The sequence below is a fragment of the Streptomyces sp. NPDC029169 genome, from assembly GCF_055563935.1.
The window spans coordinates 155,516-212,414 of record NZ_JBVHXA010000008.1 but is presented as its reverse complement, the minus strand read 5'-3'; the positions used below and the strand labels follow the sequence as shown (position 1 = coordinate 212,414).

Below are 56,899 nucleotides of genomic sequence, written 5' to 3'. Positions count from 1 at the left end.
ACGGCGAGGCCGATCGCGAGCAGCGAGAGCTTCTCGTGCTGGGCGAGGTGGTTGCCGATGACGACGAAGCAGCTGGTGTGCTTCACGTTGACGTGGATGACGCCTCCGCGAGAGGCGGGCGCGCTAGGGTGCTGGGTATCCATCGGGAAGGTTGCTTCTTCCTCGTTGGTCAGGCTCTCGGTCGGGATTGCGAGTCCCGGCCGGGGGCCGAACTGTTTTCGGTGCGGTCGCCGTGAGCATATGCCAGGCAACCGGCATCAAATCCAGCCCAGTTGGCACAGTTCGCTCGTGTGGGTGACGGGTGCGCCCTGGGGAGGCTGGAGGGGTGGGGAGGGTTCTTTCCCCCGGTTCTTTGGTCTTTGATCTCGCGCCTCACCGCCCCGTGGGCGACCACGGCCCGGACGTCCCCGCGCACGCGAAGGGGCCGGACCCATCCGGGTCCGGCCCCCTCGACTTCGTTCAGGCGTCCGCTACTTGACGGGGTTCAGGCAGAGGACGAACTTGAGCGACTCCAGCTGCTGCGCGAGCGCGACCTCGCTCACGTCGCCGCACTTCTCCACGTCGAAGGTGTCCTCGACGACCTTGACGACCTTGTAGAGGTCGGGGGCCTTCTCGCCGCACGGCTTGCTGTTGACCTCGGGGTCGTTCTCCGGGCCGGTCACCGTCACGCACTCGCCGACCTTGGCGTGGACGGGGGCGTCGCCCGTGAGGTAGGGGAGGCCGAGCTTCACGGCCAGGGCGACGGCGATCGCAACGACGACGCCCAGGATCTTCTTGCCGATCCCGCCCTTCTTCTTCTCCGGCTCGGCGGGCGCGAGCGGCTGGTCGGGGGTGGCGGGAGGAGTCGTCATGAGGGCTTCCTTGGGGACGTGAGCATGATCAGACGCGAACGTTACAACCACCCGAATGGGCAAAACGGACCACAAAGATCCACTACTCGATCAGTTGCGGAGTCGTGATCCTGGCGCCTCGTCAGGTCCTACAGGCCCTCGTTCTCGGCCGCCGCCCGCTGCGCCTCGAAGTTCTGGACGTACGCGTCGAATACAGCCGCGTCCTCGTACTTCAGCATTGTCTCGTCGTTGTACTTGAGGGCCGTGACCGTGTACGTGTGGCTGCCGGTGAAGACGATCTTCTTGTTCTTGCCGCCGAGGTACGCGCCCTCGATCAGCAGGTACTTGGTGTGGGTCCCGGTGCCGCCGCGCTCGTCGTTGTAGAGCTGGTGCAGAGCGATACGGCCCTTGGCGGTCGGCCTGGTCAGCCAGCCGGCCACCGCCGTGTTCGGGGCATTGTCGAGCTTGCGGTAGACGATGTCGACATGGCAGCCGGCGTCCGCGAGCTTCCAGAGCTCCTCGGCCACCTCGGGGCGGGTGATGTGGCCCTGGGCGATCCGGATCTTCGTCCGGCCGTCGGAGGTGCCGAAGCCCGCGTCGTTGCCGTAGCAGGGGGCTTCCGTGCCCACCGGCTGGGCCACCGTCCTGAGGACGTTCACGACCACGTCGGTGGTCGAACGCGGGAAGAAGTAGACCTTGGCAGGGCCCGCCTGCGTGTCGTGCGCGTAGTCGTCGACCTGCGGCGTCTCCCCGGCCGCGGCCGCGGCCTGGTCGGTGAAGTACGCCGTGTACGCGTCGAACAGCTCCTTGTTGCCCGCGACCGTCATCGCGTCGTTCCACCCGCTGACGCGGTCCCACTCGACGAGGTTGCCGGAGGACTGCACCACCACGTTGTCCACCGGGACGACGCCGTTGCCCTTGGTACGGGAGAAGAGGAAGGTCTTGTTGTGGTTGACGTTGTCGTACCAGCCGTTCGGGTCCGCCGCCGTCGTGCCCGGGTCCTTGGCGAGGCAGGCCTCCTGCTCCTTGCAGAACCGTACCCAGGACTCCCCGGTCAGCCCCGCCTGCAGGCGCTTGCCCGCCCCCCAGCCGGTGCTGTCGTGGTCGAGGACCATCTGGACGGTGACGCCGCGCTGGTGTGCCGCGAGCAGCTGGTCCGTCAGCCACTCCGACCCGTACAGGTACAGGGATATCCGGATGGACGATCCCGGTTCCGCGCCGTTGATGAGGCGTCCCAGGTGCCCGAGGATGCGGCCCTCGGCGGCCGTGTCGCCCGACGGATCGTTGAACACCGGGCCGGTGGTCACGGTCGGGACGGACTCCGCTCCCGCGGCCGGTGCGGCCATGAGGAGGGGGACCAGTGCGAGTGAGGCGGCGCCCGTTCTGAACTTGCTCTTGATCAATGTCACCGGAGCATTGTCAGGGAAGGCGGCCCATCTGTTGCTGTCGCGCCAGCGCGCGACGCAGGTCCGTCGGAAGTGCGTGATACGGGCCGTATGCCCGTTCCGTGTCGTAGAGCAGTGCCTGGAGCTGCTGATGGGCCGCCGTGTGGTCGCCCATCGCCAGGAGCAGGTTGCCGATCCGGCGGCGGAGGTCGAAGAACCGGGCCTGGTCCGCGCCGTGTTCGTGGAACGGGAGCAGGGCCCGGTACTCCGTCAGCGCGGCGGCCGTCTCCCCCAGCTGCTCCAGACACTGCGCCGCCTCGTAGCGGTACTGCAGGGTCTGCGGATCGGCCGGGCCGGCCTCCGCCGCGCGGTCGTCCGCGAGGCGGCGCAGCTCCGGCAGGGCACGGCGGTACTGGCCGTCGTCCATGAGGGTCGTCGCGTACTGCTTGCGCAGGATGCGGACGACGGGCGAGTGCTCGCCGTGCTCGGCGGCGGCCGCGGGCAGGATCGAGCCGAGCAGGTCCACGGCTCGGGTGAGGGAGCCCTCGCCCAGCAGGCGCTTGACCTCGTCGACCGTGGCCGCCACGTCGGGGCGCGCGACGGGCGGCGCGACCGGCGGGGCCGGGTACGACGAACCGCTGGACGCCCGGTCCGGCCAAGGCGCGTGCGGGCGCAGGAACGGGCGCGTCGGGTCGAGCGGGCCGGCAGGGGCGCCGCGCGCCGGGAGGAGCGGCAGCAGGGCCTCGTACACCTCGTGCGCCCCGGACGGCCGGTGCTGCGGGTCCTTGGCGAGCAGCCGCAGCACGAGCGCCTCCAGGGCCTCCGGCACCTCGGGGCGCAGCTGGCGGACCGGCAGCGGCGGCTCGTACAGGTGGCGGTGCAGCACACCGAGCGCGGTCGATCCGGCGAACGGGACGTTGCCGCTGAGGAGTTCGTGGAGCAGGACACCGAGCGCGTACAGATCGGTGTACGGGCCGACGGCGCCGCCCATGGCCTGCTCGGGCGCCATGTACGCCGGGCTGCCGATCGGCGAACCGGTGTGGGTGAGGCGGGTGGTGTCGGTGTCCAGGACGGAGGCGACGCCGAGGTCGAGGACGGTGACCGTGCCGTCGGAGCGCACCATCACGTTGCGCGGCTTCAGGTCGCGGTGGACGATCGGCACCGCGTGCACGGCGGCGAGCACCGCGCACAGCTGCGCGGCGACGGAGACCGCCCACTCCCAGGGGTACGGGTCGTGCTCGGCGAGATGGTCGGCGAGGTCCGCGCCGTCGACGTACTGCATCACGAGGTAGAGGTCGTCGCCGTCGCTTCCGGCGTCATGGACGGTGACCAGGCCGGGGTGGTCGACCTGGGCCGTGACCCGGCACTCGCGCACGAAGCGCCGCCGCAGCTCCTCGGCGGCGGTCGCGGGGCCGGTCATGGTGGCGGGACGGAGCAGCTTGACGGCGACGCGGCGGTCGAGCCGGCCGTCGTACGCCGTCCAGACCTGGCCCATGCCGCCCTGGCCGATGACGGTGGACAGCTCGTACCGCCCGCCGATGACGCGTCCGTTCACTTCCCCTCGTCCTTACGGAGGAGGTGGCTGAGCTCGTCCAGCTCGGCGCGGACCTGGTCGATCCGGGGGGCGGGCTGGGGGGTCTGCACCGGCGGCTGGGGCTGTGGTGGGACCGCGGGCGGCTGAGGCGGAGCCACCGGCTGCGGCTGGTAGCCGTAACCGGTCTGGGGCCGCGGCACCGTCGTCCCGTACGGGCTGTAGGGCGCGGGCGCGGACGCCGGGACGCCGAGGCGGACCTTGTCGTGCCGGATGTCCACGACGAGGAAGTAGGCCGTGAACGCCGCCGCGTTGAGAAGGATCATGCCCATCGCGACATCGGCCTGCGTCGTCTCGATGTCCGGCGGCAGCAGGATCATGCCGGTGATCATGACAGCCGCCGAGACCCCGCACAGGACCCAGTCGAGCGCGCGCCGGGTCACGACCGCGAGCCGGATCAGGGTCGCCCACGTCAGGAACCCGAGGCTGAGCAGCGGAAGCACGGCGAAGAGCACGCGGAGCACGATCACGGACGTCGGAACGGCAGCACGCGGTGATGGCGGAGGCGGGTAGCCGTAGCCGTACATTCCTGCTCCTGGGCACTCGGGTCGGTTGCGGAGACGAGCGTATACACCGACAGCGACAACAGCTCCAGGGTTGTACGGATCAGGGCGCCACCGTGCCGTCCGCGAGGCCGTCGTACAGGCCCTGCACGAGCTGTTCGCCGAGCCGGCCCGCGAGCCGCAGGGCGTCCTCGAACTCGGCGAGGACCCTGAACCGCTCCCCGTACCGCTGCTGTTCGGCGAGCGGCAGGCGCGGGAGCTGGAGGCGGCGGACGTCGAGCCGGGTCGCGGTGGAGGCGTAACTGCTGGCCTGGCGGGTATTGGCGGTGCCGCGAAGGAACCCGGCGAGGAACCAGGGGTCGAGCGCGGCCGGGTCGGGGCGCAGGAGCTGGAGGTTGCGGCCGAGCGCGGCGCCGGCGGTGGCGGCGTCGACAACCCGGGCGAGGGAGCCCCCGCCGAGGACAGGGACGACCACATCGCCCTCGGCGAGGAGGACCGGCTCCTCGGGTTCGCCGTCGGGGGCGGTGTCGGGGAGGGAGCCGGACGGCGGCTGGGCGGCGAAGACGTCGTTCTCGGTGAGGACACGCACGGGACCGCCGGTGAAGGAGGCCGTTCCGGTGCCGCCGGCGCGCAGTTCGAGCGCTCCGGTGCGGGCCAGTTCGCCGACGGTGACACCGGTGAGCCGGGCGGCCGCGGTCGGGTCGGCGGCGGTGTCCGCGGGGAGGGCGGGGGGCGGGGTGAGCGCGACGGTACGGCCGAGGGTCTCGGCCAGCCGGTCGCGGACCGCGAGGAGTTCGGCGGCGCCGCCGCCCGCGGCGGGGGGCGGGAGGTGGCGGGCGGGCGCCAGGTCGACGTCGTCGTCGAGGAGTTCGATGACGGGCACGGCCCGGCTCGCGCCGGGGGTCTCGGTGACCGTGCCGTGCTTGTCGAAGGGCAGCCACGCGTCCAGTACGGCGGTGTGGACGGCCTGCCAGTCGAGCTTGTCGCGGCCCGCGCCGCCGATGTGGTCGGCGATGGTGGCGGTGGTGTCTACGAGCAGCAGTTCCTGGGAGGCGGTGACGCCGGCGGCCGGCTTGCGCAGCACCCAGAGGTGGAGCGGGATGCCGTAGGGCGGGGCCGCCCCTGCGGGCAGGGCGATGACGGCCCGCAGGGCGCCCCTGCGCAGGAGATCGGCGCGGATGCGGCGGCCGGAGCGGCGGGAGGCTGCGGCGGGCGGCATGAGCAGGACGGCGGTGCCGCCGGGGCGGAGCCGGGCGAGGGCGTGCTGGACCCAGGCCAGTTCGGATTCCGTACGGGCCGGGAAGCCGTACTCCCAGCGCGGGTCGTAGGCCAGTTCGTCGTGGCCCCAGTTGCGCTCGTTGAACGGCGGGTGGCAGAGCACGGTGTCCGCCGCGAGGTGCGGGAAGGCGTCGGCGCGCAGGCTGTCACCGGTTCGTACGCGGATGTCGGCGTCGGAGGCGAGGGCGAGGCGCAGGGCGGTGAGCGCGGCCAGGTCGGGGTCGGCGTCCTGGCCGTGCAGAGCGCCGGGGTGGTCGACGGCGCGGAGCAGGGTGCCGGTGCCGGAGGCCGGGTCGAGGACGGTGGGGCGGGGGCCGGCGCCGGGGGCGGCGAGGGCGGCCATCAGGGCGGCGGGGCCGGGCGGGGTCAGCGTGTACTGGCGCGGGTTGGCGTCGAGGTGACGGCCGAGGAGGAACTCGAAGGCCTGGCGGGCACCGGTCTCGGCGGCGAGGTCGGCGGCGCCGCGCAGCAGGGGTACGGCGGGGGCCAGTTCGGCAGCGGTGGGCGTACGGACCGCCCGCTCGGCGCCGAACCGTTCGGAGAGGACCTCCTCCAGGGCGACCGGCAGGGTCTCCGCGAGCCGCTCGTCCGAGACGGCGGCGAGCTTCGGCCAGGCGGTCGAGCGGTCCCGTACGAGGAGGAGGGCGCAGCCCGCCTGGACGAGGGCGGTGACGGCGCCCGCCGGGTGGCCGGCGATCTGCTGCCAGACCCGCTCGCGCAGGGGGACCTCGGCGAGCTTGCCCTGCGCGCGCAGCCAGTTCTCGACGTCGGCGAGCGCGAAGGAGGGACTGGTCTCCGTGCCGCCCACGGGCCGGGGGAAGTCGGCGTGGCGGCGCCGCCAGTTGCTCACGGCGGCCCGTCCGACCCCGGCCAGCCGGGCGATTCCGGCGGCGGTCACCTCTGCTGCGTGCTCCGGCACCTGGCTGACTCCCCTCGTCCCGCTCGGACGTCGTCCGCACGTCTCCACACGGACCCGTTGTTGTGACCCCGATCTTACTGATGAATGCAAGGCCCACCACTTCACAGCGTGAGCCGAATCAAATTCTGTGAATCGTGTTGACTCGGTTCACAGGCTCTGCTGTGATTGACCCATCGCAGACGGAGTTCACACCACGTCCCGGAAGGTGCCACAGCCATGTCTCAGCAGCAGCGCAACTGGTTCGCCCGCCACAAGACGCTCACCGCCACCGGCGCGATCGTCGCGCTCATCGTGATCGGCGCGACGGGGTGCGAGGGCAGCGACACCACGTCCCCGAAGAGCAAGGCGACGCAGGAGCAGCCGGCGAAGAAGGGCGGCGACACCAAGGCCCCGCAGGAGAAGAAGGTCGCCACGATCGACGGCGACGGCGACTTCGAGGTCGGCAAGGATGTGAAGCCGGGCCTCTACCGCTCCAGCGGCAACAAGGACGCCGGCTGCTACTGGGAGCGCGCCAAGGACTCCTCGGGCGAGACCGACTCGATCCTCGCCAACGACAACGTGACGGGCACCAGCTACGTCCAGATCGCGGCCACGGACAAGATCTTCAAGTCCCAGGGCTGCGGGGAGTGGGAGGCCGTGGACGCCAAGGCCACCGGCACCCCGAAGAACGAACTCAAGGGCGACGGCGGCATGTTCAAGGTGGGCGTCGACATCGCGCCCGGCACGTACAAGTCGACGGGAAACGAGGACGACGCCTGCTACTGGGAGCGCTCGAAGGACGCGAGCCACGGCACGGACGCGATCCTCGCGAACAACAACGTCTCCGGCACGGCGATCGCCAAGGTCTCGGCCTCCGACGCCTACTTCAAGACCTCGGGCTGCGGCGACTGGGTCAAGACCGGCTGACGCAGACCGCACTCCCCCGTACCGCCCGCACCCCCGCAATCCCCGTACCGCCCGTATTCCCACCCCCGGAGAACACCCATGTCTGCCACCGTCCGCCCCCGTTCCCTCCGTACCTCCCTCGCCGCCGCGCTCTGCGCCGCCCTCGCGCTCGGCGCCACCGCCTGCGGGCCCTTCTCCGACGACGCGAAGGCCTCCGGTCCCTTCGGGGACCTGACCGGCCCGCAGATCGCCAACAAGGCGATCGCCGCGACGAAGAAGGCCGACTCCCTCACGCTCGGCCTCGACACGAAGACGACCGACGGGCCGATGAAGGCCTACCTGGCGATGGACACGAGCGGAAAGTGCGCCGGCACCCTGACGGTCGGCGCGACGGGTACGGCCGAGCTGATCAAGGCGGACGACAAGGACGTCTACCTCCGCTTCGACGAGGCGTTCCTGAAGGAGCAGTCGAAGGGCGAGTCGGCCGAGGTCCAGGAGGCCATCCTCAAGGAGCTCAAGGGCCGCTGGATGAAGACGCCGGTGACCGACCCGGACGCCAAGGACAACCTCGAACTCTGCGACCTGAAGGGCCTCCTCGGCGACTTCGAGCAGGGGATCAACCTCGCGGTCAAGGGCAAGGAGACGACCGTGGGCGGCAAGAAGGCGCTGACGCTCACGGAGAAGTCCGGCGGCGAGACGACGACGGTCTACGTGGCGACGGAGGGGGAGCCGCTCATCCTGAAGATCGTGGCGGCGGGCGGCGAGGAGCCGGGGACGATGACGTTCACCGACTACGGCAAGCCGGTCGAGGCGAAGGCGCCGGCGGCCAAGGACGTCGTCGAGGAGGAGAAGGCCGGCTGACGGCGCGGGTGCAGTGCCGAAGGGTGTGAGGGCCGCCGGAGGGGGCGGCCTTCACACCCTTCGCGCTGTTCACAGGCTGACGCGGTTCACAGCCGGTGCCGAGTTCACAGCCAGTTCGCGGTTCACAGCCGGTGGCGGACCCACACGTTCGGTTCGACGTACACGGCGTAGCCGCGGGAGGCCTCGCAGTGCACCGGTACCAGCGCGCCCTCGACCTCCACCGGGCCGTCCGTGTCGAACGGCAGCCCGGTCCAGGCGCGCCACTGCTCCACGGAAGCGCCGATCGTCATCGAGGCCGGGGCGACCGCCTCGATCGTGGCACCCTCACGGACGTGGACGCGCAGCCACGGGTCGTGCGGCAGGCCGTCCGACTCGCGTGTACGGAAGGCGTACTCGTGGATGGAGGACGCGGCCTCCAGGTGCTTGCCGTTGGGGCGGACCGGGGCGACGACCTCCGAGAAGCCGAGGAGGCGGGCGTTGTCCCGCATGGCGCCGAGCATCTTCGCCGAGAGCCCCTGACCGAGCGCGCTCGCGTCCACGGTGACCTCGATCGCACTGACGGTGTCCGGGACGCGCCCGTGCCGCCGGTCGGAGAACGCCCACAGCAGCACCTGGTCCCAACCGGTTCCGGGCAGTGCGCCGCGCCCCTCGGCCCGGAGCTTGAAGGGGACGCTCAGGGCGCGGGCGACGACCTTGCCGCCGGCGTCGGTGGCGACCAGGACGTACTCCGGCAGCTCGGCGACGATCCGCCCGAAGTGGGACCAGCCCACCGGATCGTTGAGCATGAACTCCGGCCAGATGTCCTTCATCGCCCACATCGCGCCTTCGAGTTCGGGGCGCTCGGCGAGGGTCGTTATGTTCAGCTCCATGGGCCGGAGGCTAACGACCGTTCGCGTGCCGGAAAAACGATTTACGGGAGCCTCTGCTCCGGGCAGCGCGACCTGCCAGCATGGCCCGATGAACAAGCAGACGGCAGTACGTCGGCTCGATCTGGGCTACTTCATCCGGCCGGCATCGGAAACCGGCGGCCCGCAGCCACGAGTTGAACCCGTCCTCGCCTATCTCGTGCAGCGCGACGAAGGACTGCTCCTCTTCGACACCGGAGTCGGCGCTGCTGACCCAGAAACCGAAGCCCACTATCGCCCTCACCGCAGGCCGCTCGAGGCAGCCCTCGCGGCCGCAGGAGTCACCCTCACGGACATCTCCCTGGTGGTGAACTGCCACCTCCACTTCGACCACTGCGGTGGGAATCCCCTGCTGGGCGGCAAGCCCGTCCTGGTGCAGTCCACGGAGCTCGCCACCGCCCGCCAGGGCGGCTACACGATCGACGAACTCATCGACTTTCCCGGCGCGACCTACGAGGAAATCACCGGAGAAGCCGAGGTCTGGCCGGGAGTCCGGATCATCCCGACCCCCGGGCATACCGCCGGGCACCAGTCACTCGTGATCCAACAGAGCGACGGCACTCTGGTCCTCGCCGGCCAGGCCCACGACTTCGCGTCCCACTTCGCCTCGGACCACCTGGCCCGCCAGGCCGCCCTCCAAGGCAGCGAACCACCGCTTCCCACCTATCAGCCGTGGCTGGAGCGGCTCACTGAATTCGATCCCCGCCGCGTGCTCTTCGCTCACGACTCCTCAGTCTGGGAGCCCGCCGAGCACAGCGGTTAGTACCGCCAGGGCCAACGATTACCTCATCAATCCGGAGAGCGACTTCAGCCGTCGCACTGGTTGAGCATCATTGCCTTGTCCGCGGTTGTCACCGGCAGCTCGTATCTATCGGCCACCTGCGCGAACCGCACCGCGTACGAGCAACGGATGGCCTTGTTGGGCGGCAGCCAGGAGGCCGGCCCCGAGTCCCCCTTGGCGGAGTTCGTGGAGCCCGAGACCGGCAGCAGATTGAGGGCGTCGTTCGCCAAGCGCTGCCGCTTGTCCTTGTTCCACCGGGCGGCGCCCATCTGCCAGGCGTACGACAGCGGTACGACATGGTCTATCTGCACCTCGGCGGCCTTCGCCTTCTTCCAGGCGATGTCCTTGCCGGTGTACGGGTCGTGCAGGTCCATCGAGACGACCACGCAGTCGGAACCGGCCCGGAACCGGACGTTCTGGCCGTGCAGTTTCAACAAGTCGTTCCGCGTGTCACAGCCGTTCCGCGCCAGCGGCACACCGTCCGCCGTGTCCATCCACGCGTAGCCGAACTCGTCCCGGTCATAGCCCGTCTTCGGCCCCCGCCCCTTGGTCGTCAGCCTGGAGATCAGCTCGCGCGCTCTCGCCTCGTCCTTCTCGGACGAGATCGGGGCCAGCCCCGGCTTCGTTCCGTCGGGGTCGGCCAAGGGACTGGTTCCGTACGTGGCGGACGCCGACGAGCCACCGCCTGCGGTCGGGGAGCCGTCAGGGGCCTTCGTACAGCCGGTGGTTATGAGGGTGGCGGAGGCAAGTAGGGCGAGAGGGAGGGTCTTGCGGGTTGTCTTTCGGTAGCTGGGCACTCCGGGATCCTAGCCAGGCCCTTCATGGTCCAGACCATTACGCCGTTCGACGCGCGGGATCGACAGAGGGCGCGTAGCGTCGAATGCGCTGTTTGTCCCCTTCCGAAGGAGTCACACACATCATGGGGATCATGGACAAGCTCAAGAGCGTGATGCACGGGCGCGAGGACCAGGCCCAGCAGGCCGTCGAACGCGGCGGCGACATGATCGACGAGAAGACCGGCGGCAAGCACGCCCGCAAGGTCGACCAGGCCCAGCAGAAGGCGCAGGAGTACATCGAGGGGCAGCGCGGGCAGGACCAGCCGCCGAGCCCGCCGAACCAGCCTCCGAGCTGACGGCGCCACCTCACACTTCCGGCCGGGGAGTGCGCAGCGCGCGCTCCCCGGCCGCGGTGCGTCCGTCCGCACGTGGGTCTCGGGTCGGTATCGCGTCCCCGGCCGCGGTGCGTGCGTCCGTACGTGGGTCTCACGTCCGCATCAGATCTTGCCTATTCCCAGGGTGTTCTCGCCGGGCAGCAGGCCCGAGCCGAGGGCGGCCAGCCAGGGCTCGCCGAGGAGTTCGGCGAGGCGGGCCGTGGACTCCGGGCCGAGGGCCGCCCAGGGGGCCGCGGCCAGTTCGTCCGTACGGAGTTCCACCTCGGCGCGCAGGGCGCGGCCGGCCTCGGTGACCGTACCGTCGGAGGCCAGCAGGCCGCGGGCGGTCAGGCGGGCCCGGGCGGCGGACCAGGCGGCCTCGCTCCAGCCGCGGCTCGCGAAGGTCGCCTCGGAGGCCGCGCCGACGGCAGCGAAGGAGACCAGGGACTCGGCCGGGTCGAGCCCGGCGGCGAGCAGCGCGGCCAGGTGGCCGTCGCCGCGGTGCTCGCGCAGGATCGTCGCGGCCTGCCAGAGGACCAGGTGCGGGGCGTCGGGCCAGGGCAGTTCGGCGTTGGCGGCGGCGAGCGGACGCCCGGCCGTCACGGCGGCCTCGGCCGCCCGCCGGGCGAGCCCGGCCGCCTCGGCGAGCCCCGGACCCTCGACCGTCTCGTCGCCGAGAACGGAGCGGTAGGTGCGGTCGACGGCACGCAGCCGGGCGGCCAGGACGTCGGCGGGGGCGGCCGTCCGCCAGATCCCGGGCACGTACCGCGCCACCATCTCCGGGCTGAAGCTGTAGAAGGCGGAGCCGACCCGCTCAGCCCCGGCCGGGCCGAGAGGCGCGGCGCGCCAGGCGAAGTACGAGGGCCAGCGCTCGGAGACGTCGTAGCCGAGGGCGCGGGCCTCGTCGAAGGCCTCGGGGGCGTAGTAGACGAGCGCGTGCAGGGGTTCGATCAGGTGCCACATCTGCCGTACACGACCGGGCTCCACGGTGCCCAGGGTTTCCGTGCTCATGTCCGCCTCCTCCGTCACCACTCATCATCTTGACACTGACTAGATTGACCCCGATCCGGAAACTTGTCAATGACTAGATTCGGCGTAGGCTGCTGGCCATGACCAGTCGGCGCACCTATCACCACGGCGACCTGCGGCAGGCGGTACTCACCGCCGCCTTGGACGTCATCGCCACCGACGGCCCGTCCGCCCTGAGCCTGCGCGACCTCGCGCGCCGCGCGGGCGTCTCGCACGCGGCCCCGGCCCACCACTTCAAGGACCGCGCGGGCCTCCTCACGGCCGTCGCGGCCGAGGGCTTCGGCCTGCTCGCCGAGGCGCTCGGCGAGGCGGCGGACCTGAAGGACGCGGGGGTGCGGTACGTACGCTTCGCCACCGAACACCCGGCGCACTTCCAGGTGATGTTCCAGCCGGACCTGCACCGGCCCGACGACCCCGAGCTGCTCGCCGCCAAGGCGCGGGCCGGGGACCGACTCCGCGCGGGTGTCGCGGGCGTCGCCGGCGTCACGGGAGACAGCCGTCTCGCGGGCGTCGCCGCCTGGTCGCTCGCCCACGGCTTCGCGACGCTGCTGCTCAGCCACAATCTCGCGGGGCCGGTCGGCGACCGGGACCCCGAGGAGGTCTTCCGCACGCTCGCCGGGCTGCTGTTCGCGTCCGGTCCCTCACAACTCCCCGGGGAATAACCGGAATCGGACTCCGATTGATCACGTGCATGACCACGATGACCACGAAGACCACGAAGACCACGAAGACCACGAAGATCACGAAGTCCTTCAGGAAGTCCGTCCGGCTCACGACCGTCGCCGCTTTAAGCGCCGCCGCCCTCCTGACCGCCCTCCCCCTCGACAGCGCCGTCGCCGCCGAGTACCAGCACGGCAGCCAGTGGCGCGGCGCCTGGGCCACCTCGCCGCAGTCCCCGACCGCGCCCTTCGGCACCAACTGGTCGACCGACGGCTTCTCGAACCAGACCGTCCGCCAGGTCGTCCGCGTCACCACCGGCGGCACCAAGGCCCGGATCGAGCTCTCCAACCGCTACGGCACGACCCCGCTGCGGATCACCGGCGCGACCGTCGCCCGCACCGACAAGGGCGCCTCGGTGAAGGCCGGTTCGGTCCGGCAGCTGTCGTTCGGCAAGGGCCGTTCGGTGACGATTCCGGCCGGCGGAACGGCGTACAGCGACGGCGTGCCGTTCACGGTCGAGGCTCTGGAGTCGGTGACCGTCACCCTCTACCTGGCCGCGCCCACCGGCCCCGCCACCTTCCACCACTTCGCCGCCGCCACCAGCTACCGCGCGGACGGCGACCACCGCTCCGACCGGGACGGTACGGCGTTCACGGAGAGCAGCGCCTCCTGGTACTACCTCTCCGGCGTCGAGGTGAGCGGCGGCGCACCGGCCCGCCGGGACGGCATCGTGACGTTCGGCGACTCCATCACCGACGGCGTCGGCGCGGGCCTGGACGCGAACAACCGCTACCCCGACGAGCTGGCCGAACGTTTCGCCGCCGCCGGGAAGCCGCGCAGCGTCCTCAACCACGGCATCGGAGGCAACCAGGTCACCAACGACACGACCTGGGCGGGCGAGAAGGGCATCGAGCGCTTCAAGAAGGACGTCCTGACGGAGCCGGGCGTGCGCACGGTCATCGTCCTCGAAGGCATCAACGACATCGGCGGCAGCGGCTGGCAGGGCGTCCCCGGCGGCCCGACCCCGGAGGTGTCGGCCCAGCAACTGATCGACGGCCACCGCACGCTGATCCGCCTGGCCCACGCCAAGGGCATCAAGGTCGTCGGCGCGACCCTGACCCCGATCAAGGGCTCGTTCTACGACACCCCCGCCAACGAGGCGAAGCGCGACGCGGTCAACGAGTGGATCCGTACCTCCGGCGCCTACGACGCCGTCGTCGACTTCGACCGCGCGGTCTCCGACCCGAAGGACCGCGACGCGCTGCTCCCCGCGTACGACGCGGGGGACCGTCTCCACCCGAACGACGCCGGGTACCGGGCGATGGCCGAGGCGCTCGACCTCGACGCCCTGTAGGACCCCCGGGGGCCGGCCGCCGCACGCGATCGGCCGGCCCCCGGACGGACCCCTCGTCTACGACCCCAGGATCGTCGTCAGGAACTCGCCCGTCCACGCCAGCAGTTCGCGCCCCACGACCGGCTTCCCGCCGATCTTCCCGCTCGTCGGGCGCGGCACCAGGATCTGGTGGACGGCCGGCTTGATGACCGTACGCGGGTAGAGGCGCTTCAGCCGCAGCTCCTGCGACTCCCTCAACTCCACCGGCGCGAAGCGGATGTTCGGGCCCTGGAGGACGATCTCGCCGACGCCGCACGCGCGGGCCAGCATCCGCAGGCCGGCCACGAGCAGCAGGTTCTCGACCGGCTCGGGCAGCTTGCCGTAGCGGTCGGTGAGCTCCTCCCGTACCGCCTTGATGTCCTCCTCCGTGTTGGCGGAGGCGATCGCGCGGTACGCCTGGAGGCGCAGCCGCTCGCCGGGCGCGTAGTCGTGCGGGACGTGCGCGTCGACCGGCAGCTCGATCTTGACCTCCAGCGGCGCCTCCTCCTCGACCCCGCCCTCCAGGGAGGCGCGGTAGTCCGCGACCGCCTCGCCCACCATCCGTACGTACAGGTCGAAGCCGACGCCCGCGATGTGGCCGGACTGCTCGCCGCCGAGCAGATTGCCCGCGCCGCGGATCTCCAGGTCCTTCATCGCCACGTACATGCCCGCGCCCATCTCGGTGTGCTGGGCGATGGTCGCGAGCCGCTCGTGCGCGGTCTCGGTCAGCGGCTTCTCCGGCGGGTAGAGGAAGTACGCGTAGCCCCTCTCCCGCCCTCGTCCCACCCGGCCGCGCAGCTGGTGCAGCTGCGACAGGCCGAAGTTGTCGCCACGCTCCACGATCAGGGTGTTGGCGTTGGAGATGTCGATGCCGGACTCGACGATCGTCGTGGAGACCAGCACGTCGAACTTCTTCTCCCAGAAGTCGACCACGACCTGCTCCAGAGCCGACTCGGACATCTGGCCGTGGGCGATCGCGATCCGCGCCTCCGGGACGATGTCCCTCAGCCGCGCCGCCACCCGGTCGATCGACTCGACCCGGTTGTGGATGTAGAAGACCTGGCCCTCGCGCAGCAGTTCACGGCGGATGGCCGCGCCGATCTGCTTCTCCTCGTACGGGCCGACGAAGGTGAGGACCGGATGCCGCTCCTCCGGCGGGGTGGTGATCGTCGACATCTCACGGATGCCGGTCACGGCCATTTCGAGCGTACGGGGGATGGGGGTCGCGGACATCGTCAGGACGTCGACGTTGGCGCGGAGCTTCTTCAGCTGCTCCTTGTGCTCGACGCCGAAGCGCTGCTCCTCGTCGACGATGACCAGGCCCAGGTCCTTGAACTTCGTCTCGGAGGAGAACAGGCGGTGCGTGCCGATGACGATGTCGACCGATCCGTCCCGCAGGCCCTCCACCGTCGCCTTCGACTCGGTGTCCGTCTGGAAGCGGGAGAGCGCGCGGGTGACGACGGGGAACTGCGAGTACCGCTCCGAGAACGTGCCGAAGTGCTGCTGCACGAGCAGTGTCGTCGGTACGAGGACGGCGACCTGCTTGCCGTCCTGGACCGCCTTGAAGGCGGCGCGGACCGCGATCTCCGTCTTGCCGTAGCCGACGTCACCGCAGATCAGGCGGTCCATCGGGACCGTCTTCTCCATGTCCTCCTTCACCTCGGCGATGGTCGACAGCTGGTCGGGCGTCTCCACGTACGGGAAGGCGTCCTCCAGCTCGCGCTGCCAGGGGGTGTCGGGGCCGAAGGCGTGGCCGGGGGCCGCCATGCGGGCGCTGTAGAGCTTGATCAGGTCGGCCGCGATCTCCTTGACGGCCTTCTTCGCGCGCGCCTTGGTCTTCGTCCAGTCCGCGCCGCCGAGCCGGTGCAGGGTCGGCGCCTCGCCGCCCACGTACTTGGTGACCTGCTCCAGCTGGTCGGTCGGGATGTAGAGGCGGTCGCCGGGCTGGCCGCGCTTGGCGGGGGCGTACTCGACGAGGAGGTACTCGCGGGTGGCGCCCTGGACGGTCCGCTGGACCATCTCGATGTACCGGCCGACGCCGTGCTGCTCGTGCACGATGTAGTCGCCGACCTCCAGGGTCAGCGGGTCGATGGTCTTGCGCCGCTTGGCCGGCATCCGCTGGCCGTCCTTGCCGGCCGCCTTCTGGCCGGACAGGTCGGTCTCGGTGAGGACGGCGATCTTGAGGGCCGGGTCGACGAAGCCGTAGTCGATGGAGCCGGTCGCCACGTGGACGACCGCCGGGGCGATCTCCCCCAGGTCGGCCTCCAGCCGGGCCGCGATGCCCTCGCCGCCGAGGACCTCGACGGTGCGGGTCGCCGGGCCGTGCGCCTCGGTGACGTAGACCGTGCGCCAGCCGTCGGCCAGCCAGCCCTTGGTGTCGGCGAGGGCGCGGGCGGTGTCGCCGCGGTACGACTCCGGGGCGTGCATGCCGAGCTTGAGCGTGTCCGTGTCGAGCGTCTCGTCCGCGGCGAACGGGGAGACCGACCACCACATCATGTCGAGCTCGCGCGCCCGGTCCCGTACGTCCGCGATCCCCCAGAGGGAGGCCGCGTCGACGTCGATCGGGGCCTCGCCGCCGCCGGCCGTGGCCGCCCAGGACGCCTGGAGGAACTCCTGCGACGTGGCGACGAGGTCCGCGGCGCGCGTACGGACCCGCTCCGGGTCGCACACCACGGCCATCGAGCCCTTCGGCATGACGTCGAGCAGCAGCTCCATGTCGTCGACGAGGACGGGGGCGAGGGACTCCATGCCCTCGACGGCGATGCCCTCCGCGATCTTGCCGAGCAGCTCGCCCAGCTCGGGGTGCTGCTCCGCGAGTGCGGCGGCCCGCTGCTTCACGTCCTCGGTGAGGAGCAGTTCGCGGCAGGGCGGCGCCCACAGGCCGTGCTCGGCGACCTCCAGGGAGCGCTGGTCGGCGACCTTGAAGTAACGGATCTCCTCGACGTCGTCGCCCCAGAACTCGATCCGGAGCGGGTGCTCCTCGGTCGGCGGGAAGACGTCCAGGATGCCGCCGCGGACGGCGAACTCGCCGCGCTTCTCGACCAGCTCCACGCGGGAGTACGCGGCGGCGGCGAGGCCGTCCACGACCTCCTCCAGGTCGGCCTGCTGCCCGGTCCGCAGCGCGACGGGTTCCAGGTCGCCGAGGCCCTTGACCTGCGGCTGGAGCACGGACCGTACGGGCGCGACGACGACGGAGACAGGGCCGGCGGACGGGTCGTCGGCGGACGGGTGGGCGAGGCGGCGCAGCACGGCGAGGCGTCGGCCGACGGTGTCGGAGCGGGGGCTCAGGCGCTCGTGCGGGAGGGTCTCCCAGGAGGGGTAGTCGACGACCGTGTCGGGGTCGAGGAGGCTGCGCAGGGCGGCGGCAAGGTCCTCGGCCTCCCGGCCGGTGGCGGTGACGGCGAGGACGGTCCGGTTCGCCTCACGGGCAAGGGCCGCCACGGCGAAGGGGCGTGCCGCCGGGGGGCCGACGAGGTCGACATGCGTGCGGTTGCCGTCCGTGGCGGCTTTCACCGCTTCGGCGAGGGCCGCGTCCTTGACGACGACGTCGAGCAGACCGTGCAGGCTCATGGAGCTTTCCATCCCGATGGGTGTACGACAGCGGGCAACGCGAACAGCCCGACACGTCTCACGGGCCGGGTGGTCCCGGCGCATGGGCCGGGGGCTCCCCCAGCCTACGACGTGGGCGGGTCACCGGCGCGAGGGAATGCGTTCACTCCGGTGGGTGAAACGGGGCAGAACGGGTGGCGCCCGCTAGACGGAGCGCAGTAGCCTTAGTCAGACCTTAGTCCACCCGCCTGAGAGGCCGCGATGAACGCAGCAGCCCGGCAGTACAACGTGCACGAGGCGAAGACCCACTTCTCCAGGATCCTGGAAGCGGTCGCCTCGGGCGAAGAGGTCATCATCAGCAAGTCCGGGGAACCGGTGGCGAAGGTGATCCCGCTCGAAGGGAAGGTCCGCCGCACCGCACGCGGCTCCCTCAAGGGCCAGATCGTGTTCCGCGACGACTTCGACGACATGTCCGACGACCCCGGGTTCGCCGAGGCGTTCGGACTGCTGCCGGAAGGCGACGGCAAGTGAAGCTGCTGGTCGACACCCACGTCGTCGTCTGGTGGCTGATGGACTCCCCGCAGCTGTCGGACGAGACCAAGGACCTCCTCGACACCGAGGCGCTGGCCTACGTCAGCGCCATCACCCCGTGGGAACTCGCGGTCAAGCAGGCCCTCGGCAAGCTCGACGGGCCGGACGACCTGCCCGAGCGAACCCGTGACTGCCAGCTCAAGCCTCTGCCCATCACGGCCCTGCACGGCATCCGCGCCGGTCAGCTCCCACCCCACCACCGGGACCCCTTCGACCGGATACTGATCGCCCAGGCCCAGACCGAAGGGCTGACCCTCGTCACCCGGGACAAGTTCATCCCCCTCTACGACGTGCCCGTGCTCACCGTCTGAGGACGCGCGTACGGCCCCGGTGACATCACCGGGGCCGTACTCACCCCCGTACCGCTACTCCGTAGCGATCGCGTTCAGTACGTTCATCCGACCCGCCCGGAACGCCGGGACCAGGGCCGCGAAGAGGCCCACGAAGGCCGAGGCGACGAAGACCGTCAGGATCGTCGGCCAGGGGATCTCCAGGACACCGAGGCCCTCCAGGGCCAGGAGCTTCTGGGCCGCCGTGCCCCAGCCCATGCCCAGGCCGAGGCCCAGCAGGGCGCCGAAGAGGGCGATGACCACCGACTCCAGGCGGATCATGCGGCGCAGCTGGCGTCGCGACAGGCCGATCGCGCGCATCAGGCCGATCTCCCGGGTCCGCTCGACCACCGACAGCGCGAGCGTGTTCACCACGCCGAGCACCGCCACGATGATCGCCAGCGCAAGGAGTCCGTACACGATGTTGAGCAGCTGGCCGACCTGGTCCTTCAGGTCCTGCTTGTAGTCGGCCTGGTTCTGCACCTTGTACTGCGGGTAGGCCGCCAGCGACTCCTTCAGCGCCGCGTACGCCTCGGTCTCCTTGCCGTCCTGCGCCGTCGCGAACATGACCACGCTCTGGGGCATCTTCTCGGCGGCGAGGTACCGCGCCGCCGTGGTGACGTTGGTATACATCACGCCCTTGTCGACGTTGTTCTCGTCCGACGTGATCGCCGCGACCCTCAGCTTCGCGCTCTCGCCGCCCTTGAAGGCGACGGTCAGCACGTCGCCGACCTTCACGCCATGCTCGCCGGCGTAGTCGCTGCCCACCGACATGGCGTTCGGGTCGTAGGCCTTCACGAGCGTGCCGGCCGTCGTGTCGCGCCGCAGATCCTTCGCGTACGACGGTTCGGCAGCGACCAGGCCCTTCTCGACGGCCTTGCCCTTCGGGTCGGTGATCGTCGCCTCGACCCACTTGTACTCGGTCACGTGGTCCAGGCCCGGGGTCTTCTCCAGGGCCGCCTGGGCCTGCGGCATGATCGGCTGCCCGTTGCTCGACTGCACGATGAAGTCCGCGCCGACCGAACGGTCCAGCTCCTCGGTGGCCGAGGCGACCATCGACGAGCCGACCACCGACAGACAGGCCACCAGCGCGAGCCCGATCATCAGCGCGGCGCCGGTCGCCCCCGTACGGCGCGGGTTGCGCAGCGCGTTGCGCTCGGCCATCCGCCCGACCGGGCCGAAGACCCGCAGGACGACGGCGCCGAGGACGCGCACGACCCCGCCCGCGAGCAGCGGTCCGACGACGATGAAGCCGACGAGGGAGAGGACGATGCCGAGGCCGAGCCAGAGGGACCCGGTGCCCGCCTTCTCCGCCTGCGTCGCCGTCCACAGCGCGGCCGCGCCGCCCAGCGTCAGCAGCAGCCCGAGCCCGCCCCGTACCCGACCGGCCCTGCCGTCGGCCGGCGTGCCCGCATCCCGCAGGGCGGCCATCGGGGAGACCTTGCCGGCCCGGCGGGCCGGGATGTAGGCGGCGAGGACGGTGACGACGATGCCGAGGACGAGGCCGACGGCCGGGGTCGTCCACTTCACCGTCAGGTCCTGGGTGGACAGCTCCATGCCCATGGAGGACATGAGCTCCATCAGTCCGATGGCGAGTCCGACGCCGGCCGCGACGCCCGTGAGCGAGCCGACGACACCGAGGAACAGCGCCTCGACGAGGACGGAACGGTTCACCTGCCGACGACTGGAGCCGATCGCCCGCATGAGGCCGATCTCGCGGGTGCGCTGGGCGACCAGCATCGAGAAGGTGTTGACGATGAGGAAGATGCCGACGAGGAAGGCGATCCCGGCGAAGCCGAGCATCGCGTACTTCATCGGCTTCAGGAAGCCCTCGACGTCCTTGCGCCCCTCGTCGGCGGACTCGGCCTGGGTCAGCAGCTTGTACTCCCCGCCCACTGCGGCGGAGATGCTCTTCTTGACCTGCTCGTGGCTGAAGCCGGGGGCAGTGGTCACCTCGATGTTCGTGAACACACCCGTCTTGCCGAGGAGTTCACGCTGCGCGGTGGCGGTGTCGAAGTAGACGACCGTGGCACCGGGATTGGTGACCTTGAAGGACGCGATGCCGGAGATACGGGTGGTGAAGTCACCGGTCACGGCGATCGTGCGCAGCTCGTCGCCGATCTTCAGCTTGTGCTTCTCGGCCGTGCCGGCGTCCAGGAGAGCCTCGGTGGGGCCGCGCGGGGCGTGACCGGAGGTGATCTCCATGGAACTCAGTTCCCTGGGGCTCCAGTTGACGGCGATGGTCGGGGCGCCGCCTTCGGACCCGAGGTTGTTGTTGTGGGCGTCGGCGACGGTCACGCTGAGCGAGATGACCTTGCCCTCGGCGGCCTCGACGCCCTCGGCCCCGGCGACCCGGTCGACGACCGAGGCCGGCATGGTCGCGGGACGGGCCGTCCGCGGGGTCTCGTCGTCGGTCGACGCACCTTCCTTCGGGCTGACGGTGACGTCGGCGGCGGTCGCCGCGAAGAGCTTGTCGAAGGTGGTGTTCATGGTGTCCGTGAAGACGAGCGTGCCGCTCACGAACGCCACGGAGAGCAGGACGGCGACGGCGGAGAGCGCCATGCGGCCCTTGTGCGCGAGGAAGTTGCGCAGGGAGGTCTTGAGGACGGTCATGACGTCCGCCCGCGCGCGTCGAAGTCGGGGGTCTGGGGGTGTCCCCCAGAAAAGAGGAGCATCCGGTCGAGGACGGCGTCGGCGGTCGGCCGGTACATCTCGTCGACGATCCGGCCGTCCGCGAGGTACAGGACACGGTCGGCGTGACTGGCGGCGACCGGGTCGTGGGTGACCATCACGATGGTCTGGCCCAGCTCGTCCACCGACTGCCGCAGGAAGCCGAGGACTTCGGCTCCGGCGCGGGAGTCGAGGTTTCCGGTCGGCTCGTCGCCGAAGATGATCTCGGGGCGGGCGGCGAGGGCCCGGGCCACGGCGACGCGCTGCTGCTGACCGCCGGAGAGCTGCGCGGGCCGGTGCTTCAGCCGGTCGGCGAGACCGACGGTCGAGACGACCCGGTCGAGCCACTCCTGGTCCGCCCTGCGGCCGGCGATGTCCATCGGCAGCGTGATGTTCTCGAGCGCGTTGAGGGTCGGCAGGAGGTTGAACGCCTGGAAGATGAAGCCGATCCGGTCACGGCGCAGCTGGGTGAGCCGCTTGTCCTTGAGGCCGGTGATCTCGGTCTCGTCGAGGAATATCTGGCCGCTGGTGACGGTGTCGAGACCGGCGAGGCAGTGCATCAGCGTCGACTTGCCGGAGCCCGAAGGGCCCATGATCGCGGTGAACTGCCCACGGGCGATGTCCACATCCACCTGGTCGAGGGCGACGACCCGGGTCTCGCCGGCTCCGTACGCCTTGACGACCTGCCGCGCCCGCGCGGCGACGGCCGTTCGCTCTCCAGTTCCCCCGTGCCTGGGGATGGTCACAGCCGAAGTCACGGTATGTCTCCTATGCCTTGGTTCGCCTGGGTTGGGTTTCCCGTAAGACCAAGCTAAGGACGGGAGGGGGACTTCCTCGTCCTCCGCCGGGACGAACGGCCCCTGCCCTCTATGGGGGAGGGACCCCTAGGGGTTCTCCATCCGCGGATGGAGTGGGAGGCTAAGCCGACGAAATTAGGTGTACGACGCATCAGATGGAGGGGTCGGGCGTGGCCGAGGCGACGACACAGCAGGCCGCCGCACCCGCTGGCACGACGCGCGGGCGCGGCCCGGTCGTCGCGGCGCTCATGCTGGGGATGGCGCTGGCCGCGCTGGACGGCACGGTCGTCTCGACCGCCGTACCGCAGATCGTCGGCGACCTGGGCGGCCTGTCCGTCTTCTCCTGGCTGTTCTCCGGCTACCTGCTCGCCGTCACGGTCACCCTCCCCGTGTACGGCAAGCTCTGCGACACCTTCGGCCGCAAACCGGTCCTGATCGCAGGAACGATCCTCTTCCTCATCGGCTCCCTGCTGTGCGCCGCGGCCTGGAACATGGGCTCGCTCATCGCGTTCCGGGTCGTCCAGGGCCTGGGCGGCGGCGCGCTCCAGGGAACGATCCAGACGATCGCGGCGGACCTGTACCCGCTGAAGGAGCGCCCGAAGATCCAGGCGAAGCTCTCCTCGGTCTGGGCGACCGCTTCGGTCGCAGGCCCGGCGGCGGGCGGCCTCCTCGCCGGGTACGCGGACTGGCGCTGGATCTTCCTGATCAACCTGCCGGTGGGCCTGGTGGCGCTGTGGCTGATCGCCCGGTACCTGGTGGAGCCGGAGAGGCGGGAGGCCGGTGCCGGAGCCGGTCCTGCGGTTGGCCCCCGCAAGGTGTCCGTCGACTGGGCGGGCGCGGTCGCGATCTTCGCGACCGGGACGCTCCTGCTCACCGCCCTCGTCCAGGGCGGCGTCGCCTGGCCCTGGCTCTCCGCGCCGTCACTCGGCCTGTTCGGGGGCGCGCTCGCCCTCGCCGGAGTGACCGTCCTCGTCGAACGCCGCGCCGCCGAGCCGATCATCCCCGGGTGGATCTGGCGCCGCCGCACGATCTCCGCGGTCAACCTGGCCCTCGGCGCGCTCGGCCTGCTGATGGTCGCCCCGACGGTCTTCCTGCCCACCTACGCCCAGGCCGTCCTCGGCCTCGGCCCGATAGCCGCCGGCTTCGTCCTCTCCGCGATGACGCTCAGCTGGCCCGTCACCGCGGCCTTCTCCAACCGCCTCTACAACCGCATCGGCTTCCGGCTCACCGCCGTCACGGGCATCGTCGTCGCACTGCTCGTGCTGCTCGCCTTCCCCCTCCTGCCCTTCCCCGGGGAGCCCTGGCAGCCGGCCCTCCTGATGCTCCTGCTCGGCGGCGCGCTCGGCCTCTTCCAGCTTCCGCTGATCGTCGGGGTCCAGTCGACCGTCCCGTACGAGGAACGCGGCACGACGACCGCGTCCGTCCTCTTCTGCCGCCAGGTCGGCCAGAGCGTCGGCGCGGCCCTGTTCGGCGCGATCGCCAACGGCGTCCTCGCCGCCCGCCTGGGCGCCGGCACCGACCTGGACGGCCTCGCGTACGCCCTGGACCACGCCGACGACACCCTCCGCCGCGCGGTCGACGCGGCCGTCGACCACGTCTACCTGGGCGCGGCGGGCGCCGCGGCCCTCGCCCTGCTGGTCCTGCTGACCCTGGCCCCGCGCCGTTTCCCCGTGCTGAAGGAACATCAGGAACACGAGGAATCCCGGGACGGGACTCAACCGGCCTGAGACACGTCACCCTCCTCGGGCCCCTCGGGCTCCTCCGACTCCAGCGTGTCCGTGCCGTCCGGCTCGGGCGTGTCCGTGCCGTCGTCCGGGGCGGGGCCGCGGCCCGTCAGGGTCGCGAGGGAGGTGCGGATGTGCTCCAGTTGCGCGTGGATCGCCTCGCGCGCCTCCGCGTGTTCCCGCAGCACGCGCTCCGTCGCCCGCTCGATCTGTTCGCACTGCGACCGGGCCTCCACCAGGAGCTCCGCCGCCTTGGCCTCCGCGTCCTCCTGGCCGTGGCGAGCCTTCTTCTCCGTCCTCGCGAGGGCGCGTTCGGCCTCCGCCAGGCGGAACCGCGCGGCGGCGACGAGCTCCTTGTTGCGGGCGTCCAGTTCGGCCGCGCGGGCCGTCGCCGCCCGCTCGGCCTCCTCCCGTCGCGCCGCCTGTTCCGCGCGCTGGGCGTCCAGGAGCGCCGCCGCCCTGCGGGCCGTGGCCTCGAAGTCCTCCCGCGCGCTCGCCCGCTGCTCCTCCGCCGCGCGCCGGGCCTCCGTCCGCGTCACCTCGGCCGCGTCGAGGATCGCGGCGAGGGCCGCGGTGGCGTCGGACTCCGCCCGCGCCCGCACCTCGTCCGCGTACGCCCGCGCCGCCTCGGCCGCCGACCGGCCCGCCTCCTCCGCCTCCGCCACAAGGGACTGCGCCTCCGCCTCCGCGGCGCGTACGAGACTCTCGTCCTCGGCCTTCGCGAGCTCGAGCATCTTGCGCGCCCGGTCGCCCAGCGACGCGAACCGCTGCGGCTCCAGCGCCTCGACCTCCGCCCGCAGCCGGACCGCATCCGCCTCCATGTCCTTCGCGAGAACCGTCAGCCGGGCCGCCCGCTCCCAGGCGGCGTCCCGTGCGGCGGAGAGCGCGGCGAGATGACGGTCGACCTGCCTGGGGCGGTAGCCGCGCCCGCGTACGACGGCGAAACCCATCCCTGACGACCCTTCCGTAGCATCCGAAATGTCTCAAATGCCAGGATGCGCCATCAGGCATGACAAAAGGCGCCCGACGTGTAGTCCACATCGGGCGCCTTTCGTCACATTCGGCCTAAAGCAGTCCGTCCCACATCTGCTCCAGGAGCACCGACCACCAGTTCTCCGGCGACGCAAGCGCCGCCGGGTCCAGCATCGCCAACTGGGCCTGGAAGTCGACCGTCCAGCGGCCCGCCTGCTCCGGGTTGAGCCCGAACCGCAGCCGCCACATCCGCCCGAGCAGCGCCATCGACCGGGTGAACTCCGGCAGCCCGCTGTTCACGAACTGCGGCGGCACCGGCGCACCCCCCGGACCCGCCTCGACCGGTACGGCGACGATGTGCGCGGTCCCGTACTGGACGCAGATCGCCCGCCCGAAGTCCGAGCCGATCACCAGGTACGAACCCGCGTCCGACGCCGGCTGGACCTGACGCTGCGCCGCGAGTTCGGCCAGCGTCGGCACCACCGGCTGGGCCGGCTGCGCCCAGAAGAACGGACCGAAGTCGGCCGGCAGACCCGCCCATACGAGGGTCAGCGCGACGATCTCCGGCACGCCCTGACGGGACACGGCCCGCTGGTCGAACCGGCAGATACCCGGCCCGAAGGCACCGGCCATCTCCTGCGCGATCCCCTCCGGGGGGATCGGCGGGGCGGGCTGCACCGGCGGCAGCGGGGCGCGCACCGGCGCCGGGCGGGCCGGACCGTCCGCGACCTGGTGCAACTCGCCCTGGTGGGTGAGGAGTTGCCGCATGCCCTGCTGACGGCCCGCGTGATCCTTGCCGTACGGCGCGATGTTGGTGATCCGCGCCTGCGGCCAGGTCTCCCGGATCATCCGGGCGCAGTAACCGCCCGGCAGCTCGCAGGACTCCAACTCCGTGTGCAGTTCGAGCACTTGCTGCGGCGGCACGTTCATGGCGCGCAGCTCGTGCAGGATCTGCCACTCGGGGTGCGGGGTGCCGGGGGCGGACCGCCGGATGATCTGCGCCTCGGAACCGTCGGGCGCGCGGTAGCGCAGCACGGCCTGGTAGCCGGGGCCGACGGTCGGCACCCCGGCCGGGGGCTGCTGCGGGTACCCGTACGCGGGCGGGGCGCCCGCCGGGGTCCCCGGCGCGGACGGCGGCGGCACCGGCGGAGCGCCCAGACCGCCCGGACCGGGCTGCGCGAGCATCGTCGCGGCGTGGTGCACCCCACCGGGCGGGGTCCCCGGAGCACCCGGAGCACCGGGGGGTCCGGGCGGGGCGATGCCGCCGGGCCCGGGGTGGGCCAGCATGGTCGCCGCGTGCGCGACACCGGCACCGTCGGAACCACCGGGAATCCCCGGCGGCGCGGGCGGAGGCGGCGGCGAACCGGGCCCGCCCTGGCTCGGGTGCGCGAGCATGGTCGCGGCCTGGTGCACGGGCTGCGGAGGCGTCGGCGGCCCGGGAGGCTGAGGCCCGTCGGGCCCGAGCTGCGACACGAGCTGCGTCGGTACGTACCCCCCTGCAGGCACCCCGGGAACCCCCGGCGCCTGCGGCGGAGGCGGAGGATTCCCCCCACTCCCCCGCGCCCCGCGCGGAGGCAACACGGCCTTACTGGTCGCCGCATCCGCGATATCCCCAGCCCCAGGCGCCCGGGGCGAGGAGGGCACGCCGGGAGCGCCGGGCACCGGAGGAACACTCGGGCCACCAGCGGCGCCGGAAGCACCGGGGGCCGGAGGAACACCGGGGCCACCGGGCGCACCGGGAGCACCGGGGGCCGGAGGAACACCGGGGCCACCGGGCGCACCGGGAGCACCGGGGGCCGGAGGAACACCGGGGCCACCGGGAGCACCGGGAGCCGCAGGACCGGAAAGGCCACCGGCTCCGCCGGATCCGACCGGCGCAGGACCACCGATCGAGCCCGGACCGCCAGGGACCGAGACCCCACCGGGTACACCCGGAGCCGGAGGCACACCCGGCACTCCGGGGGCACCGAGGCCCCCGGGGGCACCGGGAGCCGCAGGCGCAGCGGAACCGCCAGCGGACGCCAGACCACCCGGGGCGCCCGGGGCAGCCGGGTTGCCGTGCGAGCCGGGAGCCGCAGGCGCACCGGAACCGCCGGCGGACGCCGGACCACCCGACGAGAACGGGCCACCGGACGCAGCCGAACCACCCGGGCCACCCGGGGCACCGGGAGCCGCAGGCGCAGCGGAACCGCCGGCGGACGCCGAACCACCGGGGCCACCCGGAGCCGGAGGCACTCCAGGGCCACCCGGGGCGCCGGACGCGCCCAGGCTGCCCTGGGCCGCAGGATCAGACGGGCTGCCCGGCGGGAACGGGCCGTCGGACGGCGCCGCGCCGCCCGACGGGAACGAACCACCGGACGACGCCGGGCCGCGGGGCGGGAACGGGTCGAGGGCGCCGGGTGGCGGCGGGGCGTTCGGGTCGAGGGCCTGGGCGATCGCCGTCGGCGGGAGCGCGCTGCCGCCCGACATCAGGGCCGTCGGGGCGTCCGCGCCCACCACCGGAGGCGGCGTGTCGTCGTCGTCCGCACCCGACAGGGGCGGAGCGAAGACCGTCGCCGGCAACGGTACGGAACCGTCCGCACCGCCCGAGCTCGCGTTCGCGTCCGCCCACGGGCTGCTCGGCGGCGCCTCCGCCGGGACGCCGTCCGAGGCCGTCGGCTCGTAGTCCACCGGCCGCCCCGCTGAGGCACCCGGCGACCCGGCACCCGCCGAAGCCACCGCACCCGACGGCTCGGGCGACGGCGAACCGCCGTGCGTCACCTCCGGCGCCGACGAACTACCGCCCGCCTGCGACGCGTTCGGCCCCTTCGGCGCCAGCCCCAGCTTGTCCGCCGCGTCCTGCAGCCACTCCGGAGGGCTCAGCAGGAACGACGTCGCGTTCAGGTCCACCCGCTCCGGAGGCGCCGGCGCCGACGAACCCGCGTCGTCCGCGACCGCCCCGTACTCCTCCTCGTACCGCCGGATCACCTCACCGATCCCCAGCCCCGGCCACAGCGTCGCCTCGCCGCTGTCCCGGGCGATGACCAGCCGCTGGTGGCCGCCGTCCGAGACCGGACCGCCCTCGCGGTCCTCCGCCCAGACCACGAAGCCCAGCCCGAACTCCCGTACCCGCACCTCCCGGTGCTGGTACGCCGGCACATCACCGTTGATCCATTCCTCGGCGCGCTCCTGCGCCTGCGCGAACGTCACCACAGCCAGTTCACTCCCCCACCGGGACCACGGGCACAGCGCGCGCGAAGCCGCCGTCCACCATCAGGTTCGCCACCGTCTCCAGCTCCGGCGGATTGCCGGCCAGCCGTCGCAGAAACGCGTCGAAGTCCTCACCGCACGGAAGCAACAACCGCTCCACACGCTCGTTCACGCTCCACCGGCCGGCGGCCTCACCGGCGTCCCGCACGTCGTCGTACGCGCAGAACCACACCGTCCCGATCCGCTCGCCCTTCACCTTCACCGCCAGGATCCCGCCCTGGACGAACGCGACGCCCAGATAGTCCTTGGTCAGATGGTCGCGCAGGCACTTGTTGACGTAGACGAGGTCGTTGACCCCCGCCTCCTCGCGCACCGTGAAGAACGGCTGGTCCACCAGCAGACCCAGTTCGGCGTCCAGCGCCGCACCCACCGGCGCACAACCGCCCGCCGCCTTCAGGAAGGAGCGGTACGCGCCCGGCAGGCGGTACCCCAGATCCTCCTCCACACCGAGCAGTTGCTGCTCCGTCACCGACACCAGGCCCTTGGGCAGCCCGAAATGAGCCGGCCGGGTCTCCTGGAGCGGGCGCGTACCGCGCTTGGAGTGATCGACGGCGGCCGTCGCAACCCCGCCGTGGTGGCGCAGCAACGCCTTCACCTCGACCGGTACCAGCTCCATCCGCCGGCTGCCCGCCACGTGGTGCCAGGTCCAGCCGTGCGGGGTCGCCACCGCCGGAATCGTGTCCCACAGCTCGTGACCGGTCGCGGCGAGCGCCGCGTTCGCCGACACGTAGTCCGTCAGCCGCAGCTCGTCGACGCCGAAGCCCTCGGGCGGATCGGCGATCTCCGCCGCCGCCCGGGCGTACGGCGAGAAGTCCGGATAGCCGTGTTCGTCCACCCGCACCCCTCTGGGGTGCCGGGAGGCCCGGACCGGGTCCGGGAAGTGCACGACCTGCCCGGCGTAAGCCGCGTTCGGTGGCGCGGCGTGCTGCCCGAGCCGACCTGTCGTCATGGCGGTTGCCCCCTGCGCTGGCTGCTGGCTGATTCCGCACAGCCTATGCGGTGCCACAAGTCCACGACCCGGCCCGATGCCCCCACGACCACAGCCCGTGACCAACTGTCACGAGCGGATGACACACCGGCGATAGTTACGACACACCGACGACCCGTTTGAGTACCCCGCTTCCACATGAGGCGTCCCATTTGGCACTCTGTTCCAGCAACTCGGGGGATTGCAGGAGGGGAAGACACGCACGATGTACGCAGCACCGACGCCCACGCAGGGTGACCCACGCCTCAACTGGAGCAGCACCGAGTCCACCCGCGCCCCGTTACTGCGCTTCCGCCGCGACGGCATCCTCCCCACCGTCGGCGCCGCACTCTCCGTACGGGGCGAAACCCTCACCTGCACCGCCGGCCGCGGCGACCAGCCGCCCGCCCTGCATCCACTCGTCCAGGACTTTCTGGACACCCTCACCAGCGGGCAGCGCGAACGGTTCACCGGACGCTGCCCCGAGGCGATCCTGCTCTCCCGCCACCTGACCGCCACCGAGACCGGCCGCTCCAAGCGCGCCCAGCGCAAGCCGCTCACCCCCGGCGAGGCGCGCCGCTCGCTCAAGCACGCCAAGCTGACCGCGCGGCGCATCCGGGAGGACGGCGACCCGCTGCACGGAAGCTACGCCGCCCCCTGCCGCTCCTGTACGGCGATGCTCGCGCACTTCGGTGTGCGCACCGTCGACCCCACCTCGACTGTCGAGAACGGCTGACCGCACCTTCATGCCCGACCACCTGAGCACCACCCGATTCCCGGTCAACGTCGACGCCGCCCTCCGCGAGGCGGGATGGCAGCCGGGCCGCTGGGACATCAAACTCGCCGAACAGTGGGCCGACGCCCTGCGCGCCCACGTCTCACCCGGCGGCCACCGGCACAGCGTCTTCCCGGCGGCCGTCGAGGCATGGGCCGAATTCGGCGGCCTGCACGTCGCCGCCCCCGGCACGGGCCGCCAGATCGCCCCGGCCACCCTCCGCTTCGACCCCCTGGCCGGCCTCCACCTGGCCCGCACCCTGTCCGACCTCGGACGCGCGCTCGACACGGAGATCTCTCCCCTGGGCGAGGAGGGCGAGCACCAGGCGGTCCTCGCGATCGACATGGAGGGCCGGGTCTACAGCCTGGACCACACGGGCGACTGGTTCCTGGGCCGGGACATCGACGCGGCACTGTCGACGCTGATCACGGGCGCGCAGCCGACGAGACTGGTGACGGGCTAGACGCGGGCGCGCGGGGATTGGATCCAAAATTCGGGACCCAACATCCAGGATCCAATGCGCTGGATCCAATGGCTCCAGGACATTGGATCCAACATCCGATCTACGCCGCCCGCTCCCCCACCGGCAGCACCGCCGACACCCGGAACCCGCCCCCATCCGTCGGACCCGACACGAACACACCGCCCAGCCGCGTCACCCGCTCCCGCATGCCGACCAGACCGTTGCCCCCGCTCGGCAAGTGCGCATCGGCGGCCTCCGCGTCCGACGGCCCGTTCTCGACCTGCATCGCGACCTCCGCCTCCCGATGGGCCAGCCGGACGACGACCTTCGCCCCCGCCGCATGCTTGTGCACGTTCGTCAGCGCCTCCTGGACCACCCGATACGCGGTCCGCTCGACCTCCGCCCCGTACACCCGTGCCTCACCGAGCACCAGCAGCTCGACGACCACACCCGCCTGGCGCGACTGCTCGACCAACTCCTCCAACGCGTCCAGACACGGCCCGTCCTCCGAGGCAGCCTCGGCCGCGGCAGCCGCCGCCCGGCCGACCGCCGCCAACGGAACGGGAGAAGTGGGAGAGGCCGGAGACGAGACCGCACCCTCCCGCAGCACGCCCAGCATCTCGCGCAGCTCCGTCAGCGCCTGCCGCCCCATGTCACCGACCAGCGCCGCGTTCTTCACAGCCTTCTGCGGATCCTTCAACGCCACCGCCTGCAACGCCGCCGCATGCACCACCATCAACGACACCCGATGCGCGACCACGTCGTGCATCTCCCGCGCGATCCGCGTCCGCTCCTCCTGCCGCGCCCACTGCGCCCGCTGCTCCGCCCGATCCGCGAGCAACGACAGCTCCTGCTCCAGGCTGTCGGCCCGCTCCCGCAGACTCTCCATGAGCCGCCGCCGCGCCCCTATGTAGAGGCCGAACAGAACGGGAGGCGCGTTGAGACCCAGCGTCAAGATCACCGAGACGACCGGGACGTACCAGCCACTGGGGTCGAAATCCCGCTGATCCACATCGGCCTGCGCGACGTCCTGACGCACCCGCACCACGGTCACGACGAAGACGGCGACCGTCGACATCCCCGCGAGCGCGGCCGTGATCCGGCGGGGCACCTCGGAGGCGGCGAGCGTGTACAGCCCGACGATCCCCATCAGATAGCCCATCTCGGCGGGCGTCACGGCGATCGACACGAGCACGACGGCGATCGGCCACCGGCGTCGCACGAGCAGCACCGAGCCGACGATCAGCCCGAACAGCACCCCGACGGGCACCGGCAGCCCCGCCTTGTCGGCGAAGCCGACGCCTTCCAATCCGCACTCAAGGGCGGACACGCCGGCCAGCCCGATGTCGAGTACCGCACTACGCCGTCTCCCCCACCACCACCGGCCACGGGGCGTGATGCCCGCAGCGTCCTGGTGTGCCCCCGTTGTGGTCATGCCCACCAGCGTACGGGCGGGGGCCAGCCATTTTCGGAAGAGCGCCGAACGCACGAGCGCGGCACGCAACCAGCGGCACACAACCAAGAGCGCGGATCTCTACCGTCGCATGGAGGGGGCTTGGTACGGCATAGTGTTGGGTGCCGATCCGACGGCCTGACCCCATGTCCGGTTTAGTCGGTTATTTTCCCCCGTGGTGTAATTGGCAGCACTGAGGCTTTTGGTGCCTTATGTCCGGGTTCGAGTCCTGGCGGGGGAGCCATGCTCGGTTCGGGTCCTGACCTCGCGGTCGGGACCCGCACTCATGTCCGCCCCAAAACCCCCCGGTATCCTGCGGGTGTCCACCACTCGAAGCCGAAGGGCATTCCCGTGAGCGCCAACCGCCCGGCCGCCGTCGTCGTCCTCGCAGCGGGTGAGGGCACCCGCATGAAGTCGAAGACCCCCAAGGTCCTGCACGAAATCGCCGGACGTTCCCTCGTCGGGCACGTCGTGTCCGCCGCGCGTGAGCTGGAGCCCGAGCACCTCGTCGTGGTCGTCGGGCACGCCCGCGAGCAGGTCACCGCGCACCTCGAGGCGCACTACGCCGGTACGCGCACCGCCGTCCAGTACGAGCAGAACGGCACCGGTCACGCCGTCCGTATGGGCCTCGAAGAGCTGGGGCAGGCCCCCGACGGCACCGTCGTCGTCGTGTGTGGCGACACCCCGCTGCTCTCCGGGGAGACCCTGAAGGCCCTGGCCGGTACGCACGCGGCCGACGGCAACGCCGTCACCGTACTGACCGCCGAGGTTCCGGACTCCACCGGCTACGGGCGCATCGTCCGGGACGCCGCGACCGGTGCCGTCACCGCGATCGTGGAGCACAAGGACGCCTCGGACGAGCAGCGTGCCATCAAGGAGATCAACTCCGGGGTGTTCGCGTTCGACGGGCGGCTGCTCGCCGATGCGCTCGGCAAGGTCCGGACGGACAACAGCCAGGGTGAGGAGTACCTCACCGATGTGCTGTCGATCCTCCGTGAGGCCGGTCACCGGGTGGGTGCGTCCGTCGCCGGTGATCACCGCGAGATCCTGGGGATCAACAACCGGGTGCAGCTCGCGGAGGCCCGTGCGCTGCTGAACCAGCGCCTCCTCGAGCGGGCGATGACCGCCGGTGTGACCGTGGTCGATCCGTCGTCGGTGTTCGTCGACGTGACGGTGACGTTCGAGCGGGACGCCGTCATTCACCCCGGTACGCAGCTGCTGGGCGCCACGCACATCGGTGAGGACGCCGAGGTCGGTCCGAACACGCGCCTGAAGGACACGACGGTCGGCAAGGGTGCCCGGGTCGACAACACGGTCGCCGACTCGGCCGTGATCGGCGAGAGCGCCTCCGTGGGGCCGTTCGCGTATCTCCGTCCGGGGACGCGGCTCGGGCTGAAGGCGAAGGCCGGTACGTACGTCGAGATGAAGAACGCGACGATCGGCGAGGGCACGAAGGTCCCGCACCTGTCCTATGTGGGCGATGCCACTATCGGCGAGTACACGAACATCGGCGCGGCGAGTGTGTTCGTGAACTACGACGGTGAGGCGAAGCACCACACGACGATCGGGTCTCACTGCCGGACCGGGTCGGACAACATGTTTGTGGCACCCATCACGATCGGGGACGGTGCGTACACCGCTGCCGGGTCTGTGATCACCAAGGACGTGCCGGCCGGTGCGCTCGCTGTCGCCCGTGGCCAGCAGCGGAATATCGAGGGTTGGGTTGCCCGGAAGCGGCCTGGCAGCGCTGCCGCGCAGGCCGCTCAGGTGGCCGGCGAGGGGCCTGTCGGCGAAAGCTGACCGGAAACAGGTGCGTCGAACTCGGCGTACCGTGATACGTGCACACAAATTCGGCTGGCTCGCACACGCGCACGGGAGCGCGGGATTCGCGGCCAGGGAACACGTCTGAGGAGACAGTGCTGTGACCGGGATCAAGACGACCGGCGAGAAGAAGCTGATGCTCTTCTCCGGCCGCGCCCACCCCGAGCTGGCCGAGGAGGTCGCGCACCAGCTGGGTGTCGGCCTCGTGCCGACGAAGGCCTTCGACTTCGCGAACGGTGAGATCTACGTCCGTTTCCAGGAGTCGGCTCGTGGCGCGGACTGCTTCCTGATCCAGAGCCACACGGCTCCGATCAACAAGTGGATCATGGAGCAGCTGATCATGATCGATGCTCTGAAGCGGGCTTCCGCTCGGAGCATCACCGTGATCATCCCGTCGTACGGCTATGCCCGTCAGGACAAGAAGCACCGTGGGCGTGAGCCGATCTCGGCCCGCCTGGTCGCCGATCTGATGGCGACCGCGGGTGCGGACCGCATCCTCACGGTCGACCTGCACACCGACCAGATCCAGGGCTTCTTCGACGGCCCGGTGGACCACCTGTCGGCTCTCCCCGTCCTCGCGGACTACGTGGGCAGCAAGGTCGACCGTTCGAAGCTGACGATCGTGTCTCCGGACGCCGGCCGTGTGCGGGTGGCGGACCGCTGGTGCGACCGTCTGGACGCGCCGCTGGCGATCGTCCACAAGCGCCGTGACAAGGACGTCGCCAACCAGGTGACGGTCCACGAGGTCGTCGGCGACGTGAAGGGCCGGGTCTGCGTCCTGGTCGACGACATGGTGGACACCGGTGGCACGATCTGCGCCGCGGCCGACGCGCTCTTCGCGCACGGCGCCGAGGACGTCATCGTGACGGCCACGCACGGCATCCTCTCGGGGCCGGCCGCCGACCGTCTGAAGAACTCCAAGGTGAGCGAGTTCGTCTTCACGGACACGCTCCCGGTGCCGGGTTCTCTGGAGCTCGACAAGATCACGGTGCTGTCGATCGCTCCGACGATCGCGCGCGCCGTGCGCGAGGTGTTCGAGGACGGCTCGGTGACGAGCCTCTTCGAGGAGCAGTAAGCACACCCGTACTGCTTCGTACGTACGAGAAAGGGCCGCTTCCCCCTCGGGGAGGCGGCCCTTTTCGGTCGTCTAGGACGGGCGGGCGATCTCGAACGGGGGTGAGGTCCAGGTCTCGGTGTCGTCGGGGGTGCCGAGCGCCTTGACGACGGTGAGTCTCAGTACGTACTCCCCGTTGGGCACGGTGAACGTCCGGTTTCCTCTCTTCGTCTCGCCGTTGAAGGGGAAGAAGTAGAAGTCCGTGGACCTGGCGTTGCGCCGGAAGTACGGGATGTCGAAGGCCGTGTGCCAGGGGCGGCCGGTCTCGGCCTCGAAGACCTCGATGCGCAGGCTGCGTACGGGGTGGTCGAAGTGGGCGAGGACGTACGGGACGTTGTTCTCGTCGGTCATGGAGAAGGTCGAGGAGGCCGGCGGCACCTTCTGGAAGTCGTCCCCGGTCAATCGTGCGAGCCAGGGGTACCCGGCGGGCGTCGGGGTCAGGACCGGGATGGACTGGTAGTCGCCCTTGAAGCCGGTGTAGGGGACGCGGTATACCTCGGCGGGTTCCTGGGTGTCGGTCAGGGTGAGGTAGCCGCCGTAGACTCCCCGGTCCGCGAGCGCCGCGGGTGCGGTGATGGTGGCGGTGACGGTCGCGGTTCCGCCGCCGGGCACGGTCACCTGGGTGACGGGGTTTCCGCCTGAGGTGAAGGCGACGGTGGCCGGTGCGTCGTGTTGCGTGACGTCGAAGGTGTTCGGTCCGGTGGCCCGTGCGGGTGCGTGGGTGAGCTGGTACGTCCTTGGCCCGTTGTCGGTGTTCCGGATCGTGAGGTTCCGGGTCGCCGGGCCCGCCTGGCTTTCGCCGAGCGAGAGCTTGCTGGGTTCGACTCTCGCCTTTGCGGCGATAGCGCCGGGGATGTCGAGCATGCCGCCGCCTTGGCGGTGGACGTTGTCGAGGGCGCCGGGGTCGCCGGACGGAGGCTTCGGGTCGGCGGTGTTCTGGAAGAGCGTGCGTACGTCGCCGGCGCGTGTGTCGGGCTTGGCCTGCAGGAGCAGGGCGACCGCGCCGGCGACGTGCGGGGCTGACATGGAGGTGCCGCTGAGGGTGGCGTAGCTGCCCTGTTCGACGGGGAAGGTGGAGCGGATGAAGCCGCCGGGGGCGCCGAGGTCGGGCTTGAGGGTGAGGTCGGGACTGGGGCCGTAGGAGCTGAAGGACGAGATCTGATTGCCCGTGGCGTTCGGGAAGGACTCGATGTCCGCGGTCCAGGTCATGGTGACCGGTCCGCCGGCCAGCCGGCCGTCGATCAGGACGCCATCGGTGTCGGAGACGGTGACGACAGAGATGGTGACGGCGGGTGTACCCCTGAGGGCCGCGCCGAACCGTCCTGGCTGGTTGTTGTAGATCACGACACCGGCCGCTCCGGCGAGTTCGGCGTTCCTGGCCTTGTCGTAGAAAAGGCAGGTGCCGCGGCGGATGAGGGCGACCTGGCCGGTGAGGCTGCCGGCCGGCAGGGGGTTGCAGGCGTCGGCGGTCGAGGTGGGTGTGCCGGTGCGGGCCATGGGGAAGCTGCCGCTGGTGGGGGGTGCGGGTGCTCCTTGGGCTGCCGTGTATCCGATCTTCGTGCCGTCCGGGGTGATCGTGAACACCGGCAGGTTGGAGTGGGTGTTGTCGAAGGAGGCGACGCCGATCGCCCGGTTGGCGACGCCCGGGGCGCTGCTGGAGTAGAGGCCGTCCTGGCCGCTGTTCCCGATGGACGCGATGACCGGGATGCCCCTGCCGACGAGTCGGTCGGCGCCTTGGGCGGTGGGGTACTGCGGCCAGGCGAAGGCGGCGCCGATGGACATGTTGACGACGTCCACCTGATCGGCGAGGGCCCGTTCCATGGCCTGGAGCATGATGTCGGCGGTCGTCTGCCCCTCGCATCCGAAGACCTTGTACGCGGTGAACGCGACGCCGGGCGCGACGCCGGTGACCTGGCCGTTCGCGCCGACGATGCCGGCGACGTGGGTGCCGTGCCCGTCACAGTCGTCCGGGTTCGTGTCGGGGACCGGGGGCGTCTCTTCGCCGGTGAAGTCGTCGCCGACGAAGTCGTGGCCGCCGACGACGCGGCAGCCGGGGCCGGGTTCCTCGCACTCGCCGAGGTCGGGGTGTTCGTAGTCGATGCCGGTGTCGATGACTCCGACCGTGATGCCGGTGCCGGTGAGTCCGTGTTCGTCCTGTGCGACGTCGGCCCCGGTCATGGCGATGGCGGTGGCGAGCTGGGGGTCGGCGACGTCTTCCCTCGGGGGGAGCGCGATGGTGTCGACGGGGTAGACCGCCCTCACGCCGGGCACCTGTGTCAGTGCGTCGAGCTGCGTGGCGGCGAGCCTGATCGAGAGCCCGTTCCAGAGGGTGTCGAAGGCGCGGCGCTCGCTGAACTCCAGGCCTCTCCTGCGTGCCTCCGCACGGAACGCGGCCTTCTCACGCCGGGTGGTGTTGATGCTGGTGCCGTCCGTCGTCGGCGGGCTCTGGAGTTCTACGAACCACAGGTCCGGGTTCTCCGCGGCCGACCTGGGCACGCTGGGCCCCTCCTGCGCGGACGCGGCGGGTGCGGCGAGTATCACCACCGCGGCCGAGAAGAGCGCGAGCGCGCGAACCGTGTGGCCAGTTCTCCTGAGCATGTCTCCTCCGTCGCGTGGTGGCGTCCCGTCGACGCCCGCGACATTGGTTCTCCCTGGACCGCCCGGATTTAACGCATTGTCATCCTTTATGCCGCCCTTATGACGCACGAGATGCCGCCGGCGGGAGGACCCCGACGGGGGGCTCGGGGCAGTGATCGGCAGTGATCCAATTGGGTGGCGGGGCCGGGGGCGGTTAGACTGTCGTAGTTGCTCGGCGAGGGAGGCCGTACCCGGTGTGGTGCGGCGGTCCGTTATCGACGCGCTCTTCGTAGCAGGCCATCGCCAGTCGTGGCCGGGTGACAGTCACATTCGTCACCATCTACGAGGAGTGCACATGTCCGAGGTGAAGCTCGCCACCGAGACCCGTACCGAGTTCGGCAAGGGTGCGGCGCGCCGCGTCCGCCGCGAGGGCAGGGTCCCCGGCGTTCTCTACGGTCACGGCACCGAGCCGGTCCACATCACGCTGCCGGGCCACGAGCTGCTGCTCGCCCTGCGCACCCCGAACGTCCTGCTCGAGCTCGAGCTCGAGGGCAAGAACGAGCTGGCGATCCCGAAGGCCGTGCAGCGCGACCCGCTGAAGGGCTTCCTGGAGCACGTCGACCTGCTTCTCGTGAAGCGCGGCGAGAAGGTCACCGTCGAGGTCGTCATCGAGACCGAGGGTGAGCTTGCCCCGGGCAGCTTCCTGGTGGAGCACGTGCTGAACACGCTCTCCGTCGAGGCCGAGGCCACCCACATCCCCGAGTCCGTCACGGTCTCCATCGAGGGCCTGGAGGCCGGCGCCTCCATCCTCGCCAAGGACATCGCGCTGCCGAAGGGCACCACCCTGGTGACCGACGAGGACGCCGTCGCCATCCAGATCCTGGCCGCGCAGGCCGAGGAGCCGGCTGCCGAGGCCGCCGAGGGCGAGGCCGCCGAGGGCGCCGAGGCCTGAGCCGTAGGCTCTGCCTGACGTGACGGGGTGATGGGCCGTGCGGCCCGTCACCCCGTTTCTTCTGTACACATACGAGGGAGACGACGCAGATGACGGACGACGCCAACGCCCCCTGGCTGATCGTCGGCCTCGGCAACCCCGGGCCCGAGTACGCGGCCAACCGCCACAACGTCGGTTTCATGGTCGTGGACCTGCTCGCCGAGCGCATCGGCGGGAAGTTCAAGCGGGCGCAGAAGGCGCAGGCGCAGGTCGTGGAGGGCCGGATGGGTCCGCCGGGGCCGGCGAACCGGCGGGTGATCCTCGCGAAGCCGATGTCGTACATGAACCTGTCGGGTGGTCCGGTGACGGCGTTGCGCGACTTCTACAAGGTGCCGACGGCGCATATCGTGGCGATCCATGACGAGTTGGACATCGACTACGGCGTGCTGCGGCTGAAGATCGGCGGCGGGGACAACGGCCACAACGGTCTGAAGTCGATGACGAAGGCGATGGGCGCGGACTATCACCGGGTGCGGTTCGGTATCGGCCGTCCGCCGGGGCGGATGCAGGTGGCGGACTTCGTCCTGAAGGACTTCTCCTCGGCGGAGCGCAAGGAGCTCGACTACTTCGTTGACCGGGCGGCGGACTCTGTTGAGTGCCTGGTGGCGGAGGGTCTGGAGCGCGCGCAGTCCGCGTACAACTCCTGAGGGTGGCCCGTTCGCCGTACGACTGTACGATCGCGGGTCATGACGCACGCCCGTAACGCCGCCATGGCCCTCGTCGTCCTGCTGCTCCTCGTCGCGGGGGCCTGGTCGTCCTGGGGCACGGCGCAGCACGTCCTGCTCCCCAAGGGCCGTGAGCACGGCACGTTGATGGTGACCGGCTGCAACGAGGAGACGTGCAGCGGCCGTTATGTCCCGGACGGTCCGCCGTCGCCGCACACCACCCTGACCATCGCGCACTCGGTCGCGGCGGCGAAGGGGCAGACACTGCCGGTGGTCGTGAAGCCCGGGACGAGCGAGGCGGTGCGTACGGGGTGGGGCGGCGGTCTGCATGCCTGGCTGCCGCTGGGCGGGGCGCTGCTGCTGGCGGCGCCGCTCGTCGGGGGCGGGCTGCGGCTGACGCGGACGGCGTGGTCGATGGCCGGTGTGGGTGGGGTGTTGCTGGTGGGGGCGTTCTTCGCGCTCTGATTGTTATGCCCCTTGGGTTAAGGGTGACTTAAAGGTACGGCTAGGCTGCTCCCCGCCACCTCCCACGGCAACCCTCTTCTCCCAGATGGACGACTGCAGATGCGACGATCCCTCATCCCCGCCGGCGCGCTGGTCGCGGCCATGGCGACCTCTCTGGTGCTGGCCCCGGCGGCTTCGGCCACGGACGGCGACCCGACCCACCCCACGCTGCGTCAGACGCTCCCGCGTACGGCGACGGACGAGGGTGCTCCGCAGAAGGGCTTCGGCAACTGCGCCGACATCCCCGCGAACATGGACGGCTGGCACTTCGTGCTGCCGGGCAACGACGGTCACTGGGCCAAGCTGACGGTGACCTTCGAGCCGGGCGGCACGCAGACCATCACGACGTTCGGTCCGCCTTCCGACAAGCACGCCTACGTGGCTTCGCAGCCGGGTGCCAAGCTCGTCTCGATCGACGCCGAGATCACGGGCAGCGTCCAGCACGACAAGTTCAACCTCTCGCACACCTGCCCCGCTTCGGAGAAGCCGAAGCCGACGCCGTCGACCGGCACCCCCTCGGTCACCCCGAGCACGTCGGTGTCCGGCACCCCGGGCGCCTCCGAGACGCCGGGCACCACGCCGTCCGCCACGGACTCCGCCGCGGCCGGTGCGACCCCGTCCGCCTCGGCGAGCAACGGCACCGGCACCGGTGACCTGGCCGAGACCGGTTCCAGCGCCCCCGTCGGCATCATCGCCGCCGTCGCCGTCGCCCTCGCGGGTGCCGGTGCGTTCATGGTGACGCGCCGCCGCAAGGCCCAGCAGCACTGAACCCCGTAACGCCAAGTGCCCCCGCCGGAAGTGATTCCGGCGGGGGCACTGTCGTATGGGGGTGGCGTCAGCCGGTGTTGCGCAGGCCCGCCGCCACGCCGTTCACCGTGAGCAGCAGCGCCCGGGCGAGCAGCGGGTCCTGGTCCTCGCCGCGTTCGGCGGCGGCGCGCTGGCGGGCGAGGAGGGCCACCTGGAGGTAGGAGATCGGGTCCAGGTAGGCGTCGCGGATGGCGAAGGTCTGCTGGAGCACGGGGTTGGAGTCCAGGAGCTTCTGGCCGCCCGTCACCTTCAGGACCTCGGCGACGGTGAGTTCGTGCTCCTCCTCGATGGTGGCGAAGACGTGCTTGAGCTCGTCAGGCACCAGCGTGTCGACGTAGTGGCGGGCGATCCGCAGGTCCGTCTTCGCGAGCGTCATCTCGACGTTGGCGAGGAAGTTGCGGAAGAAGTGCCAGCGCTCGTACATCTCGCCGAGTACGGCGTCCAGACCTGCCTCGCGCAGCGCCTTCAGGCCGGAGCCGACGCCGTACCAGCCGGGGACGATCTGCCGGGACTGCGTCCAGCCGAACACCCATGGGATGGCGCGCAGTCCGTCCAGGCCCGCGCCGGAGTCGGGGCGGCGCGAGGGCCGGGAGCCGAGGTGCAGGTCCGCGAGCTGGTCGACCGGGGTCGCCGCGAAGAAGTACGACGGCAGGTCGGGGTCCTCGACCAGGCGCCGGTACGCGGTGTGGGCGGCCTCGGAGACGGTGTCCATGGCCGCGTCCCAGCGGGCGAGGGCGTCGTCGGACTGGCGGGGCGCGGTGTGCAGGGCGGAGGCCTGGAGGGTGGCCGCGACCGTCAGTTCCAGGTTCTCCCGCGCCAGGGACGGGATGAGGTACTTGTCGGAGATGACCTCGCCCTGCTCGGTCACCTTGATCTCGCCCTCCAGGGTGCCCCAGGGCTGGGCGAGGATCGCGTCGTGCGAGGGGCCGCCGCCGCGGCCGACGGTGCCGCCGCGGCCGTGGAAGAGCCGGAGCCGTACGCCGTACCGGTGGGCGACGTCGCGCAGGCGGCGCTGGGCACGGTGGATCTCCCACTGCGAGGTGGTGATGCCGCCGAACTTGGAGGAGTCGGAGTAGCCGAGCATGACCTCCTGGACGTCGCCGCGGAGCGAGACGAGCCGGCGGTAGGAGGGGTCGGCCAGCATGTCGTTGAGGATGACGTCGGCGGCCTTGAGCTCGTCGGTGGTCTCCAGGAGCGGCACGATGCCGATCTTGGCCCAGCCGGCGTGCAGATCGAGCAAGCCGGCCTCGCGGGCGAGGACGGTGGCGGCGAAGACGTCGTCGGCGCCCTGGCACATCGAGATGATGTACGACTCGATGACCTCGGGGCCGAAGCGCTCGAAGGCCTCCTTGATGGTGCCGAACACGCCGAGGGTCTTGGCACCGGCCGCGTCCAGCGGGGCCGGCGTGGGCCCGAGGGGACGCCTCGACCGCAGCTCCTTGGCGAGCAGCTTCTGCCGGTAGTCGCGGGGCATGTCGGCGTACCGCCAGGACTCCTCGCCGAGCCGGTCGAAGAGCTGGCCGATCGCGTGGTGGTGGGCGTCGGCGTGCTCGCGAATGTCCATGGTGGCGAGCTGGAGGCCGAACGCGGACAGGGTGCGGATGGTGCGGTCCATCCGGCCGTCCGCGAACAGGGCGCCGCGGTGCTCGCGCAGCGAGGTCTGGACCAGGGCGAGGTCGTGGACCAGCTCGGAGGTGCCGAGGTAGTCGCGGCCCTCCTGGTGCGGGGTGCCCTGGGCCAGGCGCTCGCGGGTGTTGACGAGCTTCTGCCGGATGCAGGTGGCCTTGAGGCGGTACGGCTCCTCGGCGTTGAGGCGCTTGTAGCGGGGGCTGATCTCCGGCAAGCGCTCCAGGTCGCGCTGGAGGGAGGTGAGGAGTTCCTCGGTGGCTCCCGCGTAGCGGATGGAGTTGGAGAGGAAGCCGCGCAGCTCGTCGATGAGGTCGAGGGCGTCGGTGATGCCGTGCTCGTGCTGGAGGATCAGGACGTCCCAGGTCACCTGGGGGGTGACGTTGGGGTTGCCGTCGCGGTCGCCGCCGATCCAGGTGCCGAAGGTCAGCGGGCGGGTCCCGGCGGGCAGCTCGACGCCCACGCGCTCCAGCTCGGCGGCGAGGTCCTCCAGGACGTCGCCGACGGCGCCGGCGTGCAGCTCGTCGAGGTAGTAGATGGCGTTGCGGGCCTCGTCGGCGGGCTCGGGGCGGACGACCCGGAGCTCGTCGGTCTGCCAGATGAGGTCGATGTTCTCGGCGAGCCGCAGGTCGTGGCGGCGCCGGTCGGCCTCGATGACCGGGGTCTCCAGGAGGGCGGCGATCCGGCGCAGCTTGTTGAGGACGGAGCGGCGGGCGGCCTCGGTGGGGTGCGCGGTGAAGACGGGCCGCACGTTGAGGTTCCGTACCGTGTCGCGGACGTGCTGCGGGTCGCCGTCCTTGAGCATGTCGGCCGTACGGGCGAGCAGGCCGCCCTCGGCGGCGCGCTTCTCGCGCATCTCGCGGCCGCGGTGCACCTGCTCGGTGACGTTCGCCAGGTGGAAGTAGGTGGAGAAGGCGCGCACCAGCTTGGTGGCGGTCTCCAGGTCGGTCTCCCCCAGCAGCTCGGCGGCGGCCTCGGTGTCCTCACGGGTCAGCCGGCGGACCTTCTCGACGAGGTCGAGAAGCTCGTGGCCCTCCTGGCGGACGAGCGTCTCGCCCAGCAGATCGCCCAGTCGGCGGATGTCGGAACGCAGCTCGGCGCTGGCTGTGGGGGTCTGGTCGGCACTGCTCACAGGTGCGACTCCTTGCAGTGTTTGAGCACGTCTGGAGGGGTACTGGAGGCTTGCGGACCGCGCTGTCCGACGGTCCCAGGATAGGTGCCGGTGTTCACGGCGCCGCCCGCGGCCCTTTGCTTGTGCCCTCTTGCCGCGCGGCTTCACGCTGCCATACTTACGTCGCCGTAGGTTACGGTCCCGTAGGCGCGGCTCCATTCCCTCACCCTCACCCTCCAGGGGACACTCATGACCTCCAGTCCCGAGGTGCTCGAAAACACCGGCCAGGACCTCTCGGATCTGCCCTCCGCCACGCTCGGCGGGGACAACAAGCGATCGATCGAGCAGATCACGCTGCTGCTGTTCATCACGGTGCCCTTTCTGGCGCTCCTCGCCGCGGTGCCGCTGGCGTGGGGCTGGGGCGTGAGCTGGCTCGATGTGGGCCTGCTTGTGGCGATGTACTACATCGGCTGTCACGGCATCACGATCGGCTTCCACCGTTACTTCACGCACGGCTCCTTCAAGGCGAAGCGGCCCCTGCGGATCGCGCTGGCGATCATGGGCTCGCTGGCGGTGGAGGGCCCGCTGGTGCGGTGGGTGGCGGATCACCGCAAGCACCACAAGTTCTCCGACGCGGAGGGCGACCCGCACTCGCCGTGGCGGTTCGGGGAGACGGTGCCGGCGCTGATGAAGGGCCTGTGGTGGGCGCACATCGGCTGGATGTTCGACGAGGAGCAGACGCCGCAGCACAAGTACGCGCCCGATCTGATCAAGGACCCGGCGATCCGGGCGATCTCGCGGCAGTTCATCTACTGGACGATCCTGTCGCTGGCGATCCCGCCGCTGGTCGGCGGTCTGGTGACGATGTCCTGGTGGGGCGCGTTCACGGCGTTCTTCTGGGGTTCGCTGGTCCGGGTCGCGCTGCTGCACCACGTGACGTGGTCGATCAACTCGATCTGTCACGCGGTCGGCAAGCGGCCCTTCAAGTCGCGTGACCGCTCGGGCAACGTGTGGTGGCTGGCCGTGCTGTCCTGCGGCGAGTCCTGGCACAACCTGCACCACGCGGACCCGACGTCGGCGCGCCACGGGGTGCTGCGCGGCCAGGTCGACTCCAGCGCGCGGCTGATCCGCTGGTTCGAGCAGCTGGGCTGGGCGTACGACGTGCGCTGGCCGAACGCCTCCCGCATCGAAGCCCGGCGCCGGGGCGAGCCCGCAGACGCGGCATGATGGAGAACGTGGCGATCGACGGCAGTACCAGCGGTACCGGCAGCAGCGAGAACAAACCCCGGCGTGGCCGCCGGGTGCGGATGACGGGCGCGGAGCGCCGGGAGCAGCTGCTGGACATCGGCCGGACGCTCTTCGCCGAGAAGGGCTTCGAGGGCACGTCGGTGGAGGAGATCGCGGCGAAGGCCGGGGTCTCCAAGCCGGTGGTGTACGAGCACTTCGGCGGCAAGGAGGGGCTGTACGCGGTCGTGGTCGACCGGGAGATGCGCCAGCTGCTCGACATGGTGACCGGGGCGCTGACGGCGGGCCACCCGCGTGAGCTCCTGGAGCAGGCGGCGTTCGCGCTGCTCGACTACATCGAGCGGTACACGGACGGCTTCCGGATCCTGGTCCGTGACTCGCCGGTGGCCCAGTCGACGGGCACGTTCGCGTCGCTGATCAGCGACATCGCGACGCAGGTCGAGGACATCCTGGGTCTGGAGTTCAAGGCCCGGGGCTTCGACCCGAAGCTGGCGCCGCTGTACGCGCAGGCGCTGGTGGGGAGCGTGGCGCTGACGGGCCAGTGGTGGCTGGACGTCCGCAAGCCGAAGAAGGCGGAGGTCGCGGCGCACCTGGTGAACCTGGCGTGGCACGGACTCGACGGCCTGGAGCAGAAGCCGAGGCTGATAGGGCACCGCAAGAGCTGAGGCTGCGCGCAAGGGCTGAGGTGCACGGCAGGCTGACGCACGGCGGGGCCGAGGCGCACGGCAGGGCTGAGGTGCACGGCAGGGCTGAGGTGCACGGCAGGCTGACGCACGGCGGGGCCGAGGCGCACGGCAGGGCTGAGGTGCACGGCAGGGCTGAGGTGCACGGCAAGGCTGAGGCACGCGGCAAGGCTGAGGTGCACGGCAAGGCTGAGGCGCACGGCAGGGCTGAGGTGCACGGCAAGGCTGAGGCACGCGGCAAGGGCTGAGTCCGGCAGCCGGGGCGGGGCCTCGGCTGCCGTGGATATGCGTTGATCCGCTGTCGTCGGGCAGAGGTATGCTCCCCTCCATCCGGGGTGGTGTTCGCCCTCCGTACGTGCTTACGGAGGTGTCGCGGACCCCCTGCACCCGGTCCGTTGATTCTCTGATCCCTGGGGGGGATCTTGCGTTCTGCGCACTCCACGCACTCCACGCGTGCGCGCCGCCTCGCGGCCTGCACCGCTCTCGTTCTCTCCGCGGGCATGCTGCTCGCGACCCCGGCCTCGGCCGACCAGCCCGCGCCGCGCCCCGCCGTCGAGAAGCCGGCGACCGACTTCACCCCGCCGAAGCTGACCCGGCCGACGACGGACGGCGCCCGCGCGGGTGCCGCCGCGGCCGACGGGGTCGGCGCGTCCCCGAAGCTCTCGGACTTCGACGGCGACGGCTACAGCGACCTGATCTACCGCACGTGGAACGGCCAGATCTACACCACTGCGGGCGGCGAGGAGCCCTTCTCCGTCTACCGCACGGAGGCCGCGAAGGACATCATCCCGATCGGCAACCAGGACGCGGAGCCCAGTGGCCCCGAGGTCCTGATGCTCTCGGAGCAGGGTGCGCTCACCCTGTACACGGACGCCACGCCCACCAGCGCGAGCGAGGCCTGGACGGGTCGCGGCTGGCAGATCTACAACAAGATCGTCGCGCCCGGTGACGTGAACGACGACGGCCGGGCCGACCTCGTCGCCCGCGACTACAGCGGCAACCTCTACCTGTACTACGCCACCGGCGACCGCAACGCGCCGTTCTCCTCGCGGGTGCTCCTCGGCGGCGGCTGGAACATCTACGACCAGCTCCTCGGCATCGGCGACAACAACGGCGACGGCTGGGCCGACCTGATCGGCCGCGACACCACCGGCGACCTGTGGTTCTACGCCGGTACGGGCGACAAGGGCGGGCCGTTCGCCGCGCGGGTGAAGATCGGCAGCGGCTGGAGCATCTACAACCAGATCCTTCCCGTGGGCGACGACAACGGCGACGGCAACGGCGAGCTGCTCGCCCGGGACATGGCCGGAACGCTCTGGTACTACACCGGCAAGGGCGACGGCACCCTGGCCACCCGCCAGCAGGTGGGCACCGCCGGCGGCTGGGGCGGAGTCCCGCAGTTCGGCGGGGCGGGCAACAACCCGGTCCTGGGCAACAAGGAAGGCGTCCTGGCCCGGAACACGGGCGGCACGCTGTACTGGTACGGCAGTGGGACCGACGGCAAGCTCGGTGCCCGCCAGCAGTACAGCGAGACGGGCGGCTGGGCGGGTGCCAACTTCACGCATCTGTCCTCGCTGAACCCCGACAACTCCTCCGACCTCGCGGAGGTCGCCTCGGGCGCCCTGTACATCGAGAGCAACTACGTCGGCGGCGGCTGGGGCATCTACAACGCGCTGGTCGGCCCCGGCGACCTGAGCGGCGACGGCAAGGGCGACCTGCTGGCCCGTGACGGCTCGGGCAACCTGTACCTGTACCGGGGCAACGGCGTCGGCAACGGCTTCGCCTCCCGGATCAAGGTCGGCAGCGGCTGGGGGATGTACAACAAGATCCTCGGTGCGGGCGACTACACCGGCGACGGCCGCACCGACATCGTGGCCCGTACCTCGGGCGGCGACCTGTACCTGTACCCGGGCACGGGTGTCGCGGCCACGCCGTTCAAGTCGCGGGTGAAGCTCGGCAGCGGCTGGAACACGTACACCCACCTGGTCGCCCCCGGCGACCTGAACGCCGACGGCAAGGGCGACCTGCTGGGCGTGGACTCGGCGGGCGACCTGTACCGCTACCTGAACGCCGCCCCGAACAAGTTCACGGCGCGGACCAAGATCGGCTACGGCTTCAAGATCTACAACGCGATGTCATAACGGCTGCTGTACGTGTACGAAGGCGCCCCGCACCGGTCCTCCGGTGCGGGGCGTCTTCGTGTGCCTAACGGGGCCGCCGTCACAGCGGCTTGGTCGCCACCGCGAAGATGCGGCGGAACGGGAAGACCGTGCCGCGCGGGCCCGGCGGGTAGGCCGCGCGCAGCAGGTCGCGGTACTGGGCGAGGAAGGCGTCCGTCGCCTCCTGGTCCCCCTCCAGGGCCGTCAGTACGGGGCGCAGCGCCGTTCCCTTGACCCAGTCGAGGACCGGGTCCTCGCCGGGCAGGAGCTGTGAGTAGGTGGTCTCCCAGACATCGGTCGCGCAGCCGAGGCCGGTCAGGCGCAGGAGATAGTCGGCCGGTTCGAGAATGTGGACGAAGCGGCGGCCCTCGCCGTCGAGCCGATCGCGCCACTGGGGCATGTCGCAGAGTTCGCCGAGCAGGGCGTGGCTGGGCGCGGTGAAGTTGCCGGGGACCTGGAAGGCGAACGTTCCGCCGGGCTTGAGGGCGTCGATCCAGGGGGCGAAGGACTCGGGATGGTTGGGGACCCATTGGAGGGCGGCGTTGGAGACGATCAGGTCGTAGGGCTCTTCGGGGATCCAGTGCGCGGCGTCGGCGGGCCGGAAGTCGAGCCAGCCGCCACCGGCGGTGGTGCCGGCCCAGTCCTTCTCGGCCCGTTCCAGCATGTCGGGGGAGAGGTCGAAGCCGGTGATGTGGGCGTCGGGCCAGCGGTCGGCGAGCAGGACGGTCACATTGCCGGGGCCGCAGCCCAGATCGGCGATCCGGGCGGCGCCGGCCACGGTGGGAAGGCGCGGTATTCGGGCGAGCATGTCGAGAAACGGCCTGGTCCGGTGGCCGGAATGCCGCAGGTACTGCTGGGGATCCCAGGTTGGTGCGGCGGATGCGGACGATGGTGCGGAATGCATGTTCGAGCCCCCTTGCTGGAACGAGCTGCCGAAGCGGAACTAGGTCCCGGCCCGGTCCTTCCCCATAGTCCAGCAGAATATATCTTGACGTCAAGAGACTTTATGTCAACAGACCCTCTACACTGATCGTCATGGAGGACGAGGTCGACCGATTGGTCGCTGCATGGCGCCGCGAGCGCCCGGACCTCGACGTGGAACCGCTCGAGGTGCTCAGCCGCGTTTCGCGGCTCGCCCGCCATCTCGACCGCGCCCGTCGACTCGCCTTCGCCGAGCACCAGCTGGAGCCCTGGGAGTTCGACGTCCTCACCTCGCTGCGCCGCGCGGGAGCCCCGTACCAGCTCTCCCCCGGCCAGCTCCTCACCCAGACGCTGGTCACCTCGGGCACCATGACCAACCGCATCGACCGGCTCACCAAGAAGGGCCTGGTCGAGCGGCTTCCCGACCCCAGCGACCGGCGCGGGGTCCTGGTCCGCCTCACCCCCGAGGGCCGCGACCGGGCCGACCAGGCACTCGCCGGGCTGCTCGCCCAGGAGCGGGCCATCCTGGCGCAGCTCTCGCGCGGCGAACGCGGCGAACTGGCGGGCCTGCTACGCCAGCTGACCGCCCCGTTCGACAACGTCCCCGGCTAGCTCGGCGGGTCCGACGCCGGCCCGGCGCGCGAGCGCGACCGCGGCGAGCGTGGAGTGCACGCCCAGCTTCCCCAGCACGTTCTGCATATGCGTACGGACGGTGTGCGGAGAGAGGAAGAGCCGCTCGGCGACCGCCTTGCGGCCCAGACCCGCCACCATGCAGCGCAGCACCTCGCGCTCGCGCGGAGTCAGCGACTCCACGAGCTGCTCGCTCTCGGTGCGGTGCCTGCGGGCCGCCGTCAGCTCCCGCAGGACACCGGTCAGCAGCGCGGGCGGCAGATGCGTCTCGTCGCGCAGGACACCGCGGATCACGGCGAGGAGCCGCTGCAGCGAGCAGTCCTTGGCCACCCAGCCCGAGGCCCCGGCCTGCAGCGCGAGCGCCGCGCGGTGCGGGTCGTCCTTCTCGGCGAGCACGACCGTACGGACGGCGGGCTGAGCCGAACGGACCCCGGCGACAAGCGAGATGCCGTCGACGACGCCCTCACCACCGTCCGGTACGGCCTTGGCGACCGCGAGGGAGGTGGCGGGGCCTGCGACCGTGCCCAGGTCGGCGTCGACCAGCATCACGTCGTACCGGCGCCCCTCGGCGACCGACCGGTCCAGACAGCGCAGAGCCGCCGGACCGCTGCCCGCGGCGGAGACGTCGACGTCGGGCTCCGCCGCGAGGGCGGCTGCCAACGACTCGGCGAAGATGCGGTGGTCGTCCACCACCAGGACCCGGATACGAGCCACGGACACCCCCAAGTGTCGAGGAACAAACCGGCGCGGGTACGGCGCCGGGGGACGAGGGTCCGTCGATCGCACGGCCGCCGCCGTGCAGTGACTGTTACCCCGTCCCGGGCGCCGTACCCGACTGGCCTCGCCCCCTGATCAGCACCGGCCCCCACCGGCGCTGTGCATCAGAGTACGGGCGGGGCGCCGCCGTGAAAGGCGATTGGGAGAACTGACCGAACACAGTGTCAACTCCTGTGCCACAAGGGCACCGTCGCGACAGAAGTCGACAATTCCGAAGGTGTTCGCACACGCGCCCCAGTCCCCCTCACTCCCGGCGGGCCCCCTGGGACGGCACCGCGGGGAAGATCCTCGGCGCGGCGAACCCCGCCTCGGCGAAGGCCTTCTCGACCGCCGCCGCCACGGCGTCCGCCCGCTCCACCGCCACGAGCACGATCGCCGAGCCGCCGAAACCGCCGCCCGTCATCCGCGCCCCGAGCGCGCCGGCCGCGTTCGCCGCCTCGACCACGAGGTCCAACTCGGCGCAGGAGACGCGCAGATCGTCCCGGAGCGAGGCATGCCCCTCGGTGAGGACAGGGCCGACGGCCGCCGCGTCCCCGGCGTCGAGGAGGGCGATCGTCCGCTCGACCCGGTGGTTGTCGGAGACGACGTGCCGGACATAGCGGAGAACCGATTCGTCGCTCAAACGCGCGAGAGCATCGGATAGGTGCGCGTACGGGACTTCGCGCAGCGTGCGCACGCCGAGCGCCCGCGCACCGGCTTCACACCCCGCGCGCCGCTCTGCGTACGCGCCGTCCCCGAGCGCGTGCTTCACCCGGGTGTCCACCACGAGGAGCCGCAGCCCCTGCGCGGCCAGGTCGAAGGGCACCTGCCGGTACGAGAGGTCACGGGTGTCCAGGAAGAGCGCGTGGCCCTCGACCGCGCACGCGGACGCCATCTGGTCCATCACCCCGCACGGGACGCCGACGAAGGCGTTCTCCGCGCGCTGGGCGAGAACGGCGAGTTCGGGACGGGTCAGACCGAGCTCGAACAGGTCGTTCAGGGCGAGCGCGGTGACGACCTCCAGGGCGGCGGAGGACGACAGGCCCGCGCCGGTCGGCACGGTCGACGTGAGGTGGATGTCCGCCCCGGTGACCGGATGCCCGGCCTCGCGCAGCGCCCAGACGACACCGGCCGGGTACGCGGCCCAGTCGGTGCCGGAGAGCGGCTCCAGCGAGGCGACGTCGAGCTGCACGATCCCGCCCTCGATGTCGGCGGAGTGGACCCGCAGGACCCCGTCGTCGCGCCGGGACACGGCGGCGACCGCGGTGTGCGGCAGGGCCAGCGGCATGACGAAGCCGTCGTTGAAGTCGGTGTACTCGCCGATCAGGTTGACGCGCCCGGGTGCGGCCCAGACGCCCTCCGGCGCCGCCCCGTACAGCGCCTCGAACTCGCCCGCTACATCCGCCACGTTCATCCGCGCTCCAGCTCCCTCTCTCTCGCGAACGCCCACGCGTCCCGCACGATGTCCGCCAGGTCCGGGCGGGACGGAATCCAGCCGAGCCGCTCGCGCGCGGTCTCGGCCGAGGCGACGAGCACGGCCGGGTCGCCGGGGCGGCGCGCGGCCATGATCTCGGGGACAGGGTGCCCGGTCACCTTGCGCACTGTCTCGACGACCTCGCGCACGGAGAAGCCGTTGCCGTTGCCGAGGTTGCAGATCAGATGCTCGCCGGGGGTCATGGCGCCGAGCGCGAGGAGGTGGGCCTCGGCGAGGTCGGCGACATGGATGTAGTCGCGTACGCAGGTGCCATCGGGGGTCGGGTAGTCGTCCCCGTACACGCTGATCGCCTCGCGCCGGCCGAGGGCGACCTCGAGGACGAGCGGGACGAGGTGCGACTCGGGGTCGTGGCGCTCGCCGCAACCCCCGTACGCGCCGGCCACGTTGAAGTACCGCAGCGAGACAGCGGCGAGGCCGTGGGCGGCGCACTCGCCGCCGATCATGTGGTCGACGGCCAGCTTGGAGGCGCCGTAGGGGCTGGTCGGCGCGGTCGGCGCGGCCTCGGTGATCGGGACGGACTCCGGTTCGCCGTAGGTGGCAGCGGTGGAGGAGAAGACCAGCTTGCGGACGCCGGCCGTACGCATGGCGGCCAGCAGGGCCATCGTGCCGCCGACGTTGTTCTCCCAGTACTTCTCCGGCTTGAGGACCGACTCGCCGACCTGGGAGAACGCGGCGAAGTGCAGGACGCCGTCGTACGTGGCGTCGAGCCACCGCGCCGCGTCCTGGATGCGACCCTCGATGAACGCGGCGCCGGCCGGGACGCCCTCGGCGAAGCCGGTGGAGAGGTTGTCGAGGACGGTGACCTCGTGGCCCGCCTCGATCAGATGTCGGGCGACGGTGCTGCCCACATAGCCCGCACCACCCGTGACCAGGTACTTCACTTGCTCGCCACCTCTCGGAGTCGCTCGGCCGCCGCCTCCGGCGGTACGTCGTTCATGAACGCGCCCATGCCGGACTCGGTGCCCGCGAGGTACTTCAGTCTGCCGGGCGCCCGGCGGACGGTGAAAAGCTCCAGGTGCAGCCCGAACTCGTCACGGTCCGCGCCGGTGAACGGCGCCTGGTGCCAGGCGGCGATGTACGGCGTGGGCGGCTCGCCGGGTCCGAAGATCCGGTCGAAGCGCCTCAAGAGTTCCAGATAGATCTGTGGGAAGGCTGTGCGGGCCTCCTCGTCGAGCGCCCGCAGGTCGGGCACCCGCCGGATGGGGTGGAGGTGCACCTCGTACGGCCAGTGCGCGGCGTACGGCACGAAGGCGATCCAGTGCTCGTTCTCCAGGACCACGCGGACGCCGTCGGCCCGCTCCCGGGCGACGACGTCGTCGAAGAGGTTCCGCCCGGTGGCGGCCCGGTGCTCGGCGGCCCGGCGCCGCATCAGGTCGGTGCGGGAGGTGACGTACGGGAACGCGTAGACCTGGCCGTGGGGGTGGCCGAGGGTGACGCCGATCTCGGCGCCGCGGTTCTCGAAGCAGTAGACCTGCTCGACGCCGGGCCGCTCGGCGAGTTCGGCGGTCCGGTCGGTCCAGGCGTCGAGCACGAGCGCCGCCCGCTCGGGGGTGAGGTCGGCGAAGGAGGCGTCGTGGTCGGAGGTGAAGCAGACCACCTCGCACCGGCCGGTGTCCCCGGAGAGCGAGGGGAAACGGTTCTCGAAGACGGCGACCTCGTACTCCGGGGCGGGGATCTCGCTCAGCCGCCCGTCGCGCGAGGGGCAGAGCGGACACTCGTCGGCCGGCGGGTGATAGGTCCGCCCCTGACGGTGCGAGGCGACGGCGACGGAGTCCCCGAGCAGCGCGTCGTACCGGATCTCGGAGGCGGAGGAGACGGGATCGAGCGGCCGGGCGTCGACGGCGTCACGGACGGCGTCGTCCCCTGCGTCGTAGTAGATGAGCTCGCGCCCGTCGGCGAGGGTGGTGACGGTCTTCTTCACGGGTGTCCTCAGCGGAGAACCAACAGAACCACGCACAAGGAACCACAATCAAACATCCGAGTCAACGCCAAACCGGCCCTCCCCGTTGTGGGCATACGTTCCGCAGGGCGGAACGGGTGGGCACAACTCCGGAGACCGGCGCCCTTTAGGGCCGTTCGCCCCGGGGCCCCGGCAGGGGCGCGTGGTCCAGCAAGCCCGTCCGCGCGGCCAGGGCGGCGGCTTCCAGACGGGAGCCGACCCCCAATTTCATGAGCACCCGCTGCACATGCGTCCGCGCCGTACTAGGCGCGATCCCCATCCCCGCCGCGATCAGCCGCGTGTCCTCGCCCTCCGCCACCCGGACGAGGACCTCGACCTCGCGCGGCGTCAGCATCCGCAGCAGCCGCTGCCCCTCGTCGTCGGGCTGGGCCGCCGGGTTGAGGAGCTCCGTGAAGGCCCCCTGAAGGAGCTGCGGCGCCACCGCCGATTCCCCCGCCCGCGCCTTGATCAGCGCCCGCTCGACGCCCTCGATGCGCTCGTCGTGCCGTACGTAGCCCGAGGCGCCGGCCGCGAAGGCCGCCGCGATCCCGCGGGGCGAGGGCACCGGGCCGAGCACGACCACGGCCACCTGCGGCCGCTCACGTTTGATCCGTACGATCGGGTCGAAGGCGCCCGGCTCGGCCGGGGCGGCCGTGCCGAGCAGACAGACCTCGGGCGCCCGGCTCACCACCAGCTCCGCCGCGCCCGCCACCGGGGCGGCCGCCGCGAGCACGCGGTGCCCGCGCAGTTTCAGTGCCGAGGCCAGCGCCTCGGCGAGCAGTCGGTGGTCGTCGACCACCATGAGCCGCACGCCCATCGAGCAACCCCTCAGTTCCCCCCTGAGGCCGTCCCGCGGCCCCAGCCACTGTCGATGACCCGGCAAGCTACACGCTTGTCCCCCCGGACTGTCGAATACTCGCCCATCGGGGCCCCATGCAAACAGCCCGGCGCATCGAGTGAATCGATGCGCCGGGCCGCGCCGGGTACAGGTGGTGGGGTCAGCCGGTGCCGAACGCCAGCGCCAGGTACTCCTTGTCGCTCGTCGAGGACGACTCGCGCGGCTTGCTCAGCATGACGGCGGAGATGTACATCCGGCCGTTCGCGTAGAGGATCTCGGCGTAGTCCGCCGAGAAGCTGCCCTCCGCGTCGCGCACCGTCTTGTCGGAGGGGTTCTCCAGGAGCGTGGTCGGCTTCATGGTGCCGCCGTCGATGGAGACGATCTGCCCGCCCTTGTCGTACGGCGGCATCTTGTACGCGATGATGTTGCCGCCGTCCATGCGCAGCGGGATCAGGTTGTACCGGTCGCCCGCGTCGGCCTTCTCGGGCATCTGCTTCCCGGTCGCCAGGTCGAACGACAGGATCTCGTTCGTCTCGTCGCCGTACTCGCCGGTGGTGCCCTCGTGCTCCTCGGTCGGCAGGTAGAGCCGGCCGTTGCCGACGACGACCTTGTTGCAGTTCTCGACCTCGGTGGACCGGCAGCGGGCCGCGAACCGGTCCGAGGCCGCCGCGATCTTCGCCTTCAGCTTTCCGGTCTTCTCGTCGATCGAGAAGAAGTCGGAGATACCGCTGCCGTCGTCGGCGGTGTCGCCGACGTCGGCGGCGACCACGAGCGGCTTGGTGGAGACGATCGCGGCGTACTCCACGCCCGTGGGCATCTTGAACTGCGAAACGGGCGCGCCGGTCGTCGGGTTGAGGTTCTGGATGATGACGTACTGGCTGCCGTACGACCCGCACTTCCGCGCCGCGACGAGGCCCTCGCCGCCGCCGTAGCCCATGTCGTAGCAGTTCTGGGCGTTGGCCTGGGGCTTCCAGCGCGGGTTGCCGTTGGCCAGGTCGAAGGCGGCGCCGCCGTCGGTGCCGCCGGCCGCGACGGTCGTGCCGCTGAGCGTGATCTCGCTGAACTTCGCCTTGCTGTCACCCGTGTTGACGGACGTCTGCCAGATCAGCTTGCCGGCGGACAGGTCGACGACACCGACCTCGGTGCACGGCTGGTAGAACTTCGGCCCGACCCGCTTGGTCGCCTCGAAGAGGATGGCCGTCTTGTTGTCGGCGGTGACGTGGCGCGAGGTGCCGCAGACCTGGCCGGGCAGGGCCAGGGTCCAGACCGGGGTGCCCTTGTCGAGGTCGTAGCCGACGATCGAGTTGACGCCGGTCTTCACGTACGCCTTGTCGGTGATCCAGGAGCCGCCCACGTCGGTGACGTCCTCGACCCGGGGCTCGGGCAGCTGGAACTTGAGCGTGGCCTGGGTGTTGGCGGGCGCCTTCTCCTTGCCGTTGCCACCGAGGCCGTTGCCGCCCTTGTTCTGGCCCTCGTTCGAGCCGGTGGTGCCGCCCGCGGTGTTCTTCTCCTCGCCGCCACCGGAGTTGGCGTACCAGAGCCCGCCGCCGACGATCAGGGCCACGGCGACCACGGCGGCGATGATGATCTGCATCTGCGAGGACAGCTTCTTGCCGCCGCCGGGGGCCACGGGCGCGGGCGCCTGCGGATAGCCGTAGGGCTGCTGCGGCTGGGTCGGGTACCCGTACTGCGGCTGCTGAGGCTGCTGGGGATACCCGTACTGCGGCTGCGTCGGCGGCTGCTGCGGGTAGCCGTACTGGGGCTGGGCCGGCGGCTGTTGCGGATAGCCGTACGAGGGCTGGTTCGGCGGCTGGTTGGGCGGCTGGTTCGGCGGCGGCGTGGGCGCGCCGAAGCCCCCCGGCGGCGGATCCTGCGGCGCGCCGAACCCGCCGTGCGGCGGCTGGTTCGGCGGGGGGCCCGGGGGCTGGTTCGGCGGGGGCGGGGGCGGCTGCGTCATGGTGTGGGTACCTCTGAGGTGTCGGAAGGGTCGATCGACGAACGGGGGGTCACTTACCGAAGGCCATCAGCATCTCCGTCTCCCTCTCCTCGGCGTCGGACTCGCCGACGACCGCACCCCGCACGAGGAGGTAGCGGCCGTCGACGTACACCGCCCTGCCGTTGCCGGTGAAGCGCGCCTCGACGCGGGTGGTCGACCGTGGCAGGCGCAGCAGTTCGGTGGTCTCGCGCGCGCCCGGCGCGACGGAGGCGAGCGCACCGGGCTGGCCCACGATCGCCGAGACCTGGACGAGCAGCGTGCCGCCCTCCATCCGCAGCGGCCGGATGTCCCGCCCCGGTGGTCCCTCGATGCGCCGCTTCTCGGCGCCGGTGTCGAGGTCGAAGGCGACGATCGCGTTGGCCGCGTCCTTGCCGACCGGCCGGGCGGTGGCCATGTAGAAGGTGTCGCGGTCCGCGACGACCTGGCAGGTCTGCAGGTTGCCCTCGTCGGCGACGTCGGCGCCGCACCCCGCCGCGTACTGGTCCCGGCCCTGGAGCGAGGACCGCTTGGTCCCGTCCTCGTCGAGCACGACCACGCCCTCCTTGCCCTCGGCGCGGTTGGCGGCCGCGACGACGAGCGGGCGGACGGAGTAGACGTGTTTGACCCGGTAGCCGACCGGAAGCCGGTACTTCCAGCGGGACTTGCCCGTCAGCGGGTCGACCTCGTGGATCTCCTCCTGCGGCTTGTCGACGTCGTTCGTCGGGCAGGAGACCGCGGCGACGAGCTTGGGCCCGCCGGCGTACGCGTACGGCTGGCAGCCGTTGCCCGGCCACTTGCCGAACAGTCTGCTCCCGTCGCTGAGCCGGTAGGCCGTGGAGAACTGGGCCCGTCCGACGGCGACGGTGTTCCCGCTGATGGCGAGGGAGTACTCGAAGATGTCCCAGTCGCCCTCCTTAGCGATCTTCTGCCGCCAGCCCGTCCGGCCGGTCCGCAGATCGATCATCTGGAGGTTCCGGCACTCGACGCTGCCCGAGCCTGCCCGGTCCCGGAGGGCGAGGACGATCTTGCCGTCGGCGGAGGCGAGTTGGGGGGCCTGGCAGATCCCGCCGTCGAGCGGCAGGTTCCACCGCACGGTGCCGTCGGCCACCGACACCGCCGTGACCGTGTCGTACATCGCGGTGACGACGGTGTCGCCGACGACCCAGGGGCCGAAGACATGGCCGCCGAGACCGGGCACGTCGAGGTGGTTCCTGCGCAGCCACAGCACCCGCGCATCGCCGGCGGGGGGGGGGGGGGGGGGGGGGGGGGGGGGGGGGGGGGGGGGGGGGGGGGGGGGGGGGAGGGGGGGGGGGGGGGGGGGGGGGGGGGAGGGGGGGAGGGGGGGGGAGGGTTC

Annotated in this window: 48 protein-coding genes and 1 tRNA gene (1 of these 49 only partly in view); 23 read left to right on the top strand and 26 right to left on the bottom strand. The window is 71.2% G+C overall.

From position 1 onward, the window contains the following. The 6 genes from ACZ4VI_RS17935 to ACZ4VI_RS17910 form a co-directional block, all read right to left on the bottom strand. Positions 1–143 carry the 5' end (the start) of a helix-turn-helix domain-containing protein gene (locus ACZ4VI_RS17935; protein ID WP_468000161.1) on the bottom strand. The gene continues 658 nt to the left of window position 1, outside the view, so the window shows 143 of its 801 coding nt (coding positions 1–143); it begins with the start codon at positions 141–143; its stop codon lies off the left edge, out of view. Positions 144–470: 327 nt separating this feature from the next. Then, the gene (locus ACZ4VI_RS17930; protein ID WP_468000160.1) at positions 471–851 is read right to left on the bottom strand and encodes an LppU/SCO3897 family protein; all 381 of its coding nucleotides are present in this window, start codon (positions 849–851) and stop codon (positions 471–473) included. A gap of 128 nt (positions 852–979) precedes the next feature. After that, positions 980–2,239 carry a phospholipase D-like domain-containing protein gene (locus tag ACZ4VI_RS17925; protein WP_468000159.1) on the bottom strand — a complete coding sequence of 420 codons (1,260 nt, stop codon included), beginning with the start codon at positions 2,237–2,239 and terminating at the stop codon, positions 980–982. A gap of 10 nt (positions 2,240–2,249) precedes the next feature. Then, entirely contained in the window at positions 2,250–3,770 is a 1,521-nt protein-coding gene (locus tag ACZ4VI_RS17920; RefSeq protein ID WP_468000158.1) for a protein kinase domain-containing protein, read from the bottom strand. After that, complete coding sequence (locus ACZ4VI_RS17915) at positions 3,767–4,276, bottom strand: hypothetical protein (protein ID WP_468000157.1); 510 nt, start codon at positions 4,274–4,276, stop codon at positions 3,767–3,769. The genes ACZ4VI_RS17920 and ACZ4VI_RS17915 overlap by 4 nt, the downstream gene beginning before the upstream one ends. 136 nt (positions 4,277–4,412) lie before the next feature. Continuing rightward, positions 4,413–6,506: an N-6 DNA methylase gene (locus ACZ4VI_RS17910; protein WP_468000156.1), complete on the bottom strand. Its 2,094-nt coding sequence runs from the start codon at positions 6,504–6,506 to the stop codon at positions 4,413–4,415. A 216-nt stretch (positions 6,507–6,722) separates the two neighbouring features. Between ACZ4VI_RS17910 and ACZ4VI_RS17905 the strand changes: the two genes are divergently transcribed. Then, positions 6,723–7,412: a hypothetical protein gene (locus tag ACZ4VI_RS17905; RefSeq protein ID WP_468000155.1), complete on the top strand. Its 690-nt coding sequence runs from the start codon at positions 6,723–6,725 to the stop codon at positions 7,410–7,412. Between the two features lie 78 nt (positions 7,413–7,490). Then, on the top strand, positions 7,491–8,252 hold the full coding sequence (locus tag ACZ4VI_RS17900) for a hypothetical protein (protein WP_468000154.1): 762 nt from the start codon (positions 7,491–7,493) through the stop codon (positions 8,250–8,252). Between the two features lie 122 nt (positions 8,253–8,374). On the opposite strand, the gene ACZ4VI_RS17895 is transcribed toward ACZ4VI_RS17900, so the two are convergent. Next, the gene (locus ACZ4VI_RS17895; RefSeq protein ID WP_468000153.1) at positions 8,375–9,121 is read right to left on the bottom strand and encodes an N-acetyltransferase; all 747 of its coding nucleotides are present in this window, start codon (positions 9,119–9,121) and stop codon (positions 8,375–8,377) included. An 88-nt stretch (positions 9,122–9,209) separates the two neighbouring features. Here ACZ4VI_RS17895 and ACZ4VI_RS17890 point away from each other — a divergent pair, with 88 nt between their 5' ends. Next, a complete protein-coding gene (locus ACZ4VI_RS17890) occupies positions 9,210–9,920 on the top strand; it encodes an N-acyl homoserine lactonase family protein (protein ID WP_468000152.1) in 711 nt (236 codons plus the stop codon). A gap of 44 nt (positions 9,921–9,964) precedes the next feature. On the opposite strand, the gene ACZ4VI_RS17885 is transcribed toward ACZ4VI_RS17890, so the two are convergent. Beyond that, positions 9,965–10,735 (bottom strand): HNH endonuclease family protein, encoded by a 771-nt coding sequence (locus tag ACZ4VI_RS17885; protein ID WP_468000151.1) that lies wholly within the window; start codon positions 10,733–10,735, stop codon positions 9,965–9,967. A 122-nt stretch (positions 10,736–10,857) separates the two neighbouring features. Here ACZ4VI_RS17885 and ACZ4VI_RS17880 point away from each other — a divergent pair, with 122 nt between their 5' ends. Beyond that, positions 10,858–11,070, top strand: a complete 213-nt coding sequence (locus ACZ4VI_RS17880) for an antitoxin (protein ID WP_468000150.1) — start codon at positions 10,858–10,860, stop codon at positions 11,068–11,070. Between the two features lie 141 nt (positions 11,071–11,211). Here ACZ4VI_RS17880 and ACZ4VI_RS17875 read toward each other — a convergent pair whose 3' ends face one another. Then, positions 11,212–12,099, bottom strand: coding sequence for an SCO6745 family protein (locus ACZ4VI_RS17875; protein WP_468000149.1), 888 nt, complete (start codon positions 12,097–12,099; stop codon positions 11,212–11,214). Positions 12,100–12,197: 98 nt separating this feature from the next. On the opposite strand from ACZ4VI_RS17875, the gene ACZ4VI_RS17870 reads away from it, so the two are divergent. Beyond that, positions 12,198–12,779, top strand: a complete 582-nt coding sequence (locus tag ACZ4VI_RS17870) for a TetR/AcrR family transcriptional regulator (RefSeq protein ID WP_468000148.1) — start codon at positions 12,198–12,200, stop codon at positions 12,777–12,779. 29 nt (positions 12,780–12,808) lie between these two features. Continuing rightward, positions 12,809–14,131, top strand: coding sequence for an SGNH/GDSL hydrolase family protein (locus ACZ4VI_RS17865; protein WP_468000147.1), 1,323 nt, complete (start codon positions 12,809–12,811; stop codon positions 14,129–14,131). A gap of 57 nt (positions 14,132–14,188) precedes the next feature. Here ACZ4VI_RS17865 and mfd read toward each other — a convergent pair whose 3' ends face one another. Then, positions 14,189–17,719 carry a transcription-repair coupling factor gene (gene mfd, locus ACZ4VI_RS17860; protein ID WP_468000146.1) on the bottom strand — a complete coding sequence of 1,177 codons (3,531 nt, stop codon included), beginning with the start codon at positions 17,717–17,719 and terminating at the stop codon, positions 14,189–14,191. Between the two features lie 240 nt (positions 17,720–17,959). Here mfd and ACZ4VI_RS17855 point away from each other — a divergent pair, with 240 nt between their 5' ends. Together ACZ4VI_RS17855 and ACZ4VI_RS17850 are read left to right on the top strand one after the other, a co-directional pair. Next, positions 17,960–18,229, top strand: a complete 270-nt coding sequence (locus tag ACZ4VI_RS17855) for a type II toxin-antitoxin system Phd/YefM family antitoxin (protein WP_468000145.1) — start codon at positions 17,960–17,962, stop codon at positions 18,227–18,229. Then, positions 18,226–18,600, top strand: a complete 375-nt coding sequence (locus ACZ4VI_RS17850; protein ID WP_468000144.1) for a type II toxin-antitoxin system VapC family toxin — start codon at positions 18,226–18,228, stop codon at positions 18,598–18,600. Before ACZ4VI_RS17855 ends, ACZ4VI_RS17850 begins: the two co-directional genes overlap by 4 nt. A gap of 54 nt (positions 18,601–18,654) precedes the next feature. Here ACZ4VI_RS17850 and ACZ4VI_RS17845 read toward each other — a convergent pair whose 3' ends face one another. Next, the gene (locus ACZ4VI_RS17845) at positions 18,655–21,231 is read right to left on the bottom strand and encodes an ABC transporter permease (RefSeq protein WP_468000143.1); all 2,577 of its coding nucleotides are present in this window, start codon (positions 21,229–21,231) and stop codon (positions 18,655–18,657) included. Then, on the bottom strand, positions 21,228–22,046 hold the full coding sequence (locus ACZ4VI_RS17840) for an ABC transporter ATP-binding protein (protein WP_468000142.1): 819 nt from the start codon (positions 22,044–22,046) through the stop codon (positions 21,228–21,230). The genes ACZ4VI_RS17845 and ACZ4VI_RS17840 overlap by 4 nt, the downstream gene beginning before the upstream one ends. Before the next feature lie 209 nt (positions 22,047–22,255). Here ACZ4VI_RS17840 and ACZ4VI_RS17835 point away from each other — a divergent pair, with 209 nt between their 5' ends. Further along, positions 22,256–23,812 carry an MFS transporter gene (locus ACZ4VI_RS17835; RefSeq protein WP_468000141.1) on the top strand — a complete coding sequence of 519 codons (1,557 nt, stop codon included), beginning with the start codon at positions 22,256–22,258 and terminating at the stop codon, positions 23,810–23,812. Here ACZ4VI_RS17835 and ACZ4VI_RS17830 read toward each other — a convergent pair. From ACZ4VI_RS17830 to ACZ4VI_RS17820, 3 genes are all read right to left on the bottom strand, one after another. After that, complete coding sequence (locus ACZ4VI_RS17830; protein WP_468000140.1) at positions 23,800–24,759, bottom strand: cellulose-binding protein; 960 nt, start codon at positions 24,757–24,759, stop codon at positions 23,800–23,802. The two genes, ACZ4VI_RS17835 and ACZ4VI_RS17830, sit on opposite strands and share 13 nt — an antisense overlap. Positions 24,760–24,874: 115 nt before the next feature. Further along, entirely contained in the window at positions 24,875–27,973 is a 3,099-nt protein-coding gene (locus ACZ4VI_RS17825) for an SUKH-4 family immunity protein (protein WP_468000139.1), read from the bottom strand. 7 nt (positions 27,974–27,980) lie between these two features. Next, positions 27,981–28,979: an SMI1/KNR4 family protein gene (locus tag ACZ4VI_RS17820; RefSeq protein ID WP_468000138.1), complete on the bottom strand. Its 999-nt coding sequence runs from the start codon at positions 28,977–28,979 to the stop codon at positions 27,981–27,983. 244 nt (positions 28,980–29,223) lie between these two features. On the opposite strand from ACZ4VI_RS17820, the gene ACZ4VI_RS17815 reads away from it, so the two are divergent. Continuing rightward, positions 29,224–29,733, top strand: a complete 510-nt coding sequence (locus ACZ4VI_RS17815) for a YwqJ-related putative deaminase (RefSeq protein ID WP_468000137.1) — start codon at positions 29,224–29,226, stop codon at positions 29,731–29,733. Between the two features lie 10 nt (positions 29,734–29,743). Then, positions 29,744–30,235, top strand: coding sequence for an SUKH-3 domain-containing protein (locus tag ACZ4VI_RS17810; protein WP_468000136.1), 492 nt, complete (start codon positions 29,744–29,746; stop codon positions 30,233–30,235). A gap of 100 nt (positions 30,236–30,335) precedes the next feature. Here the strand turns inward: ACZ4VI_RS17810 and ACZ4VI_RS17805 are convergent, their stop codons facing one another. Further along, positions 30,336–31,670, bottom strand: coding sequence for a sensor histidine kinase (locus tag ACZ4VI_RS17805; RefSeq protein WP_468000319.1), 1,335 nt, complete (start codon positions 31,668–31,670; stop codon positions 30,336–30,338). 187 nt (positions 31,671–31,857) lie between these two features. On the opposite strand from ACZ4VI_RS17805, the gene ACZ4VI_RS17800 reads away from it, so the two are divergent. The 3 genes from ACZ4VI_RS17800 to ACZ4VI_RS17790 all read left to right on the top strand — a co-directional run bounded on the left by ACZ4VI_RS17800 (position 31,858) and on the right by ACZ4VI_RS17790 (position 34,584). After that, positions 31,858–31,932: transfer RNA gene (locus ACZ4VI_RS17800), tRNA-Gln, on the top strand. A 107-nt stretch (positions 31,933–32,039) separates the two neighbouring features. Next, positions 32,040–33,488 (top strand): bifunctional UDP-N-acetylglucosamine diphosphorylase/glucosamine-1-phosphate N-acetyltransferase GlmU, encoded by a 1,449-nt coding sequence (gene glmU / locus ACZ4VI_RS17795; protein ID WP_468000135.1) that lies wholly within the window; start codon positions 32,040–32,042, stop codon positions 33,486–33,488. A gap of 121 nt (positions 33,489–33,609) precedes the next feature. Beyond that, complete coding sequence (locus ACZ4VI_RS17790; protein WP_468000134.1) at positions 33,610–34,584, top strand: ribose-phosphate diphosphokinase; 975 nt, start codon at positions 33,610–33,612, stop codon at positions 34,582–34,584. A gap of 72 nt (positions 34,585–34,656) precedes the next feature. Here the strand turns inward: ACZ4VI_RS17790 and ACZ4VI_RS17785 are convergent, their stop codons facing one another. Beyond that, the gene (locus ACZ4VI_RS17785) at positions 34,657–37,221 is read right to left on the bottom strand and encodes a S8 family serine peptidase (protein ID WP_468000133.1); all 2,565 of its coding nucleotides are present in this window, start codon (positions 37,219–37,221) and stop codon (positions 34,657–34,659) included. Positions 37,222–37,555: 334 nt separating this feature from the next. Between ACZ4VI_RS17785 and ACZ4VI_RS17780 the strand changes: the two genes are divergently transcribed. The 4 genes from ACZ4VI_RS17780 (at position 37,556) to ACZ4VI_RS17765 (ending at position 40,128) form a co-directional block, all read left to right on the top strand. Beyond that, on the top strand, positions 37,556–38,152 hold the full coding sequence (locus ACZ4VI_RS17780) for a 50S ribosomal protein L25/general stress protein Ctc (protein WP_468000132.1): 597 nt from the start codon (positions 37,556–37,558) through the stop codon (positions 38,150–38,152). 89 nt (positions 38,153–38,241) lie between these two features. After that, positions 38,242–38,838 (top strand): aminoacyl-tRNA hydrolase, encoded by a 597-nt coding sequence (gene pth, locus ACZ4VI_RS17775; RefSeq protein WP_468000131.1) that lies wholly within the window; start codon positions 38,242–38,244, stop codon positions 38,836–38,838. Positions 38,839–38,877: 39 nt separating this feature from the next. Then, complete coding sequence (locus ACZ4VI_RS17770; protein WP_468000130.1) at positions 38,878–39,321, top strand: hypothetical protein; 444 nt, start codon at positions 38,878–38,880, stop codon at positions 39,319–39,321. A 99-nt stretch (positions 39,322–39,420) separates the two neighbouring features. Further along, positions 39,421–40,128: an LPXTG cell wall anchor domain-containing protein gene (locus ACZ4VI_RS17765; protein ID WP_468000129.1), complete on the top strand. Its 708-nt coding sequence runs from the start codon at positions 39,421–39,423 to the stop codon at positions 40,126–40,128. A 67-nt stretch (positions 40,129–40,195) separates the two neighbouring features. Here the strand turns inward: ACZ4VI_RS17765 and ppc are convergent, their stop codons facing one another. Then, complete coding sequence (gene ppc, locus ACZ4VI_RS17760) at positions 40,196–42,925, bottom strand: phosphoenolpyruvate carboxylase (protein WP_468000128.1); 2,730 nt, start codon at positions 42,923–42,925, stop codon at positions 40,196–40,198. A gap of 228 nt (positions 42,926–43,153) precedes the next feature. Between ppc and ACZ4VI_RS17755 the strand changes: the two genes are divergently transcribed. The 4 genes from ACZ4VI_RS17755 to ACZ4VI_RS17740 all read left to right on the top strand — a co-directional run bounded on the left by ACZ4VI_RS17755 (position 43,154) and on the right by ACZ4VI_RS17740 (position 46,973). Then, on the top strand, positions 43,154–44,131 hold the full coding sequence (locus ACZ4VI_RS17755) for an acyl-CoA desaturase (protein ID WP_468000127.1): 978 nt from the start codon (positions 43,154–43,156) through the stop codon (positions 44,129–44,131). Continuing rightward, complete coding sequence (locus tag ACZ4VI_RS17750) at positions 44,128–44,814, top strand: TetR/AcrR family transcriptional regulator (RefSeq protein ID WP_468000126.1); 687 nt, start codon at positions 44,128–44,130, stop codon at positions 44,812–44,814. Before ACZ4VI_RS17755 ends, ACZ4VI_RS17750 begins: the two co-directional genes overlap by 4 nt. A gap of 20 nt (positions 44,815–44,834) precedes the next feature. Next, entirely contained in the window at positions 44,835–45,080 is a 246-nt protein-coding gene (locus ACZ4VI_RS17745) for a hypothetical protein (protein WP_468000125.1), read from the top strand. Between the two features lie 174 nt (positions 45,081–45,254). Further along, positions 45,255–46,973 (top strand): FG-GAP-like repeat-containing protein, encoded by a 1,719-nt coding sequence (locus ACZ4VI_RS17740; RefSeq protein WP_468000124.1) that lies wholly within the window; start codon positions 45,255–45,257, stop codon positions 46,971–46,973. Positions 46,974–47,052: 79 nt separating this feature from the next. Here ACZ4VI_RS17740 and ACZ4VI_RS17735 read toward each other — a convergent pair whose 3' ends face one another. Then, positions 47,053–47,895: a trans-aconitate 2-methyltransferase gene (locus ACZ4VI_RS17735; RefSeq protein WP_468000123.1), complete on the bottom strand. Its 843-nt coding sequence runs from the start codon at positions 47,893–47,895 to the stop codon at positions 47,053–47,055. A gap of 131 nt (positions 47,896–48,026) precedes the next feature. Here ACZ4VI_RS17735 and ACZ4VI_RS17730 point away from each other — a divergent pair, with 131 nt between their 5' ends. Beyond that, positions 48,027–48,524 (top strand): MarR family winged helix-turn-helix transcriptional regulator, encoded by a 498-nt coding sequence (locus tag ACZ4VI_RS17730; protein WP_468000122.1) that lies wholly within the window; start codon positions 48,027–48,029, stop codon positions 48,522–48,524. On the opposite strand, the gene ACZ4VI_RS17725 is transcribed toward ACZ4VI_RS17730, so the two are convergent. From ACZ4VI_RS17725 to ACZ4VI_RS17695, 7 genes are all read right to left on the bottom strand, one after another. Next, positions 48,483–49,256, bottom strand: a complete 774-nt coding sequence (locus tag ACZ4VI_RS17725) for a LuxR C-terminal-related transcriptional regulator (RefSeq protein WP_468000121.1) — start codon at positions 49,254–49,256, stop codon at positions 48,483–48,485. The two genes, ACZ4VI_RS17730 and ACZ4VI_RS17725, sit on opposite strands and share 42 nt — an antisense overlap. Before the next feature lie 307 nt (positions 49,257–49,563). Continuing rightward, a complete protein-coding gene (gene galK / locus ACZ4VI_RS17720; RefSeq protein WP_468000120.1) occupies positions 49,564–50,712 on the bottom strand; it encodes a galactokinase in 1,149 nt (382 codons plus the stop codon). After that, complete coding sequence (gene galE / locus ACZ4VI_RS17715; RefSeq protein WP_468000119.1) at positions 50,709–51,674, bottom strand: UDP-glucose 4-epimerase GalE; 966 nt, start codon at positions 51,672–51,674, stop codon at positions 50,709–50,711. Before galE ends, galK begins: the two co-directional genes overlap by 4 nt. Continuing rightward, positions 51,671–52,714 carry a galactose-1-phosphate uridylyltransferase gene (gene galT / locus ACZ4VI_RS17710; protein WP_468000118.1) on the bottom strand — a complete coding sequence of 348 codons (1,044 nt, stop codon included), beginning with the start codon at positions 52,712–52,714 and terminating at the stop codon, positions 51,671–51,673. The genes galE and galT overlap by 4 nt, the downstream gene beginning before the upstream one ends. Before the next feature lie 145 nt (positions 52,715–52,859). Then, complete coding sequence (locus tag ACZ4VI_RS17705) at positions 52,860–53,549, bottom strand: helix-turn-helix transcriptional regulator (protein WP_468000117.1); 690 nt, start codon at positions 53,547–53,549, stop codon at positions 52,860–52,862. A 181-nt stretch (positions 53,550–53,730) separates the two neighbouring features. Further along, the gene (locus ACZ4VI_RS17700; RefSeq protein WP_468000116.1) at positions 53,731–55,527 is read right to left on the bottom strand and encodes an outer membrane protein assembly factor BamB family protein; all 1,797 of its coding nucleotides are present in this window, start codon (positions 55,525–55,527) and stop codon (positions 53,731–53,733) included. 49 nt (positions 55,528–55,576) lie between these two features. Continuing rightward, positions 55,577–56,773: an outer membrane protein assembly factor BamB family protein gene (locus tag ACZ4VI_RS17695; RefSeq protein WP_468000115.1), complete on the bottom strand. Its 1,197-nt coding sequence runs from the start codon at positions 56,771–56,773 to the stop codon at positions 55,577–55,579. Positions 56,774–56,899: the final 126 nt, after the last annotated feature.

What these genes read in the sequence shown, in the direction of transcription:
- ACZ4VI_RS17705 (WP_468000117.1), bottom strand. Translation starts at nt 53,549, where the DNA reads ATGGGCGTGCGGCTCATGGTGGTCGACGACCACCGACTGCTCGCCGAG.
- ACZ4VI_RS17845 (WP_468000143.1), bottom strand. Translation starts at nt 21,231, where the DNA reads ATGACCGTCCTCAAGACCTCCCTGCGCAACTTCCTCGCGCACAAGGGC.
- ACZ4VI_RS17875 (WP_468000149.1), bottom strand. Translation starts at nt 12,099, where the DNA reads ATGAGCACGGAAACCCTGGGCACCGTGGAGCCCGGTCGTGTACGGCAG.
- ACZ4VI_RS17865 (WP_468000147.1), top strand. Translation starts at nt 12,809, where the DNA reads ATGACCACGATGACCACGAAGACCACGAAGACCACGAAGACCACGAAG.
- ACZ4VI_RS17930 (WP_468000160.1), bottom strand. Translation starts at nt 851, where the DNA reads ATGACGACTCCTCCCGCCACCCCCGACCAGCCGCTCGCGCCCGCCGAG.
- ACZ4VI_RS17820 (WP_468000138.1), bottom strand. Translation starts at nt 28,979, where the DNA reads ATGACGACAGGTCGGCTCGGGCAGCACGCCGCGCCACCGAACGCGGCT.
- ACZ4VI_RS17770 (WP_468000130.1), top strand. Translation starts at nt 38,878, where the DNA reads ATGACGCACGCCCGTAACGCCGCCATGGCCCTCGTCGTCCTGCTGCTC.
- ACZ4VI_RS17880 (WP_468000150.1), top strand. Translation starts at nt 10,858, where the DNA reads ATGGGGATCATGGACAAGCTCAAGAGCGTGATGCACGGGCGCGAGGAC.
- ACZ4VI_RS17815 (WP_468000137.1), top strand. Translation starts at nt 29,224, where the DNA reads ATGTACGCAGCACCGACGCCCACGCAGGGTGACCCACGCCTCAACTGG.
- pth (WP_468000131.1), top strand. Translation starts at nt 38,242, where the DNA reads ATGACGGACGACGCCAACGCCCCCTGGCTGATCGTCGGCCTCGGCAAC.
- ACZ4VI_RS17765 (WP_468000129.1), top strand. Translation starts at nt 39,421, where the DNA reads ATGCGACGATCCCTCATCCCCGCCGGCGCGCTGGTCGCGGCCATGGCG.
- ACZ4VI_RS17730 (WP_468000122.1), top strand. Translation starts at nt 48,027, where the DNA reads ATGGAGGACGAGGTCGACCGATTGGTCGCTGCATGGCGCCGCGAGCGC.
- ACZ4VI_RS17755 (WP_468000127.1), top strand. Translation starts at nt 43,154, where the DNA reads ATGACCTCCAGTCCCGAGGTGCTCGAAAACACCGGCCAGGACCTCTCG.
- mfd (WP_468000146.1), bottom strand. Translation starts at nt 17,719, where the DNA reads ATGAGCCTGCACGGTCTGCTCGACGTCGTCGTCAAGGACGCGGCCCTC.
- ACZ4VI_RS17735 (WP_468000123.1), bottom strand. Translation starts at nt 47,895, where the DNA reads ATGCATTCCGCACCATCGTCCGCATCCGCCGCACCAACCTGGGATCCC.
- ACZ4VI_RS17870 (WP_468000148.1), top strand. Translation starts at nt 12,198, where the DNA reads ATGACCAGTCGGCGCACCTATCACCACGGCGACCTGCGGCAGGCGGTA.
- ACZ4VI_RS17905 (WP_468000155.1), top strand. Translation starts at nt 6,723, where the DNA reads ATGTCTCAGCAGCAGCGCAACTGGTTCGCCCGCCACAAGACGCTCACC.
- ACZ4VI_RS17780 (WP_468000132.1), top strand. Translation starts at nt 37,556, where the DNA reads ATGTCCGAGGTGAAGCTCGCCACCGAGACCCGTACCGAGTTCGGCAAG.
- galK (WP_468000120.1), bottom strand. Translation starts at nt 50,712, where the DNA reads ATGAACGTGGCGGATGTAGCGGGCGAGTTCGAGGCGCTGTACGGGGCG.
- ACZ4VI_RS17830 (WP_468000140.1), bottom strand. Translation starts at nt 24,759, where the DNA reads ATGGGTTTCGCCGTCGTACGCGGGCGCGGCTACCGCCCCAGGCAGGTC.
- ACZ4VI_RS17855 (WP_468000145.1), top strand. Translation starts at nt 17,960, where the DNA reads ATGAACGCAGCAGCCCGGCAGTACAACGTGCACGAGGCGAAGACCCAC.
- ACZ4VI_RS17900 (WP_468000154.1), top strand. Translation starts at nt 7,491, where the DNA reads ATGTCTGCCACCGTCCGCCCCCGTTCCCTCCGTACCTCCCTCGCCGCC.
- ACZ4VI_RS17890 (WP_468000152.1), top strand. Translation starts at nt 9,210, where the DNA reads ATGAACAAGCAGACGGCAGTACGTCGGCTCGATCTGGGCTACTTCATC.
- ACZ4VI_RS17895 (WP_468000153.1), bottom strand. Translation starts at nt 9,121, where the DNA reads ATGGAGCTGAACATAACGACCCTCGCCGAGCGCCCCGAACTCGAAGGC.
- ACZ4VI_RS17810 (WP_468000136.1), top strand. Translation starts at nt 29,744, where the DNA reads ATGCCCGACCACCTGAGCACCACCCGATTCCCGGTCAACGTCGACGCC.
- ACZ4VI_RS17750 (WP_468000126.1), top strand. Translation starts at nt 44,128, where the DNA reads ATGATGGAGAACGTGGCGATCGACGGCAGTACCAGCGGTACCGGCAGC.
- ACZ4VI_RS17805 (WP_468000319.1), bottom strand. Translation starts at nt 31,670, where the DNA reads ATGACCACAACGGGGGCACACCAGGACGCTGCGGGCATCACGCCCCGT.
- ACZ4VI_RS17785 (WP_468000133.1), bottom strand. Translation starts at nt 37,221, where the DNA reads ATGCTCAGGAGAACTGGCCACACGGTTCGCGCGCTCGCGCTCTTCTCG.
- ACZ4VI_RS17700 (WP_468000116.1), bottom strand. Translation starts at nt 55,527, where the DNA reads ATGACGCAGCCGCCCCCGCCCCCGCCGAACCAGCCCCCGGGCCCCCCG.